A 56983-nucleotide genomic window follows, 5' to 3' on the forward strand; every position below is an offset into this window, starting at 1 on the left:
AGTTACGTCCTGCTCGTCAGGGCTGAGGCGCCTGACTCACCGTTCTCAATGGGTCAATTCACCCCGGCCAAGTGGAGCAGTTTGGGTGGCCATGGGTGGGGCAGTTTGGGTGGCCGCCGGGGTTCGACCCCAATCGGGCGGGGCGTGGCCTCATCGCCATAGCGGCCTAGCTTCTCGGGCTGCACCATGGCGAGGGTGATGGCAGCAGCTCTGCCGCAGGTGGGGCCACCCTGGGCCATGCAGTACTGGTCCCAGGCCACGCAGGCGGATTCGTGGCCGTCGATCTGGGCCATCTTGTTGACGGCCTCATGGGCTTGCCTCAGGTGCGCAGGGACACCCCCAGGCAGGGCAGGAATGCGGCGCAGTTCGCGCCATACCCCCACGGGTGCCCCGCCGATTTGTTGAAACTGCCGAATGCCCCATGTGCTGGCCCAGGCCTCGACTCGCTGAGCGGTTTCAGTGGCGGGCTTGCCATGGAAGTCATTGCCGACTTGGTGGCCGTCGATGTTCTTGGCAACGTACTTGGCGATGTACCCAGCGGCAGAGCCCTTGGCCCAATCGATCGATTTGAAGTCGCAGCGATGCTGAGCCGCACCCCGTTCATTGGGACTGTCTTTGAGTGCGTGGCGGCGAATGGTGTCGCGCAGGGCCTGCACATGGTCAGCCGCGCAGAACAAGAGCAAATGCCAATGAGGCGTGCCATCGTGTTGTGGCTCAGCAATCCGGAAGCCATAGACGGCGATGTCTTGGCGCTTCAGTGAGGCCCGAATGCAGGCCCACACCTGGGCTAAGTGGCGTTGAGCCGTTGCAGGCGTTTCTAGTGGGTCATAGAGGAGGTTCTCAATGACCTTCTGCCCATGGTTCACGGTGCGCCAGCGATGAAAGCGGCTGGGGCAGGTGAGGGTAATGAACTCGCCTGCATGGTCAAGGTGTCGGGCAATCCGTTCAAAGCCACTGATGCGCGTCATCAGCTCGGCGCGGCGGTTGCTCTTGTTGGCGGTGCTGGTCGCTGCCAGCTCGGCCAATGTGTATTCCTGCCCCAGCTCGTTGCGGGCGAGGGTGCTCTCCAGGGTCTCGGCGTTGCGGGCGTTTTGTTGCTGTCGGGCGCGGAAGCGTTCTTCACTGACATACAGGTCTGCACTTCGGTTGACCCGCCCAATGCGAATGGCTGAGGCCTCGACGATTTGTGCGTGTTGCTTGCGCAGCTTGCGGCGCCACCACTGGGCGCAACCCATGCGGGCGATGGCAGGCCCGTCTTTGTGGTGATCCCCTGGGGGCGTGATGTGATGGTCAATGCAGATGCGCGCCATGGCGGCGCGCAGGTCTGGGGCGTTGTGATACAGCTCGGCCCGGGAGAAGCATCGTTTTGCCAGCGCGGCAGCGGCTTCGCAAAGGGTGGAGTCGCTGGCGTCCAGGGGGATGCGGACTTGCAGCAGAGATTCTGTGGTGGTGCGCAGTTCCACATTGGCCGCGCGGTAGTCGGTGGCCTGGTGGTACTGCCAGCGGACTATCAAGTCATCGGCCCAGCGTTTGGGCAGCGAGTTGACCCGGCTTTGCGTCCACTCCGCATCCGAGGGCATACGCTGGAGCATGGTCAGCGCGTGAGGTGGGTAGCGAAAGGAGGCAGGGTCTGATGGGTCAGACACTTAGTCGATGGTGTGAGGTGCGCCCCCAGCATCAAGCAACCGCATCCAGTTGCAACACGCGGCGCAGCTCACGCACCGGCCAAGCCAGTCGCCCATTGACCCGGATGGGCAGCAGCGGGCCGTTTTGGCGCATGGCCCAGATGCGCAGGGTTTGTTGGGCGCGGTTTAGGTGGACGGCCGCCTCCGGTGTGGGCAGGTGGGCGCGGGTCTCTTGCTGGAGTGGGGTGATGTGAGTCGTGTTGTTAGCCATTTGTCACCGCTGGGGTGTGTTCAATATGGCTACGAACTGTTAGGGCGGTACCCGGGTACCGGTCAAAAGCGGAACCCCTTCCGCTTCTAACACCCTGTCAATAAAGGACTTTTTTTGAAGGGGCGGAACCCCTTTCGGGTGATCGAAAAGGGGGGGCGCCTATCGCTTCGCCAGGTCAAAGACGCTGGAGGCGGCTTTGGATCGCCCGGCCTTGTGCTTGGTGCCCGCTGCGCTGCTGTTGAATTCGCGCACCTTGCTTCTCACTAGGCTGTCTGAAATGCTGAAGTGTTCCGCTGCTTTTTTTGTGCCGTGCCGAGCGTGGTACGCCGCCAGCTCAGCCAGTTTTTCAGCAATCCAGAACTTGGTTTGACCCTTGGGCGTTTTCTCTCCGGTGCTGATCGTTGGCGTTGTTGTCTGTGCCGATTGGCCTGGTGTCGAAGCTGGGGCTTGCTGTGCTTTGTGGTTGCGAATCCGGACCCGCAGCTCCAACTCAGAGGGCGGTTGAATGACGCCTGAGTCCTCTGCCCATTGAATGACCGCAATCGGTCTAAGGCGTGGCGGACTCATGGCCTCAGCGCGGCGGGCCAACTCACAGACCTTTTCATACCGATCCAGAAAAGCGGAGCGAGGGAGCAGTGCGGGGAGTAGGAACTGGGCTGCTTCTGCCGCACGGTCTTTCTTCACAGCAGCAGGTGTCAAGACCTTGGGGCTCTTGCCCAGCAGCAGCGCAATGGCTTCGTCAAAGGTCCAATACTCCATCATCGACCAGAAGTCGTAATCAGGTGTGGCGGCGGGTTGGTTGTAAAACCGACTGGCCTCCTGCTTCGCCGCTTTGGCGGCGGCTTGGGCTTTTCTTTGCTGCTCTTGACTGATCTGCGCGAGCTGGACTTGCTTCTTGTGATCGGTGCAGGCGGCTTGCCATTCTTGTTCTGGCAGATTCAACAGTCTTTGGCGTTCTGCTTCCCAGGTCTGCTCTTGTGCGGTGGCTGGGGTGTCGGCTTGAGGCTTGAGAACACTGCTGAGCGCCTGGTGGATCTGCATTAGGGGAAACTTGCGAATCAGGATTTGATCGACGAGCTTGGTTCGTTCTTGCCCGACAGGGGTTGAAGATGGCGTGTCCACAACTTTGCGGCTCATGTACTGTGACCTTAGGAGGTGTGTCTAAGGCGGCTATCCTAAGGGTGGATGTCTAGGGGGAGTTTGACGGTAGGGCCAGGCGCGGGTCTCAATTTGGAGCACCAACGGTTCAGGCGGGCCTACTTAGAAAATGAACCGGTGCACCACTTTTGTTCGCAAGGGATTCCGTCGTGATTCCCATCCATTTTTGTGCCGGGGCAGTTCTTCAGAAAAAATTTGGCCTCACTGCACGACGTCATTTGTGAGCAATGCAAGCGGCCATCGCATTGGTAGCTGCTGGGTGAGGTCAACGCCTCTTGGGGCGGTATCGCAAAATCAGCCTGTGAAGTTTGTGGCCGTACGAAATGTTGGCGGTACATCGAATAGCCGAATCCGCCGATGCCAACCAGCAGTAAGAGGCTGATGAATGTTGTGACGAGCGAGCGAGTTCCGTGGCGATTCTTTGCCCGCGTTCGTGGATATGTCGACGGATGTTCGAGAGCTTGCCGGTAAAAATTAACGGCCTGAGGTTTTCCGTTTTTACCTCGGCCGAGTTCATACATGACCGTTTCCCCAACCGTTGGGCGCGATCCATCTCGTGGGAGTGAACTGATGTGCACAAAAATCCCACGACCGCCATCTTGGTGTGCTATTAATCCAAACCCCCTTCATAATTTTATTGCCTAATTTTCCGTGTGGGATTGTATTTGATGGGTGAGGATACCGTGTGATGAGCTAGGATATATGTCTGGATGCAATTAAAAGACGCATGGCAATTGACTTTGGTAATACCAGCTAGGCAGCTTTACAGATGGCGACGATCAGTTGGTGAACGCGCATTTATTGACAAAAGCTTACCTTGGCTGCAATGGCGAGCGATGCTGCGAACGCCAATAAATGAAAAAAGTCGACAGTCGCAGCATCTCCTTGGGGCCGTAACCGTGAAGGACTAGTCTAATTTCCGTGATAGGCCTAAATCAGACGTGGCTTTTTCTCCTGTCAGAGTCGGCATCTCAGCGACAAGCTAGAACGAGGGTGGCCTACACTCAAGCACTATAAGCCTTGGTGCCAAATGTTCGCTTAAAGCGATGAATGTTGAATCTATTTTTGATTGCAGCGGCTTCATTACTCAAAACATCTTTGACTGTTCTGTTGCGTGACGCAGAATAAGCTCTATCGCGCGTTTTGGAAAACATTTCACTATAAGCTGATGCGAGATAAAACCTTAGATCGAAATATAATTTCGACGTCGGGGAGTGCAAAATTTTGGCCGCCTCCTCCAAGTGTCGGATTGAGCGAGAAGCATCCTTCATATCTTCGAGTAAAAAAGCACCGAAGAACAACTGAACGGCGCCATGAGAGCGGGTGTTTCGAACGTGTGGATAGCCAAATTCTATTGACTCAAGGGAGTCTTCGTATGCACGCTCGATGGATTTTATCAGCCGATCACGATCTTCCTCATAAAGGCCGCTATTATATAGTTGCCTAACAATCTGAGCTTTTTGATACTGAACATATGGATGATTTGTGATCATCTCGTTTTTGTTGAACTCTCTTAGTAAATTATTGCACAGAGTTTTATCTTTTTGTTTGGTTGCCGCAATAAATCCTTTGTAGCCGTCAAAGCATTCGGCGATTATGATTTTGTCAATGTAGTTTTTAGGCTTCCAGTCATCCATCATGTCACGAATTCTCGAATTTGAACATATTTTGTCGTCGAGACTTTTAATTTTTTCGTTCATTCGGTTTTTGTGGTTGGCAATTCTATCTTTTATTTTTGAGAGTTCGATTCTCTCCGGGAGCATTTTTATGAATATGAAATTGCTCGCAAAGTCGTTTAAAGAAAAATATTCTCCGACCTTAATAAATATTAAGCATTTTGTAATGTAGTTGCAAATTTCAATGGCAGTGCCTATATCAATCCCACAAAGCTGGCTGATTGAATACAAGTCAATCGGCTCCTTGTAGAGTGACGCAATAATGATTAGATTTCGCGGTGTATAACCCTTCTCTTCGAGTTCGCGAATCGCGCTGTCAAATGTATTTTTGTACATGAAGTCGGCAATAATCCGCGCCTCCTTCGTTTGCACTGGTGCGAGTGATGCGACAATTTCATCAACAGTGCTTACTTGGTTAATTATCGAGTTCAGTGATTGAACTAAAATAATCGTATTGCCTTTTGATGCACTCAGCAGTGCGTCAGCCTCTGTATCGCTTAATTGTGTCGAGAATTCTTCAAATTCCAAATATTCGCGAATGAAGCGCTTTCCTTTCTCTTTTTCACGGTATTCTTCAATGTGAAGTTTTTCTTCGCATTGCTCCTCACTTCTTGAGGTTAGTATAAATTGAATATTGCGTGGTGTTGACTTTATGAAATCAAAAAGCTTCTCTTTGTCTGTGGGGCAAAAGGTTTCGACATTGTCAACAACTATTAATCCGCGATTAAATTTGGAGTCGAGCGAATCTATGGATTCAATATCCAAATCCCGGCACAGTGACGTGATCAAGTGATCAAACGAGGCAATCTGCCTGTCTACCTTTTGTATATATCTCTCGCCTGAGGTTTCCATTCGGCGCAAGAACTCTTCCTTGCTTGAGTAAAACAGGATGCAGTCGAATTGAAGAGTCTCTGAAGCATCTGCAATCTCTTTCAAAAGTCGAAAGATGAAATCTATAACGAGAGCTGTTTTTCCAATTCCTCCATAGCCGTAGACAATTACAGATCCCGCGACACGTCTATAGCCATCTTTGCCGACGATATAATCGTGAAGACGTTGAAGCTCATCTTCTCGGCAAAACAATTTCCTGTGTTGTAGCGGTAATTCGCTGATGTTTTGAATTATTTTTGGTTCACTGTTAATCGAGGAGGAAAAATCAGCAATCAGAGTAATTAAATCCGCTCTCGATGTGAACCAAAAATATTTATCGTCGATAGCTTCCGATATCTTTTTTACAAACTTGGAGACTAGAGCCGCATCCTCCACTAAAATCTGTTTTGACCCTGGGTGCGAAAGATCGTTGCGTAGTCGGTGATAGCTGTTCACGCTATAAAGCAACTCCTCCGCCGATGTGAAGTTTCGCACCAGAGAGTGCTTGCTATAGCATTTCTCGAAAAACAAAACAAAAATATCAACTATCGTGGATACGTATGGTACGTCGCCTGGGTATGTTTGGGTGAGATATGAGTTCCTAGATAGTTCTACTTGTTTGAAAATGGCATCATGGTTGGCCTTGATTTGGCCTATTTTCCCTTTGTATCTTGAGGCTAAGATAAAAGTGGAATTGTCGAATCCGGTCTGGATAGATGCAATTTCAGATTGAAGTTGCGTAGCATTAGGGATTGCCTGGATTAGTTCGTCCGCGACGTAACTCCGGAAGGCTACTTCGAATTTTTTAACAATTTTATCTAGGTCAAACGTAGATTTTATGTCGATATACATTTCGTTCCCATTATTAATCACATAGATCGTACCATTGGCGGATTTCGGCGCGATACACTGTCGATAAGTGTAGGCCCTAATCAGTCCGGAAGTAAGGCCCAGCCACTGCTGATGGGCGGCTACCATGATGATCTAACCGTGGAGCACTGGTAACAGCCAGCGGGCAGATGTGCAAGTTAGTTTTGCACCGCTCACTCTTGTATGACGACCTATGTTTGACACCCACGCTTTTCAGGCGGTTCGGGTTCGATCCTGGCGCAACCGAAGGAGCCGCTGAGGTTCCGGCCAAGCCAGCATGGATGGGTAGTTACCCCGCGACTCGATTTAGCAGGGGTACATCACCTTGGGTACAGTTCTGCCTACCGCTCAGCACGTCATCGGTCGTTCGAGTGTCGCCAGGGCCGCCCGTTCGGGCTAGTGACGGTCGCGATCACAGAACATAGAGCGGTATGGGGCTGCTTATGTAGGTCCAGGCCATTCGATCAACTGGATCAAATGACCCGTACTCATTCTGTAGCAGCGGTTCGCGACTTCGTGCAAGAAGACAGCTTATGGTCGAAATCGGGCGCTACGTGCGCAAGATTCAAGGTCTCACCGATATTCCAAACCCAGCCTCCCCCAGCACCCACCCCTCAATCCTCTCGTGATACATCCGCAGCAGATCCAACGGCCTCACCGTGTAATGCTTCTCCGCTGTTGCACTCGGCTTGTGCCCCATGATCTGCGCGACCACCCCGGTCGGTGCCTCAACCCATTCGGTCAGCGTTTTGAATGAGCGCCGCAGGCCATGCAGGGTCAGCCCCTCCAGGCCTGCCACCCCGCAAGCCTGCTCATGCAGTTTGTGGGGCGTGCTCATTGGCTTGTCTGCCATCTTCGGGTCGCTGGATCGGCTGGCAAACACCCAATCATTGATGCGGGGTTGTTGGCTCAACAGGTGGGCCACATAAGGGGTCAGCGGGATAGTCCGCTCGCCTTCCACTTTGTCGCGGATGGTCAGGCCTTTCCATTTCTCGTTGACGTCCTCCCAGCGCAGGGCCAGCACTTCACCGGGGCGGGCGCCGGTCAGCAGCAAGATTTGCAGATAGTTCGCGGCGGACCGATTGCTCAACTGCTTCACGGCCGCAAACCAAGCAGGTAATTGCTCGCGTTGCAAAACGTCTTGCTTGGCCTTGGGCTTGGCGACCACTTCGCGCACCACCTTGGCTTTGGCCGGGTTTTGTGGGGGCAGCACCTGGGCGTATTGGCTTTGTTCACTGCACCAGCTCAAAAAGCCTCGCAGCAAACGCCACGACAAGGCGGTAGCCGTGGGGCGGGTTTGGGTTTCGGCTTCCGCCCAGGCCGACATGGCGCTCGCGGTCAGTTCGCGCAGGGGCATTCGCATCAAGGGGTACAGCGGCCCGGCCACGGTTTCTTTGCGGCCCCGCGTGCCGCGTGTGGCGGGCTCGCCGCCAGCCTTGGCCTTGGCGATGTGGTCGCGGTAATGCAGGTCGCCCCACCGTGGGCGCCGGGCTTCCACGTAAGCACTCCAGGCTTCGCCAACGGTCACGGCCTGGGCCACCTTTTGCGCAGCCTTGGCGGCTCTCGCCTCCAGGCGTTCGCGTTACAGCTCGCGGGGGTCATTGCCTCCATCCAGCTCCACGCGCAAGCGGTTGGCTTCTGCCCGGGCGGCCTCAATGGTCCAGCTCCGAACATCCCCAATCGTGCGCCGGATGTTGGTCCGGTTGAGCTTGGACTCAAACACAAATGATTTGGCCCCGCTGGCGGTGACGCGCACCCCTGTATTGCCCCAGCACTTCCAGCCCACGCCAGACCCTCAACGCCTCTGGCTCCCGAAAGCCCTCCCTGCGTCCACCCAGCCGGCGGCAGGACTTGCGCCGGTCAAAGCCACAGCTTCCGTTCCGAAGCCCCAACTTAACCCAACCACGCCGCACCAGGCGAGGTCAGGCGAGGTCAGGTCAGGCCGCGCCAGGGCCAGGTCCTCCCGCCCCACAAGGCCAACCACAGGCCCAGCGCTGACCTTGGTTTCAACTCGCCAACCCCCTCAGTTCGCAGCCGCCAGTCGCTGGTCGATCCAGCTGAACGCGTCTTTCACGTCGTAGTTGCCGGCGTGGCCCTGGTCCCACGCCAGGGCGTAGTCCACGGTCTTGACCTTGGCGTCGGCCTTCAGCGCGCGGCTGATGTTGTAGGCCACGGTGAACGAGGTGTCGCGGTCGCGGGCGCCGACGCGGATGCGCCAGTGGGGGGTGATGGCGTCGGTCTTGCCAATGTAGGCCAAGGAGTTGATCAGCTTGTACTGGTTCAGCAGAGCGGCCTGTTGCGGGTTGTTGGCCCAGGTGTAACCGCTGTTCTTGAGGCCCACACCGCTCTGGGTGGCGTTGATGGCGTCGCCACCGTTGTTGTTGTTCCAGGCGTACTCGGTGAAGTTGGAATACACCTGGGCCGCGGTGCCAAACAGGTTGGATTCGCCACCGCTGTAGTTGCCATAGATGGTGGCGCCAGCCTGGGTGGTGTCATTGGTACGGGTGGCCGCCAGGGCCGGGGTTTGGCCCAGCTGGTCGAAGGCGGGCACGGCTTTGAGGCGCGCTTGCTTGGCGACGAATTTCAGGTAGTTCGACAGGTTGAAGAAGGTGACGTTGCCGTTGGCGTCCACGTTGATGAAATCGTTCTTGTACGACAGCGTGCCACTGCCGCCGGCCACGCCGTTGGCCGCTGCACTGCCGGTGGCGTTGTAGGCGACCCATGATTTGCCCGCCTTGACGTGGGCAGTGGCGGCTTTCTGGAACTCGCTTTGCAGCGCGGCCAGAAGGTTGTCGGCGGTCAGTGCGCTGCCGTCGTCGTTTTTCAGGCCCAGGCTGGCCTGGTAGGTGACAAACTGGCTCATCAAGTGGGCGCTGCCGCTGGGGTCGGGGTTGGAGGCGCGCACCAGTTCGTTGCCGTTGGCGTCGACGATCAACCCGGCCTTCTGGTCTGCCGACACCAGATTGCGGGTGTTGAGCACGTTGAACATCCACTCGTAGGCCAGGTCGGCGCTGCCCAGGTCCTGGATGGGGCAGTAGGCCACCACCGCGTAGACCTGGTCGCTGAGCCCGGTGCTGTTGCCGTTGCTGTCAATACCGGCGGCGCCCACGGCCCGGAGGTAGGGCAGGTAGTCGGCACTGTCACCAGTGGCCCCCAGTTGGGTGGTTTGGGCGCCACCGCCGCTGGTGCCGTTGACGACGATGCGACTGGCGTTGCCGGGCATGGCGTTGTCGTTCAGGCGCAGGTAGCGCACCGCGGCCTTGGCGTCCACGATGGCGGCGGGAGCCTTGCCTTGGTAGATGCCGTCGGCGTACACGCCCGCGGGGGCCAGGGCGCCGCGGCTGCGCGACGCCATGTTGATGTAGACAAAGCCACGCGCCAGCGCGGCGCCGCGCTTGTCGGTGTCGCTGGTGCTGACATAACTGCCGCCGTTCACGATGTCGGCGCCGCTGTAGTTGGCGCTGGTGATCGCGTCCTTGCCGTTCCAGCCGCCCTTGCCGCCTTGGTAGCTGGCCAGCCAGCCGGCGTTGTTGACGTTCAGGAAGATGGCGTTGTCTTGTCGCGCGGCGTCCACCTCGCGCACAAAGATGTTCATGTTCTGGTAACCGCAGGTCTGGTTGTCGACGGCGCCCGCGGCCTGGGTGGGGGCCAGCTGCATGGGCTTGGCCACGTAGCACACCTCACGGTACCAGCGCACGGGGGTGCTCACGCCGTCCAGGGTGACGGTGATGGTCGTGTAACTGGACTTGTCAAACGCCAGTTGGCGGTCGAACGCACCCTCGACCGTGGCGCCCTGGCCGCCGCTGCAAGCGCTGATCAGGCCTGCGGTCATCAGGGCCGCGAGTGAACCGGCCAAAGGCCGAAAGGGAAACGAGGGAGTCATGGTGGTTGTCTCTTCCAATGTTGTTGTGATGGCTCGTCACGTCTCAGCGCCACCCTCAAGCAAGGCGGGACGCTGGCGTGGGCTTGGTCTGCTTGCTCAGGCGCGCAGCGTGGGCAAGTGGGCGAATTCTTGAGACATGTCAAACATCTGAAAAGATGCCGAATCCGTGGGCGTGAACCCGTCTGGTTATCACGCTTCTTGATGCGGGACGGGGGGGCTGGGGGCGATGCAGGGTGATTGGTGCGTCGCATGACCCACCAGGCAGCGGTCCAGGGCTTGGGCCTCAGCCACCGCGTCTGTTCGGCCTTCGCTTACCATGCCCACGCAGCGGCTTGGGGGCGCTGGGGTCGTGGTCTGGCCATTTGGCCGCCGGGGCGGTTGGACCCGTGCGGGCTCGCCACCTGGTGCCGCGATGCGTTGGGGCGCCGAGGAAGATGGCGCCCCCTTCACGCCCGGCAAACGGAGACTTTCATCATGTTCATCAAACCTTTCGTGGCCCTGGCCCTGGTGCTGGTGGCGCTCAGTGGCGCTGCCCAGGCCCAGCTCTCTGACACCGAACAAAAAATCGTCGCCGCTGTCCAGCAGCGCTCGCCCGCAGCCCTGGTGCTGTTGGAGAAAGCGGTGCGCATCAACAGCGGCACCCTCAACCCCGAGGGGGTGCGCGCGGTGGGCGATCTGTTCCGTGCCGAGCTGGACGCGCTGGGCTTTCAAACCCGCTGGATCGACATGCCTCCGGCCATGAAGCGGGCGGGCCACTTGGTCGCCACGCACGATGGCGGGCAGGGCCAGCGGCTGCTGCTGCTGGGGCACCTGGACACCGTGTTTGAGAAGTCCAGCGCGGTGCCGCTCTGGGAGCGCCATGGCGATTGGGTGCGTGGTCAGGGCGTCAATGACATGAAGGGCGGTGATGTGATCCTGCTCGAGGCCTTGCGCGCTCTCCAGGCCGTGGGCGCCTTGGCGCCGGCGCGCATCGATGTCATGCTGACCGGGGATGAGGAGCGCACCGGCCGACCCCTGACGGTGGCGCGTGCTGACCTGGTGGCCTTGGCCAAGAAGGCCGACTATGCGCTGTCATTTGAAAGCAGTCACAGACACCAGGGGACGGACTCCGTGAGCATCGCGCGCCGCGCTGCGGGCGGCTGGGTGTTGCGCGTCAAGGGCAAGCCGGGGCATTCGATGGGGGTGTTCTCCAGCGCTTCGGGCCATGGCGCGGTCTATGAGGCGGCGCGCATCCTCAATGCTTTCCGCGAACAGGTGGTGGAGCCCCATCTGACCTTCAACCCGGGTCTGGTCTATGGCGGCACCGAGGTGCGCTACGCCGAAGACTCCGCCACGGCCACCGTGTTGGGCAAGTCCAACGTCATCGCCCGCGACGCCGAGGTGCGTGGTGACCTGCGTTACCTGTCGCCCGAGCAAGGCGAGCGGGCGCGTCAGAAGATGCAGAGCATCGTCACCACGGGCAATCTGCCGGGCACATCGGCCACCATCCGGTTCACTGAAACCTACCCACCGATGCCGCCCACCGAGGCGGGGCAGCAACTCGCGGCGCGGTACTCGCAAGCCAGTCAGGATGCCGGCCTGGGCCGCATCGAACTGCTGGACCCAGGTTGGCGGGGCGCGGGCGACGTGCAGTTTGTCGCGCCCTACACCGTGGGCATCGATGGCCTGGGCGCCCAGGGGCGTGGCGCCCACACCGACGACGAGGCGCTGGAGATCGCGTCCATCGAACGCGGCGCCATCCGGGCCGCCTTGCTGATTTACCGCCTCACACGGCCCGCGCCCTGAGCGGCCACGAGCCGGTGGGACTGGGGCAGGGGCCGTGGCTGGGACCGGGCGCTGTGATGGGGCAGGGGCCTCAGTGGCGGCCCTTGCCAGTCCGGTGGTTGGGTGCTGCCATCCCAACGGTGGAGCCGCTCGGGGAGGCTAGCGGCTCGGGCCCGGTCAAGCCTTCGGCCGCGCGGTCAGGGCGCCGTGCGACCGACGGCGTCCCGGCTAGTCGCTCGCTCAGAACGCGACTTGCAAGCCGGCCACCAGCTGCCGACCCAGCCCAGGGATGACCGTCAGGGCACCCCAGGACGCGGTGTAGTAGGTCTGGTTGAACAGGTTGTGCACGTCCAGTGTCAAGCGAGTGCGTTTGTCCATCTGCCAGTAGCTGCTGACCCGGGCGGTGGTGTAGGCCGGCAGTCGGTAGGTGTCGGTGGCGGTGCCGGTGCGTTCTCCGACATGGACCAGGCCACCCCCCACCCCGTAGCGACCGCCCCAAGGGGCCAGGTCTTCACGCATGGCGAACAGGCCCGCGCTGACGCGGGGGATGTTCAGCAAGCGCTTGCCCAGCAGGGCTGGGTTGTTGTCGCGGGTGACTTCGGCATCGGTGTAGGCGAAGTTGCTGGTCAGGCGCCAGTGTCGATTCAGTTGCCCCGCCGCATCCAGCTCCAGTCCGCGGCTGCGAACTTCGCCGGCGGCCACGCTGTAGTTGGCATTGGTCGGGCTGCGGGTCAGGACATTGGTTTTGCGAATGTCGAACAAGGCCACACTCGCCATCAGTGCTTGGTCAGGCGATTGCCATTTGGCCCCCACTTCCAGCGCTTGGCCTTGCTGCGGTGCAAAGGCTTGCCCGCGCTCGTCGGTGCCAGCGTTCGGTCGGAACGACCGCCCCGCAGACGCGTAGACCGAGGTGTTGGGATCGATCAGGTAGGTCAGGCCCAGGCGGGGGGTGGTCGCGGTGTGGGTTTGCACCTGGCGGGTGGCGGTCAGGCGGTTTTCGCTGTCTTGGTGAAAGCGATCCAGGCGCAGACCCGCCAGCAGTTTCCATCGGGTGCTGAGGTCGATCTGATCTTGCACAAACAGGCCTGCGGCGCGTTGGCGGTCGTACAGGCTGAAGCCAGGGGTCAGGGTGCCCGCGGCCTGGTTGTAGACGGGGTTGTAGATGTCGATGGCGAAGGGCTGGGTGGCCAGGTTGGAGTAGTTGATGTTCTGTTCTGTGACCAGGCGCCAGGTTTCTACGCCGGCCAGCACGGTGTGCCTGAAGCCCCCCGCTTGCAACTTGCCTTCCAGTTCGGCTTGCAGCGATGTGTCCTGCGCGGGCAGGCTGCGCCAACTGTCCCGGCGGGTGAGGGTGCGGCCATTGGCCGCCAGCGAGCCGATCAGGTCGACGGCTGAGCCGTACAACTCGGTGCTGCGGTGCGACGCGCCCCAGCGGGTGCGCCAGCCTGCGCCCAGCTCGTGGTCCAGCGTGAGCTGGTGGGTGTCGCCGTTCACCTGCAGGTTCCCGCGGCTGGGGTCGCCCAGGAATCGGTCGCTGGGCAGCGCACTGACGTTGCCGTTGACCTGCACGATGCCCCGGTCCAAGGGGGTGCGGATGCGAATGAACTCTGCTTCGTAATTCAACACGGTTTGGGGGCTCAGCTTCCAGGTCAGGGACGGAGCGACCACCATCTTGCGGTTGTCCACCAGCGTGCTTCGACTGGCCCCGTCTTCGGCGGCCAGGTTCAGCCGGTAGGCCAGCTGCTCGCTCAATGGGCCGGTGCTGTCGAGGGTGGCACGTCGGTAGCCCAAGCCCCCCACCTGCACATTGGCCTGGTGCGCGGAGCGGAATTGCGGCTTCTTGGTCACCACGTTCAGGGTACCGCCAGGCTCGCTGCTGCCGTACAGGGCGGCGGCGGGGCCTTTGAGGAATTCAATGCGTTCGACCGAGGCCACATCGCGCTGCGGGCCATAGCCACGGTTGGACGCAAAGCCATTGAGCAGCTGACCTCCGTCGGTGTTGCTGAAGCCGCGGATGGCGTAGTTGTCCCAGGTGCCGCCGAAGTCGTTCAAGCGGGTGACGCCGCTGACGTAGTCCACCGTGTCTGCGAGTCGGCGTGCGCCCAGGTCTTCCATCAGGGCCTGCGGGACCACGCGCACCGACTGTGGGGTTTCGATCAAGGGGGTTTCGGTGCGGGTGGCTGCGGTCTGGCTGGGCTGGCCCTGGTAACCCTGCGCTGAGAGATCGTCGCGAATCTGCACCTCGGTCAGCGAGGTCTCAGTTGGCGGGGGTGTCTGGGCGCCCGCCATGGCCCATGCGCTGCAGGCACTGGCGACCAAGATGGCATGGGCCACGTGGGTCAGTCGTGGGCGGAGGGGGGCAGGGCCGATGGAGGGCGCGTGGGCAGCGCGAAGGGGAGTAGGAACCTGGATCATGCTTGAACAAAAAGAGAACTTCCCTGCGCTGATGTAGCGGGAAGATGAACGCTTGATTATCGCTTAAAAAATAATGATTCTCATTTGTGTTATGACGGGTGAAGGCTTCTGAGGGCTCCAGGTCGGCCCACTGGAGGGCAGGGTGGCTTGGGTCTGGGGAGGTGATTCGCCAGGCGTGGTTCGGGCTTGTCCTGCACCGGCTGGGCTCAACCAACCAGGGGCGCTCGGTGGGGCGCATGAGCCCCTATGGCAGAATGAATTTTTCAGGGCACGGCCGTTTGGGCGGCTGGCCCGGCCCTTCTTTTGTCATCCCCTGAGCCCGCCATGCCGTCCCGTGATTTCGAGCTTGAACAGCAGGCCTTTCGGGCTTTCCATCAGGCCCACGCGGCCGAACTGAGCACCCTTCGCCAAGCGCTGCAAAAGCGCATCGCGGGCCTGCTGGCGGCGCAGCCAGGCTTGCGGGTGTCCAAGGTCGAGGGGCGCGTCAAGCAGCTCGATGAATGCCTGCGCAAGTTCTCGGCCAAGTACCGCCAGGCGCTCGAAGATCAGAACCAGCCTTACAGCATCCAGCCCCACATCACCGACTTGCTGGGCCTGCGGGTGGTGTGCCTTTACGAGGATGAGATCTGGAAGACGGCCGAGGCGATCCGCCCCAACTTCGGCGTGATTGAGATCACTGACAAGATTGCCAAGGTGGAGGGCACCGACGACTCGTTTGGCTACAAGGGGCTGCACCTGGACCTGGCTTTCAGCCCGGTCGAGCTGGGCCTGTCGCCCGACATGCACTGGCCGGTGACGCAGTTCGAGTTGCAGGTGCGCACCATCATCCAGGACTCCTGGAGCGTGCTGGACCACCAGATCAAGTACAAGAAATCCATCCCCAATGCGCTCAAGCGGCGCATCAACGTGCTGTCGGCCCTGTTTGAGTTGGCCGACCGCGAGTTTCGCCAGATCCGTGACGAAACCGACGCCGCCCTGCATTCGGCGCTGGACGACACCGCCCCGGAGGGCGCGGCCTCCGAGCTGCCTGTGGCCTCGCCAGAAGCGCAGGCCAAGGCCGAACTCAATGCCTTCACCTTCCTCAAGATTGCCAACCACTTCTTCAAGGACTTTGCCTTTGAGCCCAGCAAGGTGGACGGCTTTGTCGAGCACATCAAGCGCTGGTCGCCCCAGATCACACGGCCTGAGTTCAACGTCATCGTGCGCGAGAAGATCGGCTTGGTGAAGCGCTACAAGCAGTACTTTGAAGAGCGCCATCCACAGCTCAGCTTCAACCCCTACACCGTCATCCGCCACTGCCTGTACCTGGGCGACAAGGTGGTGTTCGCACCGGCCTTGCGCCGCAGCGCCCAAGAGGCCTTCGACGCCTGGCTGGCTGAAAACGCCCCACCCGACAAGGGGGCCGAGGGCTGATCGGCACCGCGGCCAGGGCGGCCGTGGGGCGCTTGCCCCTACACTGGGCTGGCCCATGCAGCGCTTTGTGTGCCTTTGCCTTGGGGGTTGACCCGTGCGTGACCCCGTGCGCCAGATGTCTGGCGTCAGCGCCTTGCCCGGACTTGTTCATGACCCTCTCTGCGCCCCCCTTCGCCGCCCCTGGTGTGCCCGCACCGGCCCCCGCGCCTGTGGACCCCTTGTTCCTGTCGGCCCCGCGGGTGTCGGCCTTTCTGGGGCGTCAGGGGCTGACCAACGCCAGCGGCTTCTTCTTTGAGCGCGACGACCGCCTCTACCTGGTGACCAGTCGCCATGTGGTGATCGACGAGGCCAGCGGGCACCTGCCCGACCGCCTGGAGATCGAGCTGCACCTGGACCTCAGCGACCTGACCCGTTCCACGGGTTTCTCCATCCTGCTCTACCAGGGCGGCCGGGCGGTGTGGCGCCAAGGGCGGGATTCGGGTGGGGACATCGACGTGGCCGTGCTCGAGCTGGACCGCGCGCAGCTGCCGCCGCACGCGGTGATCCGGGCCTACACCCCGGCCCACCTGGTGCGTGAGTTGTCCGAGGTGGCGGTGGACGCATCGTTGCTGGTGGTGGGCTTTCCGCTGGGTTTCCATGACGCGGTGCACCACCTGCCGGTGTTGCGCCACGCGGTGGTGGCGTCGCCCTATGGCATCCGGTTTCAAGGCAAGGGCTTCTTCCTGACCGACGCACGCACCCACCGCGGCACCAGTGGCGCGCCGGTGGTGTTGCGCCACCCCCATCCGCAGGGGGCCACGCAGGCGCTGCCCTGGAAGCTGCTGGGCGTGCATTCGTCGCGCATGGACATGGGCAACCGGGACCTGGTGCAGGACGAGTCGCTGGGGCTGAACTGCGTCTGGTACGCCGACATCCTGCTCAAGCTCACCGAGGCGCCGCCCGCGCCACCACCGCCAGCCCCACCTGGCACCCTACCCATCACCCCGACCGGGCGCTGACCGCCTAACCGCGTGATCGGGGCGCGCACCGGGGCTGCGTGCGCAGCGCGGTCAGAACCCTTCGAAGCGGCAAACCTCGTCGAGCGGCGCGCGGCTGCTGCGCCACTGGTTGACGAGGGCGTCCTCGCGCGCGTAGCCAATGGCCATGCCCGTGAACAGCATGCGCTCGGGCGGCAGTTGCAGGAACGGCGCCAGGGTCTGGGGGTACATGGCCCAGCATTCTTGGGCGCAACTGTCCAGGCCCTCGGCGCGCAGCAACAGCATGAGGGTTTGCAGCATCATGCCCAGGTCGGACCACTGGGGTGGGCCCATGCGCCGGTCCACGCTGCAGAACAACGCCACCGGGGCGCCAAAGAAGGTGTAGTTGCGGGCAAACCAGCGCAGCCGGGCGGCCTTGTCCTCACGCGGCACACCGAGCTGGGCGTACAGCGCTTCGCCCACCTGAAAGCGGCGGTCGCGGTAGGGCGACACCAGCTCTTTGGGGTAGACGTCGTACTCGCTGCCTTCGGCGCCGCCCTGCTGCAGGCGTTGCTGCATGGTGGCCTTCAGGCGCGCCAGCGGCTCACCGCTGAGGATGTGCAGGTGCCAGGGCTGCAGGTTGCCGCCCGAGGGCGCCCGCAGGGCCTGTTCCAGCACGCGGCGCAACAGCGCTTCGGGCACTGGGGTGTCCAGAAAGTCGCGCACCGAGCGGCGCGACGCCACAGCGTCTCGGATGTCCATGGGGGCCTCTTGTCTCGTGTCTCGTGGTGTGGGGGAGGGGATCGGTGGGGGCCGGGGCGCTGCGTTGGCTGCTCAAGGCCCGCTGGCTGCTGAGGTGTCTGGGAGCCCTGCGTCATGCGCCATGCCGGGGGCCGCCTGGAAATCGCACAGTTGGTACCAGTGGACGCCATCACGCGTTTCACGCCACACCTCACCGCGGCTGATCAGGTGGTTCAGACAGGCCAGGGTTTCGCCCGTGGCCATGCCCAGCAGGCCCACGTCCTGTTCGCCGATGGGGCGCGCAAACAGGGCGCCAAACACATCGACCACGCGGCGCGGTTGGAGCAGCGCCCGGCGCAGGCGGTCAAATGACTTTTGCTGGCCCGTGGCCAGGCGGTCCAGCCGGGCGTGCAAGCCACGGAAGGGTTCATTGTGCGACGGCAGCACCAGCACATCGGCAGGGATCTCGCGCTTGAGTTTGGCCAGTGAATCCAGCCAGTCGCTCATCGGGTCGGCATCGGGCTCGGTGGGGTGGACCGACACATTGGACGAGATGCGCGGCAGCACCTGGTCGCCCGAAATCAGCACCCCCAGTTCGGCGCAGTACAGGCAGGCGTGCTCGGGCGAATGCCCTGTGCCCACCACCACCCGCCAGTGGCGACCGCCGATGTTCAGCACCTCCTGGTCGCGGATGCGGCGATAGCTTTCCGGCAGGGCGTGGATGTGCTTGCCAAAGTTGCCAAAGCGCAGGCGGTAGCTCTCGATGGCGGCGTCGCCCCAGCCCGCATGGCGGTAGAAGTCGATGGCCTCGGGGGGCGCTTCGCGACCGGTGTCCGACACCATCACGCGGCAACTCATGTACTCGAGCCGGGTCATCCACATGCGCACATCGAACTTGCGCGTCAGCCAGCCCGCCATGCCGATGTGGTCGGGGTGCATGTGGGTGACCAGGATGCGGGTCAGGCCGCGCGTGTCGGGGGCGTTGGCGAACAGCGCACGCCAGACCTGGGCGTTTTCGTCGGTGCGGGTGCCCGTGTCGACCAAGGCCCAACCGTCGCCGTCGTCCAGCGCCCACAGGTTGATGTGGTCCAGCGCATAGGGCAGGGGCATGCGGATCCAGTGCACCCCGGGTGCCACTTCCAGGGTGGTGCCGCGCGGAGGCAGGGCCTCGAAGGGGTAGCTCAGCGGGGTCTTGTCGGTGGGCGCGGTGTCGGTTTGTCCGTCCATGGGCTTGCACAAAATTCAGGGGGGCGTGGGCCCGTCAGCGGGCCCCCACACGGGCGGCAGCGCGCCAGGCGCCGCCGGGAGATTCGAACATGCTAACGCGCTGCCTCCTGATTTGCCTGGGTCTCAGGTGACACCCCGGCGTCAAGTGGGCGCAAGCGCAAAAGGCAAGTGTTGTGAATAGGCCAAAAGGCGCAGTGTCAGAGGCTTGCGCTGTCATCGCGTTCTGCCATGATGGGTTATCGGCTATGCAGTCACTTCCCACAAGGAGAATGGAATGTCCGCTCAGCTCATGCCCATGGAACCCTGGATTCAATCGTTGGTGGACCAGTGGGTACTGACCCCTCTGGAGGCCGACAGCTTGCAGGACCTCTGGATGGAGGCGCCCGATGACTTTGACATCGAGGCCCCGCCCCACCTGCGTCACGCTTTTGAGAAGTTGGCGCTCGACCGAGCCCTGGACAGCAGCGACACCCTGCATTGAATGTTCTTCGGAGAGCCCGAGTCATGAGCAAGTCGCACCGATACGAACTCCACGCCCCCAAACCCAAGCCGGGACAGGTCAAGCGCCTGCAGCAACGCGATGCGATGCAGCAGTACCGGCCCAAGGACTACCCGGAGCGTGAAGCGCCGGCCTGGAAGCCCCTGGGCTGAGCGGTCAAGCCAGGGCCCTGCGACGGGGCTGATGCGGGCCGCTGGCCTGCGGTGGCTCACGGGCGGCGGATGGGGCGCTGTGAACCCAGGCGCTCAGGGCTTCAGCCCTGGGCTGGTGGTCGGGGCCGCGAGCCGGTTCGGGGCTGCCGGCAGGGCGTCACTGTGGGGCGCTCGGCTCATGTGCCGCACCACCGGCTGAGGTGCATCGGGCCAGAACAGGGCCACGCCCAGGGTGGCCAGCAACGTCAGCGCCATCAGCACCAACGCAACGGCCTGCAGCCAGCTGCCATCGGATTCCTCGCTGGGCTGCGCGCCCGTGCCGGCGACGCCACGCCATGCCTTGCAGTTGGGGCAGACGAAGGCCTTGCCTTCAAAGCGGGTGCCGCATTCGCGGCAAATCACCGATCCCATCACGCTCTCCCTGAATGTCTGCTGTGCAGCCTTTGTTCTCGCCCTCGATTTTGCCCAAGTCTGGCCTCAAGGGGGTGGCGATTTGGGGGCCTTGCGTTGTTGGCGGAAGGTCCATGGCGGGGTCGGTCGTGCCTCCACCCACAGACCCTGCCGTTGCGCCTGGGCCTGCTGCTGCAACCGCGGCAATTGCGGGTCTTGGGCATAACGCTCGTAGACCCAGGCCATGCCCGAGCGCACTTGTTGGGCGTTCACATCGAGGCCTTGGCATTGGACGTGGGCCACCCAACGCCCATAGCGGTCGCTCTCTGTGGCCCGGACCTGGGCCATGCGCCCAAGGCACAGTTGCTCCAGCGCCCGCTTGCTGCGCTGCCCGAAAGCCTGGCCCTTTTCTGGCGCGTCAATCTCGGCCAGGCGCACCTTGACCTTGACGGGCAGGGGCCACGGCGCGCCAGACTTCATGGGCGGCTGGTGGGGGCATTGGGCGGTGAGGGTGTCTCCGTCGGCCACGCGCAGCACCAGGCAGGCCATCACCACACTCAGCACGAGCGGGCCATCCACTGCTGGGTGTCCGCGGGTCGCCGCCTGTTGTGCGGCGGCACGCCCGGGAGCGGTCGTGCCGTTGGTTCGTTTCGATCATCCGTGCAGCCTTGGGCTGCGATGCTTGTGTTCAGTCCAGCCTGAGCCAGCTTGTTGACGTTCATGACTTGCCGCGCGATCTGCCCTGCCTAAAGGCGTATTCTGGACCATCGCGAGCCGGTCGTTCGGGGCCGGCACCCCAAGCCCCGTCGGAGCGCCGTTCAGATTTTTTGGCGCTTCTTGCTTTTGGGGTCAAAAGTAGTGCATAATCGAGGTCTTCGCTAAACGAAGCAGCCCGTACCGGCGGTCAGTTCTCAAAAGCAAGTAGTTGAATAAAAAATTCAAAAACTTGAAAAAAGAACAAAAAATAGGTTACAATAGAAATCTCAGCGGCTGTAGCTCAGTTGGATAGAGTACTTGGCTACGAACCAAGGGGTCGTGGGTTCGAATCCTGCCAGCCGCACCAAACGGATAGTCCTAGAACAGAAATGTTCTAGGACTTTTTCGTTTTGGGCTCGCCGAAAGCCATGTGCAAGATGGGCACGGGCAACCATGCCAACCGAGTCCGTTTGCGGTGGCTGTGCTTGCCGCGTGTCTGGCCCCCCAGTCACTCAAGTACCCCAGTTACCCCACGCTCGATCTCCCTTGGGCGTCCCCAGGCCATGGTGCCCGTGGGCCAGTCGACCAGGCCCGCTGGCAAACCGACGCCCTTCAGCCTGGGCTCGACCTCAGGTGGGTGATCCCCTCGAATCCCGACACCCAGTGGGTGCTTGCCATGACGGTGCGTGGGACCCCGCGCAGGCCGGTGTTGGCGGCAGACCGCGTTGTTCCAGGGTTGGAGGGGGGCGGGGCTGACGGCACAAGCTTTGCGCCGCGGGCTGCAATCGTTTGATTCAACTTGATTTCTTGAATGGCAAACTGATTGCTCATTAATGATTCAATGATTTGTTCAATATCGACGATTGAAGCCGCCATTTTTTGATGATGGGGTAAACGTAAAAAATATTAGTTATTGTTTTCAAAATGATGCTTTTGTGTGTTGTTGAACAGTCAGGCAATATATTGTAATTAAATAAAGGTTCAAAAGAATAATCGGTTTTCAGGCTTTACCATTCGCAGCCGAATTAAATGAATTTGAGGCGAGAGGTATCTATGCCAGGTCTGACGAGAGAGGGCGTCCCACGTCTGCGAAGCGCTGGCGCTTTGCTGATGATGGGCTTGTTGGTTGGGGGATGTGCCATGCCCCCAGAGAAAAGCCAGCCTGAGCAAGGCTGGGCGGCCCCTGCCCAGTTCGATGCACCGCAGTCGGCATCATCCGCCTCGTCGGGCAGGGGGGTGACCTCCCTGGCCCAAATGCCATGGCAGCAGTATTTCACCGATGCGCAATTGCAATCTCTGATTGAGCGCGCCTTGGCCAATAACAGCGATTTACGCGCCACCATGGCGCGGGTCATGCAAGCGCAAAAAGCCTATGGCATCGAATATGCAGCAGGTTTGCCAAAAATCAACGCCAGTGCCTCCGCCAATCGCGCTGGCTTGAACGACAACGCCGCTTTGTTCGGTATTCCTGCCGTCAACAGCGGTTATCAAGTCGGCCTCAGCATGGTCAGTTGGGAGCTTGATTTTTGGGGCCGGGTGCAGGATTTGCGCGACGCCGCCTTGCAGCAGTTTCTGGCCTCCGATGCCAACCGCCGCGCAGCCGTGCTGAGCCTGATCGCTCAGGTGGCCCAGACCTACGTCGCTTTGGGGCGCTCTGATGAGCTGATCGAGTTGGCCCGGGGCCAGGTGCTGAACCGCGAGGAGAGCCTGCGCCTCATCCAGCGCCGAATCCAGACCGGGGCCGTGCCGCCCGTGGAGCAGGCCTCCACGCGTTTGATGGTCAACCAGGCCAAGTCAGGCCTGCACAGCCTGCAACAGGCGCGTGCCGAGCAGTGGCAAGCCCTGACCTTGCTGGTCGGCGGCCCCTTGCCACCCCTGCAAAAAATCAATGTCTCGCCCCAGAACTGGCCCGAACTGCGGCCCGGGGTGCCGACCGACCTGCTCAGAAGCCGGCCCGACATCATGGCCGCCGAGCACCAACTGCGGGTCATGCAGGCCAATGTCAGTGCGGCGCGGGCGGCGTTCTTCCCCAGCGTCACGCTGACCGCAGCCGGTGGCGTCAGCAGCAACCAGTTCAGTCAGTTGTTCGACAGCGGCAACGGCGCATGGCTGTTCTCGCCCCGCATTTCCCTGCCGATCTTTGACGGGGGCGCACGCCAGTCCAACCACGAACTGCAGACCTGGCGTCGCACCGAGTCCGTGGCGCAGTACGACAAGGCCATTCAGACGGCCTTCCGAGAGGTGAACGATGCCTTGTCCAACAGCCACTGGCTGAAGCTGCGACTCGACCTCAGTGAGGCCGATCAGACGGACCAACAAGAGCGCACCCGCGTGGCCACCAGTCGCTTCAAGCGCGGCGCCACGGCGTACCAGGAGGTCTTGGACGCGCAACGCGACCAGCTTCAGTTGGCCCAGGCCTTGGCCCAAGCCCGTGGGGCCTGGATCGCCAGCCGCATCAATTTGTACGCCGCACTGGGGGGTGGTTCGGCCTTGCTGACCGACACCTCTGTCTCTTCCTCTGTTCCGCCGACCGCTCAATAACGCCATGACCACTACCCCTGATAACGCCAACGCGCCCCGCCCAGCAGTGGCCTCCGCTTCCTCGGCCGCCGCGCCCAAGCCGACGGCGACGGCCAAGCCCGCTGTCCTGCCCAAAAAAGCGCCGAACCGCTCATGGCAGGGCCTCGTGGCCGTCGTTGTGGTCGTCGGTGTCGGCGTCTGGGCCTGGCAGACCTTCAAGCCGGCCCCGGGCCCGGCCGGGCTGGGCTCGGGCAATGGTCGAATGGATGCCACGCAGATCGACGTGGCAGCTCAAACCTCCGGGCGGCTGATCGAAGTGCTGGTGCATGAAGGGGATTCGGTACAAGCGGGGCAGGTGCTGGCACGCATGAAGGTCGATACCCTCGAAGCCCAGCGTGAACAGGCCGTGGCCCGGATCGAGCAGGCGGATTCCGACATCGAGAGCGCGCGCGTCATGGTAGGCCTGCGCGAGCGCGACCGTGCCGGCGCTGCCGCCCGCACTCTGGTTCAGGTGGCCGATCTCAAGATGGCCCGCCAACACATGGTGCGCTCTGACAACCTGGCGCAAGACGGCGCCGCCTCGACCCAACAACGGGACGACGACCGCGACCGCGTGGCCAGCCTGGAGGCCGCGGTGGCTGCCAGCCTGGCGCAGGAGGCCGTGGCCCAGCAAGCGGTTGTGGCCGCCAAATCATCGGTGCTGACCAGCCTGGCCGCCCGCAAGGCCGCTGTGGCGGCCCTGGCCCAGGTGGACGCCTCGCTCGACGACAGCATCCTCATCGCCATGACCTCGGCCCGCGTGCAATCGCGCCTGGCCGAACCCGGCGAGGTGCTCGGCAACGGCGGCAAGGTGCTCAACATGATCGACCTCACCGACGTGTTCATGACCTTCTTTGTGCCCGAAGAAGTGGCGGGCCGCATTGCCCTGGGGGCCGAGGCGCGCATTGCGCTCGACGCATTCCCTGGCGAAGCCGTGCCTGCCCAGATCAGCTTTGTGGCCAGCACCGCCCAGTTCACGCCCAAGACGGTTGAAACCGCCAGCGAGCGCCAGAAGCTCATGTTCCGGGTCAAGGCCAAGGTCGATCCCAAGTGGCTCCAGCAGAACATCAAGCGCGTCAAGACCGGAGTGCCCGGGGTGGCTTGGGTCAAGCTGGACGCGCAGGCCACCTGGCCCGCTGACCTGCAGGTCAAGGTGGCTGGCGCCCAGAAGGAGAACGCGCAGTGATGCGTTCCTCCACGGCAGCGACACCGCCTCCAGCCGCGTTGAATTTCGACGCCTATGTGGCCCAGGTGATCGATCTGCGGCACCAGTACGGCAGCGTCACGGCCATCAATGGCATCAGCCTGAACATCCCGCGAGGTCGAATGGTCGGCATGATCGGCCCCGACGGCGTGGGCAAGTCCAGCCTGCTGTCACTGCTGGCGGGTTCCAAGAAGATCCAGCTGGGGCAGGTCTGGGTGCTTGGCGGGGACATGCGTTCCCACGAGCACCGGGAGGCGGTGTGTCCCCGCATTGCCTACATGCCCCAGGGCTTGGGCAAGAACCTGTACCCGACCTTGTCCATCGAGGAGAACCTGCAGTTCTTTGGCCGCCTGTTCAACCAAACCGACGAAGAGCGGCGCAGCCGCATCGACGTCCTGACGCGCAGCACGGGGCTGTTCCCCTTCCTGAGCCGGCCGGTGGGCAAGCTGTCGGGGGGCATGAAACAAAAGGTCGGCTTGTGCTGCGCCCTGATCCATGACCCGGATCTGTTGGTGCTGGACGAGCCCACCACCGGGGTGGACCCGTTGTCTCGGGCGCAGTTCTGGGACCTGATCGACAGCATCCGCCTGGAACGACCCGGCATGAGTGTCGTGGTGGCCACCTCTTACATGGAGGAAGCAGACCGCTTTGATTGGCTGGTGGCCGTCAACGCAGGGCAAATCCTGGGCACGGGCACGCCCGCTGAACTGAAGTCCAAAACCCAGACACAAACCCTCGACGACGCGTTTGTGGCCTTGCTGCCCGACGCGGACCGTCAGCAGTTCAAGGTGATTCACATCCCGCCCCTGGACACCGGGGCCAAGCACACCCTGGCGATCGAGGCCAAGGACCTGACGATGCGCTTTGGCGACTTCACTGCCGTCAGCTCCGTGAACTTCAAGATCGAGCCGGGCGAGATCTTCGGCTTCCTGGGCTCCAACGGCTGCGGCAAGAGCACAACGATGAAGATGCTCACCGGCTTGCTCACCCCCACCTCGGGGGAGGCCTACCTGTTCGGCGAAAAGGTCAATGCCGATGACCTGGCCACGCGGCGCAACCTGGGCTACATGTCGCAGGGCTTCTCCCTGTATTCCGAACTCAGCGTGACCCAGAACCTGGCGCTGCAGGGGCGCTTGTACGGCATCCCGGAGGCCGACCTGCCGCAGCGCATCGAAGAGTCGATCGTCCAGTTCGACCTCACCGACATCCGCCACGCCATGCCTGCCCAATTGCCGTTGGGCATGCGGCAGCGCTTGTCCCTGGCGGCGGCCGTCATCCACCGGCCCCGTTTGCTGATCCTCGACGAGCCCACCTCGGGTGTGGACCCGGTGGCCCGCAATGTGTTCTGGCAGTCGCTGATCAAGCTGTCGCGCGAAGACGGGGTGACGATCTTCATCACCACCCACTTCATGAACGAAGCGCAGATGTGCGACCGCATCTCGCTGATGAACGCGGGTCAGGTGGTCATCACCGACAGCCCGAACAACGTGATCCAAAGCTGTCAGGCCAGCTCCATGGAAGCCGCGTTCTTGTACTACCTTGAGCGCGCCACAGGGCAAACCGTCAGCAAGCCCGGTGCTGCGCCCCCAGTCGCTGCGGCACCGGTTGCCGGGCCGGCTGCCGGGGCGGTCGCGCCCGCGGCCAAACCGCCATCGGCCCCGGCCGTGCCCACGGCCCGGCACCGGCCCCGGGGGTTCAGCCTGGTGCGTGCCTGGAGCTATTGCCAGCTCGAAAGCCTGCAACTGGTGCGCGACCCGGTGCGCGCCACGCTGGCGCTACTGGGCACCACCTTGCTGATGCTCGTCATGGGGTACGGCATCACGCTCGATGTGGACAACCTGCGCTATGCCGTGTTGGACCGCGATCAGACCACGCTGAGCCGTGATTACGCCAACAACATCGCGGGCTCCAGCTACTTCAAGCAGCAGGCGCCCCTCCACAGCTATGCCGACATGGACCGGCGCATGGTCAGCGGTGAGCTGTCAATGGCGGTCGAGATCCCCAGCAACTTCGCGCTCGACATCGGCAAGGGCGACACCGCCCACGTCGGCGTCTGGGTCGATGGCGCCATGCCCACCCGGGCCAACACCATTCAAGGCTATGTGCAGGCGATGCACCTTCAGTGGATGGCTCAGCAGTACCAGGACCGCATGGGCACCGCCCCGCCGGCAGCGATGGACATCGAGACACGCTACCGCTACAACCCCGACGTCATGAGCCTGCCCGCCATGGTGCCCGCGGTGATCCCTCTGCTGTTGATGATGATCCCCGCCATGCTGACGGCCTTGTCCGTGGTGCGTGAAAAGGAGATGGGCTCCATCCTCAACCTCTACGTCACCCCGGTGAGCCGGGCCGAGTTCCTGCTGGGCAAGCAGGCGCCGTATGTGTTGTTGGCGTTCTTGAACTTCTGCCTCATGGTGTTGATGGCCTTGGTCGTGTTCCAGGTCAACATGAGCGGCAGCGGTCTGACCCTGGCCATGGCCGCCGTGATCTATTCGCTCTCGGCGACGGGCATTGGCTTGCTGGCCTCCTCGTTCATGAAGAGCCAGGTGGCGGCGGTGTTCATCACCATCATCGTCACCTTGATCCCCGCGATCCAGTTCTCCGGGCTGCTCAACCCCGTGTCGTCGCTGGAGGGGATCGGACACCTGATTGGCGTCACCTACCCGTCGGCGCACTTCCTGACCATCAGCCGTGGGGTGTTCAACAAGGGCCTCAGTGCCCCTGAGTTGACGACCGCCCTTTGGTCGCTGGCTGCGTCGGTGCCCACCATCCTCGGCCTGGCCGTGTTCTTACTGAAGAAACAGGAGCGGTGATGCCCAGCTTCAAAAACATATTCCGCCTGGGCGTCAAGGAGATGTGGAGCCTGCTGCGCAATCCGATGATGCTGGTGCTGATCTTCTACTCCTTCAGCCTGGACATCTACGTGGCGGCCACCGCCATGCCGGACAGCATCAACAAGGCGGCCATCGCGGTGGTCGACGAGGACGGTTCGGCCCTGTCGGCCCAGTTGCTGGCAGCCTTCGAATTGCCCTACTTCATGCCGCCCCAGTTGGTCAGCCGCCAGGCCATGGACGCGGGCATGGACCAGGGCACCTTCACCTTTGGCTTGTCGATCCCCAGCAACTTCCAGCGCGATGTGCTGGCTGGTCGTTCACCCCAACTTCAGTTGAACGTGGACGCCACCCAGATGAGTCAGGCCTTCACGGGCAATGGCTACATCGCACAGATCCTCAGCACCGAGGTCGGGCAGTTCCTGAGCCGCAGCGACGCCCCGGCCACCGGGCCGGTGAGCCTGGACATGCGCATGCGCTACAACCCCAACCTGATCGCTTCGTGGTTCGCTTCCATCATTCAGGTGGTCAACAACATCACCATGTTGTCGATCATCCTGACCGGCGCCGCAGTCATCCGCGAGCGTGAGGAGGGCACCATGGAGCACATCCTGGCCATGCCCGTGGCGCCGAGCGAGATCATGATCTCCAAGGTGCTGTCGATGGGGCTGGTGGTGCTGCTGGCCACCCTGGGGGCCTTCGTGGGGATGGTCAAGGGCGTCATGCATGTGCCGATCGCGACCCCGTCGCTGGCCCTGTTCATGGTCTGTGTGCTGCTGTTCCTGTTCTCGACCACGGCGCTGGGCATCTTCCTGGCCACGCTGTCGCGCTCGATGCCGCAGTTCTCCATCTTGATGGTGCTGGTCTTGTTGCCCCTGCAGATGCTGTCGGGTGGGGCGACGCCACGCGAGAGCATGCCGCAGGTGCTGCAGGACATCATGTTGGCCGCACCCACCACCCACTTTGTGTCGTCAGCGCAGTCCATTTTGTTGCGCAACGCGGACTTCTACACGGTCTGGCCCGACTTCCTGGCACTTGCGGTCATCACGGCAGTGCTCTTCTTTGTGTCTTTGGTGCGCTTCCGAAAGTCCACCACCGACTCTGGCGGCTGAGTCGGTACCCCGGCACCCGAAGGGTCAGCCCGGCTGAGGGCTGCCTCCGGCGCCAGGGATCAGTGCAGCCCCCTGCGTGAGGTGTCACGCAGCGTCCTTCCGCCCCATTGGCCTGTGACCTCAACGAGAGAGACCCTATGCAAACTGCCTCCAAATACATGTTCAAGCCGCGCAGTGACCACAAGCTGTCCGATTTGCCCACGCTCGACGCGGCCTTGCTCAAGCACCAGAGCAAGAACAAGAAGGACCTGGTCAAGGTGGCCAGCGAGATTGGGGCCCTGCAATGGACCATGTACGCCGAAAAGAAGCAGTCGCTGTTGGTGGTGTTCCAGGCCCTGGACGCCGCCGGCAAGGACGGGGTCATTCGGCATGTGCTGCAAGGCGTCAGCCCCCAGGGGGTCAGCACGGTGAGCTTCAAGCAGCCCAGCGCCAGCGAGATGGCGCGCGACTTCCTGTGGCGTGTGCACCTGCGCACGCCGGCCCGGGGTGAGTTCACCATCTTCAACCGCTCCCACTACGAGGACGTGCTGGTGGCCCGCGTGCACGAACTGGTCCCGAAGTCGGTCTGGAAGAAGCGCTACGACATCATCAACCAGTTCGAGCAACTGTTGGCCGACGAGTGCCAGACCCGCGTCATCAAGTTCTACCTGCACATGAGTCCCGACGTGCAGCTGGCGCGTTTCAAGGACCGGCTCACCGACGAGAGCAAGAACTGGAAGATCACGGCGTCCGACTACCAGGAACGCGAGTACTGGAGCCAGTACATCGAGGCGTTTCAGGAAACCCTGGAGCGCACCAGCACCCCGCAAGCGCCCTGGTTTGTGGTGCCTGCCGATGACAAGGATTCGCGCAACCTGCTGGTGGCCGAGATCATCCGTGATACCTTGAAGGACATGCACCCCAGCTACCCTGAGCCCGCCGCCGACCTCAAGGACGTGCGCGCCCGCTTCCATGCCGCGAGTGCCGAGGCCAAGGCGATCCGCAAGCCCAAGGCCTGACCTTTTCAGCGACTGTGGGTCCCATGAGTACCGATTCCGTCAAGCACCTGTCGTGGCCCGCCGTGTCCTGGATGGACATGGTGGCGGGCGTGTCTCTGGCAGGTCTGCTGGCCTCTTCAAGCATTGCCTACGCGCGTTTGGGCGAGTTGCCGCCGCAGGCCGGTTTGATGGCTTCGGTGCTGGGTTTGCTGGGTTATGGCCTGTTGGGGCGCAGCCGCTTTGCCGTGGTGGCGCCGACCTCCTCGTCGGCCACCGTGATGGCGGCGGCCACGGCGTCCTTGGCGGGGGGCAATGTGCTGCTGCAAATGGGGCTGTCCGCCGTGCTGGTGATCATGACGGGCCTGATTTTCATGTTGGCGGCCTTGCTGCACCTCGGGCGCATCTCGGACTTCATTGCCCGCCCAGTGCTGCGCGGCTTCACCCTGGGCCTGGCCTGGGTGATCTGCATCAAGCAATTGCCCTCGCTGGTGGGCTTCACGCCCCACGCGTCGGGGGCCCTGCCCATGGCGTGGGAGCTGCTGACCCATGTGCCTCAGTGGCAGCCCTGGAGTGTGATGGTGGGGGGGCTGGCCTGTGCCCTGTTGTATATGGGGACGGTCTTTCGCAAGCTCCCCATGGCCTTCGCGGTCATTGTGCTGGGTGTGCTGGCCAACCGCCTGTTCGGTTGGCATGCCCTGGGCGTGGCCGAAGTCGGTGCCATTGAATTGACTTGGCAGCGCCCCCATTGGCCCAGCCTCAACCAGACTCAGTGGCGCCAGATGGCCGAGATGTCGATTGCCGTCATGTTGATGGTGTACGGCGAATCCTGCACTTCGATTCGCACCTATTCCCTGCTCAAGAAAGACCCCATCGATTCCAACCGAGACCTGTGGGCGCTGGGTGTCAGCAACCTGGCCTCGGGCCTGTTCAACGCCCTGCCGGTGGGCGCGGGTTTTTCGCAAACCTCGGCCAGTGTGGTCTACGGCGCGCAGGGCAAGGCGACTGGCTGGGTGGCCTTGCTGGCGCTGGTGGTGCTGATCGTGACGTGCTTGCCGTTCCTGGCCTCAACGCCCGAGCCGGTGCTGGCGGCGATTGTGATCTTCTCTATGTGGAAGAGCCTGGGCTGGGGCCCCTTGAAGGTGTATTTCGAGTTGCGCCGCAGCCGCCTCACCGCCATCGCTGCGGCGCTGGGTGCGGTGTTGTTTGGGGTGCTCGACGGTCTGTTGCTGGGCATTGGCATCAGCTTCATCATGGCCTTGCTGCAACTCGGCAAAGGGGCCGTGCAAGAGCTGGGTCGTTTGGGCAAAGACACGGTGTTTGTGGACCGCCACACGTTCCCGGAGGCGGAGCCGGTGCCGGGCATCCTGGTGCTGCGGCCGGACGAAGGTCTGACCTTTGCCAACGCCGACAAGCTGTGTCAGGACATCCGGGCGCGGGTGCTGGACGTGAGCCTTCGGCCTCGGGTGCTGGTGCTGAGCCTTGAACGCAGTCCCGATCTCGATGGGGGCGCGGTCGAGAGCCTGCAGGAGCTGGCGCAGTCACTGCAGGAACATCAGGTGCGACTGATCTTCGTGCGCTTGAGCGCCAGTGTGATCCAGGTGCTCGAGGTGCTGCACCTGTTCGGCGTGGCCGACGAGCATTTGTCTGAGTTGTCGGTGCACCAGGGGGTGCAGCAGGCCCTGCAAAGCACGGCGGCGCCTGCCGCGGTGTCCAGTGCGTCCCCGGCGGCCACGCAGCGCTCGGTCCCGGTGGTGCCAGGATGATGGCGGTGGTGGCGATCAACCTGCCCGCAGGAGAGGCACTGCCAGCGCCTTTGCCCTTGCTGAACCGCGAACTGGCGATCCTCGAGTTCAATCGCCGGGTGCTGGCGCAGGCCATGTTGACCTGCAATCCCGTGCTGGAGCGCCTGCGCTACCTGACCATCGTGTCGGCGAACCTCGACGAATTCTTTGAGGTGCGCATGGCCCCTTACATGGGGGCCCTGCGGGCGGCGGTGCCGGGCAGCCCGGAGTCCCAGGCGCTCAAGGCCGGCATTCATCGCGTGGCACAGGGGGTGCGCGCCCTGCTGGAGACACAGTGCCGGGTGTACTGCGACGACTTGCGGACCGAGTTGGGGCTCAAGAAGATTGCCATCCTGTCCCATGTCGATCGGGACACCGCTCAGCAAGCCTGGGTGAAACAAGTCTTCCTGAAGGAGATCAAGCCGCTCCTGACGACCACCTTGATCGATCCCCGCCGACCTTTCCCCAAGGTGGCCAACAAGTCACTGCACTTTTTGCTGCGCCTGCAGCCCAAGAAGAAAAAGGGTTCCGGGCCATCGTCACCGGTCATGGCCGTGCTCAAGATTCCCCGCGCCTTGCCCCGCGTGCTGCGCTTGCCAGGCAAGCTGAGCCACGGGCGTCAGGCCTTCGTCTTGTTGTCCAGCGTCGTGCGTGCCAACCTGTCGGTGCTGTTGCCGGACTACCACCTGCTGGAGTGCGTGCAGTTTCGCTTGACCCGGGATTCCGAGCTTTGGGTCCAGGACGATGACCAGACCGATCTGCGCCTGGCCTTGAATTCTCAGTTGCACACACGCCACTTTGGCCAGCCGGTGCGACTCGAGGTGAACGCCCAGTGCTCCGTGCAACTCAGTCGCATGCTGCTGCAGGAGTTTGATCTGCCGCCCTGTGCCCTCTACCGCATGGAGGCCCCCGTCAACCTGGTGCGCGTGCAGGAGTTGCTGGACCTCGCCGACCCCAGCAAGCAGCGCTACAAGCCCTATGAGCCGGCCTGGTCCAAGGCCTTGCAGCGCAAGCAGCCTTTGTTTGCCCAACTGGACCGGCGCGATGTCCTGTTGCACCACCCCTTCGAGTCATTTGAGCCCGTGCTGCAATTGCTGCGCGAAGCCGTCGAAGACAAGCACGTGCTGCAGATTCAGCAAACCATCTACCGCGCGGGTGCCCACTCCGAAGTGCTGGATCTGCTGTGCAAGGCGGTGCGGCGCGGCAAGGATGTGACGGTGGTGTTCGAGTTGATGGCCCGGTTTGACGAGGCGGTGAACAGCGCCTGGGCCGAACAACTGGAGCGGCTGGGGGCCCAGGTGCTTTACGGCATCGCAGGCATGAAAACGCATTGCAAGATGCTGTTGATCACCCGCCGCGAACAGGCTTCGCTGCGGCGTTACGCCCACGTCTCGACCGGTAACTACAACGTCAAGACCACGCGGCTCTACACCGACATCGGTTTGTTGACCAGCCAGACCGAGTTTTGCGCCGACGTGCAGGCCATGTTCGATGCCCTGCGACAGCCGGGCGTCTCGCCCCAGCTGCATCACCTGATCAATGCGCCGAATGCCTTGCGCCGAACCTTGCTCGCGCACTTGGATGAGGTCCGTGAACAGGCCCTGCAGGGGGGGGCGGCGCGCGTGGTGTTCAAGCTCAATGCGCTGACCGACGAGGGCCTGATCGCCGGCATCCTGCGGGCGGCTCAGGCCGGTGCCCGGGTGGACCTGATCGTTCGGGGCGCCTGTCTGTTGCCTTCGGGGCTGCCGGGCGTCAGTGACCGGGTGCGGGTGCGCTCGGTGATCGGACGCTACCTCGAGCATTCGCGCATTTACCACCTGGTGGCGGGCGAGCGGGTCTGGACCTACCTCAGCAGTGCCGATGGCATGTCGCGCAACCTGGACCGGCGTGTGGAGCTGGCCTGGCCGGTGCTGGACAACGAACTGCGGCAGCGGCTGTACGACGAGGCCCTGATTCCCTACCTGCTGGATGCCCAGGACGCGTGGGAGCAAAACCCAGACGGCAGTTACCAGGTCGCCGATGGGGCCTACCCTTCAGCGCAGCAAGCCCTCATGCGCAAGTACGCGGGCACCAGCAGGAAGGAGTCTTGATGTCCACGCTGTCATTGAGCATGAGCTTGCGCCCGCCCAATCTGAGCCCCGCAGAAGATGGTTTGCTGATGTTCCTGTACGGCTTTGGCGTGATGGTGTTGATCATCGCCAGCCATGGGTTCTTGCTGATCTCGATGGTCTTGCCCCTGGCCCGCAGCAAGAAGTACCTGAATGTTCAGCACCCGTTCCGGCTCAAGTTGTTGTTCATGGTGATGATCATCCTGATCCTGGCTTTGCACACGATCGAGATTCAGTGCTGGGCGCTGTTTGTCTGGACGAGCGAATACTACCGGGGCTTTGTGTCCTCGCTGTCCTTTGCCGGACTGGCTTACTCCACCCTTGGCCTGTACGGTCAGTCACGGTACGAGCAATGGCAGCAGGCCTTGCCCTTGATGATCGCGTTCTCGGGCATGTTCTGCACGGGACTGAGTGGCAGCATGTTATTCACCCTGCTGATGTCGGCGGTGCAGTTCGCGGCCGCGTCTCCGGCCGACGCCCCTGCCGCCGCCCCCGCCCCAACACCGATTCCATTGCCGGCCCCGCACCAAGACGCCGCCTGAGGAGAAGAGGGCGGCAGGGGCGGTTGCTGGGGCAGCGGCATGGGCCCCTGGGAGGGCCGGTGGGCCCCACGGGCCCGGGCCTGGTGTCAACGCTTGGCTTTGCTCGCCTTCTTCTCGTCCTTGGGCTTTTTGATGGCTTGGGCGGCTTTGCCAACTTTGTTGGCGCGTGGGGGTTTTTCGGGCAGCGGGTCGAGGTGGTTCAGCGCCGCCTCCAGTTGTTCACACACCGTGCGCAGGATCTTCACGCGGGCGTGGCGCTTGTCATTGCCCTCGACCAGGGTCCAGGGGGCGCTGGCCGTGCTGGTGCGCTCGACCATGTCGCAGACCGCTTGCTGGTAGGCGTCCCATTTGTCCCGGTTGCGCCAGTCTTCATCGGTCAGCTTGTAGCGCTTGAAGGGCACGCTCTCGCGTTCTTGAAAGCGCTTGAGTTGCTCCTCCTGGCTGATCTGCAACCAGAACTTGACCACCACGATGCCCACGTCGGTCATGCCATGCTCAAAGTCATTGATCTCGGTGTAGGCGCGCTGCCAGTCTTTGGGTTGGCAAAAGCCTTCGACGCGCTCGACCAGCACGCGGCCGTACCAGGTGCGGTCGAACAAGGTGATGGTGCCCTTGCGGGGCAGCTGGCGCCAGAAGCGCCAGAGGTAGGGCTGCAGCCGCTCTTCTTCGCTGGGGGCGGCCACCGGCACCACCTGGTACTGGCGCGCGTCCAGGGCCGAGCAGATGCGTCGGATGGCGCCGCCTTTGCCGGCGGCGTCCGCGCCTTCGAAGGCGCACACCAGCGCCCGGTTCTGAAACCGGGGGTCACGCACCAAGCCAGCCAGGCGACTTTGCCAGTGCGCCAGTTCGGTCTTGTAGCTTTGCGGGCTCAGGCGATGGCTGAGGTCCAGGGCCGAGAGGATGTTGAGCCCGTCGGGGTCGACCCGCGTCGGGTTGACCGCCTGCGCGGGGGCTGGGGCGGGCACCTGGGCCAGCCGCTCTTGCAGGGCCTTGAGCAGCATTTGCCCCACCGTCAGCGAGCGGTAGCGGTCATCGGCGGCTTCCAGCACGGTCCAGGGGGCCCAGGCGGTGCTGGTCATGCGCAACAGCGGGCCTGCGGTGTCCTGCAGTTGGTCGTAGGTTTTGACGCGCTCCCAGTTCCAGGGGCTCACTCGCCAGGCGGTGCGGGGGTCGCTTTCCAGTTCCTTGAGCCGCTCGCGCTGGGCATCCTTGGACAGGTGGAACCAGAACTTCAGGATCAGCGCGCCTTCCTGGGCCAGCATGCCTTCGAAGCGGTTGATCTGGGTGGCGCGGGCGTCGAGTTGCTCGCGGGAGATGTCGCCCGCGATGTGCTGGCGGATCGGCTCGGAGTACCACGAGCCCGCAAAGATGCCCACCCGCCCCTTGGGCGGCAGCGAGCGCCAATAGCGCCACATCGGTGGCTGTTGTCGCTCTTCCTCGGTGGGGTGGGCAAACGCCAGGGTGGAGAGAAATCGCGCGTCCATCCACTCGTACAGCATGTTGATGGTTTCGCCCTTGCCGGCACCATCTTGCCCGCTGATGATCACCAGAACAGGGAAGGGCTTTTTGTCGAACAGTTCCGCCTGGGCTTGGAGCAGGGCGGTGCGCAGGGCCGGCACGGCCTCACGGAACGCGGACTTGCTGACCTTGTGGCCGATTTCTGCGGATTCAAACATGGATCTTCTCCTGGTGGATGCCGCCGCCTGCTGCGTGTCGGCGCGGGGCGGTGACCGAAATTGTCGGCGCAAAAAGCGCTTTCAGACTACAGCCCAATTGGCCATTCAGTGGGGTACGAGGTCCGTCAGTGGGCCTGCGGTTGGCTTGAGCAGACGGCCCCTACAATCGCAGCCGAAGATGCGGCCTGGCCGCTGGAGACGAACTCGATGAGCAAGGCGTTCACACGCGAAACCGATTCGGACGATGACGATGACCTGGCGCTGCCGCCCTTGCCGGCCGGCACGCGCAACTACATCACCGCCCAGGGCTACCAGCGCTTGCGCGATGAGTTGCTGATGCTGATCGATGTGGAGCGGCCCAAGGTGGTCGACATTGTCCACTGGGCCGCCAGCAACGGAGACCGCTCGGAGAATGGCGATTACCTGTATGGCAAGAAGCGACTGCGCGAGATTGACCGCCGCATCCGCTTCCTGACCAAGCGCCTGGAGATCGCCGAGGTCACCGACCCCAGCCTGCACCATGGCAGCGACCAGGTGTTTTTTGGCGCCACGGTGACCTACGAAGACGAGCAAGGCACGCAGCGCACCGTCACCATCCTGGGCATTGACGAAGCCGACAGCGCGCAGTCGCAGGTGAGTTGGGTCTCGCCGGTGGCGCGTGCCCTGTTGAAGTCCCGCGAGGGCGATGTGGTCAAGCTCATCACCCCCTCAGGGCCGGTGGACATCGAGGTGCTCCAGGTCCGCTACCCGGCCCCCGCCACGGCCCAGCCCTGATGCTGGCGCGGGCGCCGAGGCGCCGCCGAACCTGAAGCGGCGCTTCGCGCCGCTTCAGCCTGCGGGCTTGATGCGGGCCGCGCGCAGCACCGTGGGCGTGCGCGCCAGGTGGCGCAGCGCGCTGTCGAGGTGGTTGGCATCCTGCACGGACACCAGAAAGCGCAGGTCGGCGGTGTCGGCAGGGCCTTCGTCGCCCATGTCGACATGGGTGATGTCGACCTCCGAGCTGGCCAGCTCGGCCGCCACCCGGGCCAGCACGCCCTTGCGGTTGGTCACGGTGACCACCAAGCCGGTCTCGAAGGCGCGTACTGGCTCGTCGGCCCAGTCCACGGCAATGAAGCGCTCGGCGTCCTTGTGCTGCAGGCGTTTGGCCGTGCCGCAGTCGGCCGTGTGCACCACCAGGCCTTCGCCACGGCCCAGGTAGCCCACGATGGCGTCGCCGGGGATCGGGCGGCAGCAGGGCGCGTATTTGACCGAGGCATTCTCGCTGCCATCGAGCAGCACGGCCCCTTGAGACAGCTTTTCGTGCGAGGTGTAGCGTTCACGCGTGAGCAACAGGGCATCGCGCTTCTCGCCGCCTTCGGTCATCAGCACCGTGAGGCGCTTGGCCACCATGCTGGCGATGCGCTTGCCCAGACCGATGTCGGTCATCAGCTCGCTGCGCGTCTTGTTGCCCGTGAAGCGCAACAGCTTCTCCCAGATGCCGGGGAAGGCGGGGTCGCGGGTCTCGGGCAATTTCTCCAGCCCCTCGGCGCGCAGCGCCTGGGTGAGCAGTTTCTCGCCCAGTTCCTCGGACTCGGTCAAGGCCAGGGTCTTGAGGTAGTGGCGGATCTTGGAGCGGGCCCGACCCGTGCGCACAAAGCCCAGCCAAGCCGGGTTTGGGGACGACACCGGCGCCGTGATGACCTCGATCACATCACCGTTCTTGAGTTCGGTGCGCAGCGGCACCTGTTCGCCATTGATCTTGCCGGCCACCGTGCGGTCGCCGATGTTGCTGTGGATGGCGTAGGCAAAGTCCACCACGGTGGCGCCGCGCGGCAGCGCCATGATCTGGCTCTTGGGCGTGAACACATAGACCGCGTCGGGGAATAGATCGACCTTGACGTGGTCCCAGAACTCGGCGGCGTCGCGGGTTTCGTTCTGGATGTCGAGCAGCGACTGCAGCCACTTGGTGCCCAGGCGCTCGGACGGGTCGCCGTCGTGGTCGCTGGCTTTGTAGAGCCAATGCGCGGCCACGCCGGACTCGGCCACCATGTGCATGTCCTCGGTGCGCATCTGGAACTCGATGTTGATGCCCGAGGGGCCGACCAAGGTGGTGTGCAGCGACTGGTAGCCGTTGACCTTGGCGATCGCGATGTGGTCCTTGAACTTGCCCGGCACCGGCTTGTACATCTGGTGCAGCACGCCCAGCGCGGTGTAGCAGTCGGTGATGCCCGGCACGATGATGCGGAAGCCGTAGATGTCGGTCACCTGGGCAAAGCTCAGGTGTTTTTCGTCCATCTTGCGGTAGATCGAGAACAGGGTTTTCTCGCGTCCGGCGATGCGGATGCGCATGCCCAGTTTGGCAAACGCAGCGTCCACATCGGCCTGCACCTTTTGCACCAGGTCCCGGCGTCGGCTGCGGGCTTTGGCCACCGCTTTCGACAAGATGGCGTGGCGCCAGGGGTGCAGGTGGCGGAAAGACAGGTCCTGCAGCTCGCGGTAGGTCTGGTTCAGGCCCAGCCGGTGGGCAATCGGGGCGTAGATGTCCAGGGTTTCCGAGGCGATGCGGGCCCATTTGTTCTTGGGCATGTCCGACATCGTGCGCATGTTGTGCGTGCGGTCGGCCAGCTTGATCAGAATGACGCGCACGTCGCGCGCCATCGCCAGCAGCATCTTGCGGAAGGACTCGGCCTGGTTTTCTTCGCGGGTGTTGAACTCCAGCTTGTCCAGCTTGGTCAACCCGTCGACCAGCTCGGCCACCTGCAGGCCAAAGCGGTCCATCAACTCGGACTTGGTGACGCCGCAGTCTTCGAGGGCGTCGTGCAGCAGGGCGGCCATCAAGGCCTGGGCGTCGAGCTTCCAGACCGCGCACTGGGCCGCCACGGCGATGGGGTGGGTGATGTAGGGCTCACCGCTGTTGCGCAACTGCCCCAGGTGGGCTTCGTCGGCAAAGCGATAGGCCTGGCGCACCTGTTCGATGCCCGCAGGACCGAGGTAGTCCAGCGCGTCGGTGAGCGCCGCAAAGCTGGCCGCAGCCGCGTTGGCCGCGGCCGTGGTGCCTTTGGAGGGCACAGGGGGCGCGGATTTCGAGGGCTTGGCAGGGGAAGGTGTAGGCAGCACCGCAGTCATGCTTGTAATGTAGCGTCCCAGAGGGGTTTGGCGGACACCGGAAAAAAAAAGCACCGCGCGCAGGCGGTGCTTTTTGGGGCCCGTCGGGCCGGAGGTCAGGGGACCTTCTTGAGCATCTCGATGCCGATCTTGCCTTCGGCGATCTCGCGCAGGGCGGTCACGGCGGGCTTGTTCTTGCTTTCGATCTTGGGCGAATGGCCCTGGCTCAGCATGCGGGCGCGGTAGGTGGCCGCCAGAACCAGCTGGAAGCGGTTCGGGATATTGACCAGGCAATCTTCAACGGTAATGCGTGCCATCAGAATTCTCCGCGGGGCTAGTCGATGTTTAGTGAATGGAAGGTGTCTGCCCGGGCGCGTCGCTGGGCAGCATATTTGAGGCGTTGCGCGTGGACGACGGCCTTCAGGTCGAAGAGCGCGCGCTCAAACAACTCGTTGATTATAACGAAGTCGAATTTGCGGGCCTGGGCCATCTCCTCGGCGGCGTTCTTCAGGCGCAGTTCGATGACCTCGGCGCTGTCCTCGCCTCGGCGCTCCAGGCGCGAGCGCAGCTCTTCCCAGCTGGGCGGCAGGATGAAGATCAGCACCGCGTTGGCGAAGATCTCTTTGACCTGGATGGCCCCCTGGAAGTCGATTTCCAGGATCACGTCAGCGCCTTCGGCGATGCGCTCCTCGATCGCCTTGCGCGAGGTGCCGTAGCGGTTGCCGTGCACATGGGCCCATTCCACGAAGGCCTGACCGGCCACCATGGCGTCGAACTCGGGCTGGGACACGAAGAAGTACTCGCGTCCGTGCTTTTCCTGGCCCCGCGGCGGGCGGGTGGTGTGCGACACAGAGGGCTGAACGCGCGAATCGAGCTCCAGCAGGGCCTTGACTAGGCTGGACTTGCCGGCGCCACTGGGGGCGGCCACGACAAACAGGTTTCCTGGGTAATCCATGGTGTGAGGTTGGGTTCAGCGCGGGGGCTGTGACTCGGTAGAGGGCATGTGAAAGCGCCGCAGACACCCCGGATCAGGGCGCTGCGCAGCGCGGCTGAGCTGGGGCTTCAACCGCTGGAACGCCCTATTTTAACGGCGCGCTGTGCGGCTGGCGCTTGGGCCGCCGCTGTCAAAGGCCGACTCGTGCGCCAGAACGGCCCCATGGGCACGCCAAGCAGTTCGCAGACCATGGGTAAATTTGATCAGATAGGCGGAAACTCAGCGATTGCAGTGCTATTGTTTGAGCGCAATTTTGTTCATTCGCCCCCTTTTTGGAGTCTTTACCCATGTCCAAATTCACGCTCGTGCTGATTTCTGGTTTCCTGGCGGCCAGCGCCGGTCTGGCCCAGGCCTCGGATTGCGAATCCAAGGCGGTCAGCAAGGAAGGCAAGCCGCTGGCCGGAGCGGCCAAGGCGTCCTTCATCAAGAAGTGCGAAGCCGACAGCGCCGGCGCTGCCCCCAGCTGCGAAGCCAAGGCGGTGAGCAAGGAAGGCAAGCCGCTGGCCGGGGCCGCCAAGGCCTCCTTCATCAAGAAGTGCGAAGCCGACGCCAAGAAGTAAGCGCCAGGCCAGCCCGTGGTTCGCACGGCGGCGCTGCTGCATCGGCCGCCACGGGCCAGGGCGCGGGGCTCGTTTTCAGCCGCTGGCGCCCGGGCCCGTCCCTGCGTTCACGGGGCGCCGGCCGCGCCCAGCGGTGACGCCACCAGCGCCTGCCATTGCTGGCGTGTCAGGGCCGTCATGGTCTGGGCGGCGGTCAGCAGTTCGTCGACCCAATCTGGCGTCTGGGCAAACGCCTGCAGCGCATCCGCATTGGCCGACCCGTTGCGGCCCGAGGCGCGCAGCTGGTCCCAGGCCAGCACGCGGCCCAGGGTGGCCGCCAATTCGGACAACGGTGCGGTATCTTGACGACCTTTGCCGATGCTGACCCGGTCCTCGCTGGGCTGCAGACCGCGCAAGACGCAGGACTGACCTTCAAAGGTGACCGCGTCCAAAAAGGCATGGTTCACCGCCTGCAACCGCTGCTGTACCCCCACGATGCGGGCCGCCTCGCTGGGCCAGGCGGGCTGCGGCATGCCCAGGCCCTGCAGCACCGGTGCCAGTGAACTGCTTTGGGCCGCTTTCAGGTCCAGCAGCAGGTAGCCGTCCGGGGCGCCTTTGCCGGCCACCAGCACCACATAGCGCGACAGGCCCAGGCTGCCGGTGCCGGCGATGCGCCGCGCCACGTCGCAGACTTCAAAGTAGCTGGCCGGGTAGCGGTTTTGCTGTTGGGCGTATTGCTGGACAAAGGATTTGACGCGTTCAACCTGCTCGGGGTTGGCCGGCAAGGCTTTCTGTCCATCGCTGCGCAAGTGCCGTTGGCCGTTGTGCAGCACCGTGCGGCTGTTCAAAAAGTCAACCCGGTGCCGGGATTGCAGTCGCGTGAACAGGTCGGCCACCAGCCCGGTGGCGGTGGCGCCCTGCACCCATTGTGGTTTGCCCAGGCGCAGGGCGTCGCGGTAGGCCAGGATGCAGTCCTGGCTCATCACATGGGCCTGGCCAGGGCTGGCTTTCAGTTCGTCGGCCCCGCATTGCAAGCTGGTCAGCAGGCGCAGCAGGTCCCAGGTGCAGGGCGCCAGGGCCGACTCGTCAAAGTCATTGATGTCGAAATAGGCCTGGCGGTCGTCGCCCTTGTAGCTGCCAAAGTTTTCAAAATGCAGGTCGCCACAGGCCCAGGCCAGGGGCGCCTGGGTCAGGCTGGCCAGTGCGGGCAGCGCGGGGTAGAACAGGTGGCAGGCTCCGCGCAGGAACACAAACGGGCTCTGCCGCATCTTGGCGTACTTGAGCGCCAGGCGCTCGGGGTCGCGCCCCTGGTTGTAGTGGCGCAGGGCCGCCACCGTGGCGTCAGGGTGGGGGGCCTGGGCCGCAGGGGCCGGGTGGGGCGCATCGCTCGCATGGGGCATGGGGGTCACCTTCAAAGAGCCGTCAGTCTAGAGGGCCCGTCCGGTGCTCTGAGGTTTGGGCACTGCCGTTCGACCGGCCACCTGTGCCCCCAACGCCACGCGGTCGCCGAGGCCTGGGCCTGGGCCGATCTTCAGGTGAGGTTTTGCCAGCCACTGTGGCTTTGGCTGGGGGTGACTTCGGGCAGCCACAGGGTCACCACGGTGCCTTGGCCGTGTTCGCTCTCCAGGTGCATCTGGCCGCCTTGCAGCTCCATGATCTCTTTCACGATGCTCATGCCCAGCCCCGTGCCGGGAATGGTGCCCGACGCATCGGCGCGGTAGAAGCGCTCGCTGACGCGTGCCAGTTGCGCGGGGGTCATGCCGATGCCGTGGTCGCGGATCTCGAACCCCACGATCGGCTGCCCATCGCGCAGGTCGTTGACGATGCGCACATTCACGGCGCCGCCTTGGGGCGAGTACTTGTAGGCGTTGGACAGCACATTGCCAATCGCCTGCGCCATCTTCTTGCGGTCCACCTGCACCAGGGCCATGCCGCGGCCCCGGTCGAAGTCCGGGTGCGGGCGCTGTTGGGGCGGGTTGAAGTCGTGCAGCAGCGACTCGGCCAGGTGCACGAGGTCCAGGGTTTCGATCTCGAAGTCCTTGCCGCGGCGGGCTTCGATGCGCGCCAGGTCCAGCAGCTCATTGATGATGGCAATCATCAATTCGGACTGCCGGTGGATGGTTTTCACCAGGTCCTCGCGCTGTTCGGGCTTGATGCCCGGGAACTGCAGCAACTCGGCAAAGCCGTAAATGCTGGTCATGGGGGTGCGCAGTTCGTGGGCCGCGGTGGACAGGAACTCGCTCTTCATCTGGTCGACTTCGGTCTCATGCGTCACGTCGCGCAGCGACAGCACCTGCGAGATCACATTCGACTGGCTCTCGCGCAGGCCCAGTTGCAGGATGCGCCGGGCCGGGCGGGCCAGCTCGATGATGGTGCGGCGTGGCGCATCGGCCGCGCCATCGCTGGGCAGGTCGCGCAGGATCGACTCAAAGCTGCGCCAGCGCACCGCGCTGTTGGCCTGCTGGTGCAGCAGGTGCTCGACCTGGGTGTCGGTCTGGCCGATCAGTTGCGCCACGGTCAGGCCGGTCAGCTGGGTGAAGGCGGGGCTCACGTAGTTGGCGCGGCGCTCGGCGTCGAAGGAGACAAAGCCGTCGGGGCTCAGCTCGAAGATGGCCCGCAGTTGCTCGCCCCGCGACTGCAGCCGGTGCACCAGGGTGGAGATCATGCCCGAGATGGCCTCCAGGTCATCGCTGGCGTTGGGGGCCGGGGTGGCCAGGTCCTGGGTGAATTCTTCGAGCACCTTGCGCATCGAAATGAGGGCCGAGGCGCGCGACTTGAGTTCGGCGCGCAGGCGCATGTCGAGTTCGTGCTGCTCGCTCATGTCGCGGCAGGCCAGCACATAGCCCACCGTCTCGCCTTCGGGTGACAGGATGGCCGACAGCGTGCTGTCGATCACCAGCTCCTGGCCCTGGCTGTTGCGCACCGTCCGGCGCCGCCCGCGCCAGGGTTGCAGGGTGGTGGTGACCGGGATCACCTGCGGCATCAGCTTGGAGGCGGCCTGTCCTTGCAGTTGCTCGGGCGGCAGGCCGAGCAGCTCACAGGCCGCAGGATTGGCCAAGATGACCTGGCCGCTGGCGTCCAGGGTCAGCACCGCATCGGCGATGGCGCCCAGCGTCACGGCGGCCTGGTGGCGCTGCGATTGCAGGTTGGCTGCGGCGCGCCCCAGCACCTCGAAAGTCTGGCGGAACTCCACCGGCGCCTGGTCGGCGACCAGCAGGTCGGTCGACACGGCGCCGCTTTCCATGGCCTGTTCGAACGCCTGCACGCGGTTCAGCCCACCGAGCCAGCGCCTCAGCGGGAACAGGATCAGCATCAGCCCGCCACCGATGGCCAGGGCGCCCAACAACAGCGCCAAGCGGATCTGAGTCCACAGCCGGGCCGCGATGTCGCGTGAATCGAAGTTGAGGCGCAACACCCCATAGTCTTGCCCGCCCACATTGATTGGCAGGTTCACGTCGTAGAGTCGACCATTGACCAAGTCGATCAACCAGTTCGGTGGCTGGCTGCTGCCCGACGGGGTGCCCAGCGACTTGACCACGCCGCCATTGCGGTCGATGAAACTGGCCGACTTGAGTACCGAGTGTTCAACCGTGCGGGACAGGGCCTGGCGCACGGTGTCGTAGTCGCCGATCACCACACTGTCGGAGATGATGGGCGAGATGATCGACCCCAGCGCGTCCCCTCGCAGCTGCTCATCCTCCAGCACCACGCTGAGCTGGTAGTAGCAGAACAGGCCGATGCCCGCCAGCACAAAGCCCAGCAGCGTCACGGTGTAGAGGGCGAACACCCGCCCCACCAGAGAACCCGGCAGGACACGTTCAAGGAGGCGGGAAAGGATCAATTGCGTTCAGCGCAGTGAGGGAGGGGCGGTGCGATAGAAGTCGCGGTAGCTGCTGTATTCGCTGCCATCGGAGGCGATGAAGTGCGCCTCGGCGCTCAATCCAACCTGTTCGGATGCTTTTTGCAAGATGTCCCGGCCTTTCGGGTCTTGGTGCATGCCCAGAAAGGCTTGACTCACGGCCTTGGTGATCTTGTCAGGAACCCCCGCCGCCGACATCAGCGCCAAGTCATACAGCGGAGGGGAGGACCACAGGATGCGCAGCTTCTTGCCCTCGCGCCGCGAATAGCCCTCTGCCAACTGGGAGTTGGTGCCCACCGCGGCCACCTTGCCGCTGGTGAGTTGCACAAAGGCCGCGTCCATGTTGCCACCAAACAGGTACTTGGCTTCGATCTTCTTGGACATCAGGTGGGCGGCGGGAAACTTGTAGGCCACCAGGGCTTCGGGGCCGGGGAAGGCGATGTCCTTGCCCTGCAGTTGCGACAGCTCGGTGATGGGCGAGTCCGCGGGCACCACGATTTGCGCGTGCAGCGGGGGCGTCAGGCGGCGCCCAAAGACCTTCCAGCCCAGCTTCTCGCGCTCGGGGCTGAACAGGTGGTTGGAGAACACAAACTCCACTTCCTGGGCCAGCACATAGGCGGTGGTGTCCGCCGAGGTGCGGCCAATCTTGAGTTGTAACTTGACGCCGCTTTTGTCGCTGACGTAAGCGATGATGGGGTTCCAGTACGCCGCCGTGAGGTTGATGCCGTACTGATTGACCGGCGAGAAGCGGTAGGTGTTGGGCTCCGCCGGCGTGTCTTGGGCCCAGCCCGCGGTGGCGGGTGCCAGCAGGCTCAGGGCGGTCAGGGTCAGGGCCAGGCGGCGATTCACAGGACGTTCAGCCATGGGGACTCCGGTAGTGGCGGGGTGTCTGGCGCCGGCACCGGCCCAGCAGGCCAGACACATGCGCTTACGACTCACGCCATGTTAGCGCCATCTGGCGGCTGTCCCATGGGCTTCAGCGCACAAAAAAAGAGCCGGGCACCGCGGTGCGGTGTCCGGCCCATCGGTCAGCCCCGGGGGGAGCGACAGCGGTTTACTTCTGGCCGCGCAGCTTGGCCAACTCGGCCTGCGTGTCGCGCCACAGGTCCATGCCCACCTGGGTGGCGATGCTGGCGTTGACCTTGGTCAACTTGTCGCGCATGCGGGCCGATTCAGCGGGAGACAGCTCGTTGATCTGCATGCCCTTGGCCTTCAGGTCGGCGAGCGCGCGACCGGCTTCTTCGCGGGTGTCCTTGCGCTCGAAGTCGCGGCTCAGGCGGGCGGCGTCTTGCAGCACCTTCTTCTCGGCGGCACTCAGGCCGTCCCACCACTTCTTGCTGACCAGCAGCACCCAGGGGCTGTAGACGTGGTTGGTCACGCTCAGGTACTTTTGCACCTCGTAGAACTTGCTCGACAAGATGGTGTTGTACGGGTTCTCCTGACCGTCCACGGTGTTGGTTTCCATGGCGCTGAACAGCTCCGAGAAGGGCAGGGGCACGGCGTTGGCGCCCAGGGTCTTGAAGCTCTCCAGGAACACGTTGTTCTGCATCACCCGCAGCTTGATGCCGTTCAGGTCTTCCAGCTTGCCCACGGGGCGCTTGCTGTTGGTCAGGTTGCGGAAGCCGTTTTCCCAGTAGACCAAGCCCACCAGGCCCTTCTCTTGCAGCTTGTCCAGCACCTTCTGGCCGACCGGGCCGTCCAGCACGGCATCTGCTTCACGCGTGTTGTTGAACAGGAAAGGGGTGTCCCACAGGGCCATTTCGGCGGTGATGCCGACCAGGGTGGCGGTCGAGCCGACCATCATTTCCTGGGCGCCACCAATCAAGGCTTGCTGCATCTGGGTGTCCGGGCCCAGCGCGGCGGCGCCGATGGCGCGCACCTTCATCTTGCCGCCCGAGGCCTTTTCGACCGCTTCGGCAAACACCTTGGCCGCGCGGCCCTGGTTGCTCTGTTCGTTGAGGCCGTAGCCGAAACGGATCAGGCGGGGCTTGAAGTCTTGGGCGAAGGCAGCGCCCGTGCTGGCCAGGGCGGCGACGGTGAGGGCGGCCATCAGGCTGCGGCGAAACAGTTTCATGGAAGTCTCCAGTGGGTCAAAAGTCAACAGGGATGGGTCGGGTTCGCTCAGCGCAGCCACACGACGGGGGCGGTGACCAGCTGCGGGAAGATGACGAACAGGATCAGGATCAGCACATAGGTGAGCAGGAAGGGGTTCACACCCTTGATCACGCTGTGCATCGAAATGCGGCCCACACCGGCCACCACGTTGAGCACGGTGCCCACGGGCGGGGTGATCAGACCGATGGCGCCGTTGAGCACGAACATCAGGCCGAAGTACACCGGGTCGATGCCGGCCTTCACCGCGATGGGCAGCATCACCGGCGCGAAGATCAGGATGGTGGGGGTCAGGTCCAGGGCGGTGCCGATCAGCACCAGCACGATCATCATCACCGCCATCAGCAGGCGCGGGCTTTCCACCAGCGGGCCGAGCCAGCCGGTCAGCACGTTGGGCAGGTCGGCCAGGGTGATCATGTAGCTGGCGACTTGGGCCCCCGCGCACAGGAACATCACGATGGCCGTGGTTTTGGCGGCCCGCACCAACACGCCATGCAGTTCGCTGACCTTCATTTCGCGGTGCACAAACAGGGCCACCACGAGTGCGTAGAAGGCGGCGACCACGGCGGCTTCGGTGGGCGTGAACAGGCCCGACTTCATGCCGCCAATGATGATGACCGGCATCAACAGGGCCCAGAAGGCCTTGGCCGTGGCGCGCAGCCGCTGGCCCATCGGCAGGGGCTCACCCTGCGGCAGTTGGAGGTCGCGCAGCACCCAGCGCCAGGCGAAGATCAGGCCCGCGCCCATCACCAGGCCCGGCACGATGCCTGACACAAACAACGCGGAGATCGAGGTGTTGGTGGTCACGCCATAGATCACGAAGGGCATCGAGGGCGGGATGATCGGCGCGATGATGCCGCCTGAGGCGATCAGCCCCGCCGAGGTGTTCATGGGGTAGCCCTGCTGGCGCATCATGGGCAGCAGAATGGTGGCCAGGGCGGCGGTGTCGGCCAGGGCCGAACCGCTCATGCTGGCCATCAGCACCGCGGCACCGATGGCCACGTAACCCAGGCCGCCGCGGATGTGACCAACCCAGGCCTGCGCCATGTCGATGATGCGGCGGCTGATGCCGCCCGAGTTCATCAGTTCACCGGCCAGGATGAAGAAGGGCACAGCCAGCAGCGGAAAGCTGTCCACCCCGGCGACCAGGTTCTGGGCCAGCAGCTGGGTGTCCCAGAAATCGAGCACATAGGCCATGCCGGCGCCGGTCAGCACCAGGGCCAGGCCCATGTTCATGCCGCTGCCCATCAGCACCAGCATGCCCAGAGAGAAAACAAGAAAGGCAAGACCTTCGGGACTCATGGGGTCACTCCACTTCAGCGCCGTGACCCAGGTCCAGCGGTTTGCGTTGAATCAGCTCGATCGCGGCCATTACGGCGATGGCGGCCGAGCACAGAAAAGCGGGCAGGGGCAGCAGGGCCGTGGGGTAGCCCAGCACCACCGAGTGGCTGTCCAGCCCCACCACCACCTGTTGCCAGGCGCCCCAGGCCAACATGGCGCAGGCGCTGATGACCAGCAGCCGGATCAGCGCGCTCAGCAGGCCAAACAGCAGCGGCTGGCCGCGCAGCAGGCCCGCCAGGCTGGTGAAGGCCATGTGCTCGCCCAGCGGGTAGGACGCGGCCGCGCCGATGAACACCATCCAGACGAACAGCAGGCGCGACAGCTCTTCGCTGGCGGCCACGCCACTGCCAAAGCCGTAGCGCAAGACCACGTTGATGAAGACGGAAACCGCCATCACGGCCAGGCACAGGGCCATCAGCGTGTGGGCCAGGCGGGTGATGCGGTTGGGTTGGGCGTCCGCAGCGTCGGTGCTCATGCGTTCTCCGGGTTCAGGTTGGGGGTGTCGGGGGCGCCTTGGCGCAGCCAGGCCGAGGCTTGGTCGCACAGCTCGTTCAGGGGGCGCAGGGCATCCACGCGCAGCACGCCGGCTTCGCCGACCGGCGACTCCAGCGTGGCGAACTGGCTGTCCACCAGGCTGCTCGAGAAAAAGTGGCTGGCACGCGACGCCACACGTTCGCCTGCGGCCTGACGCCCGATCTCAAGGAACACAAAGCGCAGGTCCGGACGGGCCTGGCGCAGCAGGTCGCGGTAGCTCTTTTTGAGCGCCGAGCAGGTCAGCACCACGCCTTGCGGGTGGGCTTGCAGTTGCTGGCCCAGCACCTGCAGCCAGCCTTGGCGGTCGGCGTCGGTGAGGGCAATGCCTTGCTGCATCTTGTCGCGGCTGGCTTGGCTGTGGTGGTCATCACCTTCGATCAAGGGCATTTGTTCGGCCTGGGCCAGGGCGGCCCCCAGGCTGGACTTGCCGCAACCGGCCACGCCCATGACAACAACAGGAGGTTTCATTTTTGGATAGCGCTGTCCCATTGGGGAGAAAAAAAAGGACCAGGCAGCAAAGCCGTGCAGCGTGTCATTTTCGGTATGATCGAACGCGCACCCTCTGACGCAGGTCAAGTTTGGATAGCGCTATCCTATCCAGATTGCTGCTCGCTTTACTACGTATAAACCCTAGGATTCATGCCCCGATCGCCCGCCCATCAGCGCGCCACTGGCCGTGTCACCCTGGCCGATGTGGCCCTGGCGGCCGGGGTCAGCCCGATCACGGTGTCCCGTGCGCTGCGCGGCGAGCGCGCGGTCGATCCGCTGCTGGTGGAGCGTGTGCAGGCGGCGGCGCAGAAGCTCGGCTACGTGCCCGACCCCGCGGCACGGGCGCTGGCGTCCAAGCGCAGCACCCATGTCGCGGTGCTGATCCCCATGCTGTCCAACGAGCTGTTCGTGGGGTTGCTGGAGGCGGCCCAGACCCGCTTGCGTGGCGCGGGCTACCAGACCCTGATCGGCATCACCCACTACGACCCGAGTGAAGAAGAGCAGTTGCTGCGCGAGCAACTCATGCACCGGCCCGCCGGCCTGCTGGTCACGGGTTTTGACCGCACGGAGGCCACCCGGCGGCTGATGGCGCAAAGCGGCGTGCCCTGTGTGCACATGATGGAGAACAGCGACGACCCGGCGGTCTACAGCGTTGGGTTCTCGCAGACCGAAGCCGCCGTCACCATGACCCAGCACCTGCTGGCGCAAGGCTACCGGCGCATTGCGTTCGCAGCGGCACAGCTGGACCCCCGCACCTTGCAGCGGCAGCAAGGCTGGCGCCAGGCGCTGCAGGCGCAAGGGCTGTACGACCCTGCGCTCGAATGGATGAATCCGGCGCCCTCGTCGATGGCCCTGGGGGGGCGCTTGTTCCAGCAGATCATGGGGCAGGCCCCGGCGGTGGACGCCATTTTTTTCTGCAACGACGACTTGGCCCAGGGCGCCTTGCTGGCGGCCAACCGGATGCAGGTGGCCGTGCCGCAGCGGGTGGCGATTGCGGGGTTCAACGACCTCACGGGCAGCGACCTGATGCTGCCCTCGCTGAGCACCGTGCACACGCCCTTGGCCCGCATTGGCGAAGAAGCCGCGGGCCTGCTGCTCAAGCTGATGCGGGGCGAGCCCGTGACCCAGCATTGCATCGCGCTCGACTACCAGTTGGTGGTGCGCAAGAGCACCTGAAGACGGGCCCCGGGCGGGGCGGCGGTGGTGGTGGTGCTGTGCGGTCAGCGTGGCTTCAGCGCGGCCGGGGCCGGGCCGAGGCGGCTGGGGCCGGCGCCGGCTTCCATGGCATGGCGCAGTTCGGTGCAGCAGCCCAGCGCAAACAAGGCCTCCGCCACCACGAACATCGGGCCCACCAGCAGGCCAACCAGGTCGTCGACGAACGCGGGTTTGCGCCCCTCGAAATAGTGGCCCACGAACTGGATCACCCAGCCCAGGCTGAACAGGCCCAGGCCCCAGCCCAACCAGGCTGCCGTGCTGCTGCCGGCTTCCAGGGCGTGGGCCAGGGCCATCAACAGGCCCACCGCGGCACTGACCGCCCATTCCACCAGTCCGTGACCTCGGCTCAGGTACCAGGCGGTGCTCGCGGCCCAGGCCAGCCACGCCGCGCTCAGCGGCAGGCCCGCGACGTCGAGCGAGGCGCGGGCCAGCAGCACCCCGAGGGCCAGCACGATCATCGGCACACCCACCAGGTGGGTGGCAATGTTGCGTCGGTCGCGGTGGTAGTGGGCGTACTGGGTGAGCAATTCGGTGCTGTTGCGCATGGGGGTCTCCTGTGGGTGGACGGCACGGCACCGCAGTGCAGGGCCTGCGACGCTCGTGCGCTTCATGCTAAGGAGCGGCGCGGCAGGCGACTGTCAAAACCGATACATTTAGAGCCCCGTGCCCCTGCTGGCCCCGGCCCCTAGTCGCGATGAAACCCCTTCCCAGCACCCCCGTCGAATGGTTGCCCGCCCTGAGCAGCGACACCTGGTTCGCCCAGTGCCCGAGCGATTTTCAGCAGGCCTTGCTGAGCCGGGCTCAGCTGTGGTCGCTCGATGACGGCGAGGCCTTGTACCAGCGCGGCGGTCGCGTGTCGGACCTGTGCTGCGTGACCGCGGGTGCCCTGCGTGTCGGGGCCTGGGGCGAGGACGGCAGCGCGTCCTTGCTGGCCTACCTCGAGCCCTACCAGTGGCTGGGCGAGATCTCCCTGCTGGACGAGCGCCCGCGCAGCCACGACGTGGTGGCCGATGGTCCGACCACGGTGTTGCGGGTGCCGGAGGCCGCGCTGCAAGCGTGGCTGGCCGAACACCCGGTGCACTGGCGCAACCTCGCGCAACTGGCCTGCGCCAAGCTGCGCATGGTCTTCATGGCCCTGGAGGACATTGCGCGTTTGCCGCTCGAACAACGCCTGGCCAAACGCTTGTGGCTGGTGGCCCACGGTTATGGCGCGCGCAGCGGACCGCCGCGTCGCCTGGTGCGTCTGCCACAGGAACAACTCGCCCTGATGCTCGGTGTCAGCCGCCAAAGTGCCAGCAAGGCCTTGCACGCGCTGGAGCTGCAAGGCTGGATCCGCCTGCGCTACGGCACCATCGAGCTGCTCGACCTGGAGGCCCTGCTGCGCACCTCGGAGGGCGAGCGCGGGGGCGCAGGGCCAGCCGGCGGCCTGCAGCCCTGAGCCCGGCGCCGTGCCTCAGAGCGGGGCAGAAGGTGCGGCAGTCGGTGTGGCAGAGGGCGAGGCCGTAGGCGGGGCTGCGTCCAGGTTGCTGCGCAAGCGCTTGAGCAGGCCCAGCAGTTGGCCCAGCTCATCGGGGCTCAGGCCTTGCAGGCTCAGGGCCAGCACTTCGCGTCGGGCCTTCTGCAGCGACTGGTGCAAGGCCAGTCCACTGGGCGAGGGGTGCAGGCACTGGCTGCGCCGGTCGTGCGGGGAGGGCTCGGCCACCAGGTAACCGCCGCTCAGCAGCGACTTCATCAAGCGCGCGATCTGGGCCTTGTCGCGCCCGCTGTGTTGCACCAGGTCGCTTTGGGTCGCGCCCGGGTGGCGCACAAAGAACTGCAGCGCCCGCATCTCCATGGGCGCCAGGGCCAGCGGCTGTTCGCCCAGGCCATGGCGCAGCCGACCCTTGAGTCCGAACACCAGGGCTTGCAGGCTCTCCAGCACGTCATCTTCCAGGACGCCCGTGGGGTCTTGTTTTTTTGTTGACATTATCAACTTGTGGTCCTACTATTTGTTGATCATATCAACCAATCAAGGGTTTGCCATGTCGGCTGTTGCCAATGCCTCCGTTCCGTCCCAGCTGCTGCCGCAGCGTGTTCGCCATGCCACCGCCGTGCGCCGCCTGCGCGTGCTGCGCAGTGGTCGCCCCAGCCCCGGGGTGGTCAGCCTGACCCTGGGTGGCGAGGCCCTGCAGGGCTTTGTCTCTGCCGCCTTTGATGACCACGTCAAGCTGATGCTGCCGCCACAGCCCGGTGCACCGCTGTACCTGCCCGAGCTGCGCGACGGTCGCCCGCTCTGGCCCGAGGGGGTGTCGCCCGAGCAGCGGCCCGTGATGCGTGACTACACGCCGCGCCATTTCGACCCGTTGACGCTGGAGCTGGACCTGGAGTTCGCCGTCCATGGGGCGGGCCCGGCCGCCGAGTGGGCCTTGCGCGCCCGCCCTGGTGACGAAGTGGGCCTGGGTGGGCCCAAGGGCTCCTTCGTGGTGCCCGAGGGGCACGATGCCTACGTGTTGGTGGGGGACGACAGCGCCTTGCCCGCCATCGCGCGCCGCCTCGAGGAGCTGCCAGCCGAGGCCCATGCCACGGTCTGCATCGAGGTGGCACACCCCGAAGACCAGCGCGGCCTGAGCAGCCGCGCGCGGGTGGACCTGCGCTGGGTGGTGCGTGGTGATGCCGCCCCGGGGCAGGCGCTGCTGCAGGCGGTGCAGGGGCTGCCCCAGCCGTCTCGCCAGGCCTACCTGTGGGCAGCGGGCGAGGGCCGCACCATGGCGGCCGTGCGTGAACATTGGTTGGCCCAGGGCCACCCGCCGGCGCTGATGCGGGTGGCCGCTTACTGGAAGCAGGGCCTGCCGGGGCACCACGAAAACCTGGGTTGAGCCCCGCTGGTGTCGGTAAAAGGCCTGAAAACAGCCAAAACCTAGGGTAAACCCTTGAGATTGGCTGACAATTTCCTCTATTTCTCTCGGATATTCAAAAGGCTGTCACCTAAAGTACTGCAAAATAGCACGACCGTTCGTTTTATTTGCAAGACAGCCCATGCCCGAAGCCTCATCGACCGCCAAGACACCGCGTCCCGCGACCCGCGCACGCAGTGGCCGTGCGCTGCAAAAAGGCCAGCAAACCAAGGCCGCCATTGTGGAGGCCGCGCTGGGCCTGGCCACCCAGATCGGCCTGGAAGGCTTGTCCATTGGGGCACTGGCCGAGGTCACACAGATGAGCAAGTCGGGCGTGTTCGCCCACTTCGGCTCGCGTGAAGAGCTGCAAATCTCCGTCATCCGCGAGTACCACGTCCGTTTTGAGGACGAAGTCTTCTACCCCGCCATGGCCGCCCCCCGCGGCCTGCCGCGCCTGCGCGCCATGTTTGCCAACTGGATGAAGCGCACCTCGGTCGAAATCGACTCCGGCTGCCTCTACATCAGCGGTGCGGTCGAGTTTGACGACCGCCCGGGCCCCGTGCGCGACGCTTTGTGCAGCTCGGTCATGACCTGGCACGCCGCCATGAAGCGGGCGATTACGCTGGCCAAGCACGACGGTCAACTGAGCGCTGATGTGGACGAAGACCAGATGCTGTTCGAGATCCACGGCCTGATTCTGGCCTTGCACTACGAGGCCCGCTTCCTCAAGAACCCGGGCTCGATTGCCCGGGCCAACCAAGGCTTCGACAACATCCTGGCCCGCTACGGCGTGCCGCCCCAGACCGCCGCGCGCTGAGCGCCCCCGATTTCCGTTTGACCCCTTCGATTTGATCAGGAGACCCGCCATGCCTACTTACAACCCCCCCCTGCGCGACATGCAATTCGTGCTGCACGAAGTGCTCAAGGTCAGCGACGAGTTCAAGGCCTTGCCCCCGCATGCCGAGATCGATGCCGACACCATCAACGCCGTGCTCGAAGAGGGTGGCAAGTTCGCCGCCGAAGTCACGTTCCCGCTGAACATCAGCGGTGACACCGAAGGCTGCGTGCTCGACCGCAGCACGCACGAAGTCAAGACCCCGAGCGGCTTCAAGGACGCTTATGCGAAGTACGTCGAGGGCGGCTGGGCGGCGCTGTCCTGCGACCCCGCTTACGGCGGCCAGGGCCTGCCGTTTGTGGTCAACCAGTGTTTCTACGAGATGATGAACTCGGCCAACCAGGCCTGGACCATGTACCCGGGCCTGAGCCACGGCGCCTACGAGGCCCTGCACGCCCACGGCACCGACGAGCAAAAGCGCCTGTACCTGCCCAAGCTCACCAGCGGTGAGTGGACCGGCACCATGTGCCTGACCGAACCGCACTGCGGCACCGACCTGGGCCTGCTGCGCACCAAGGCCGAGCCCCAGGCCGACGGCACCTACAAGATCACCGGCAACAAGATCTTCATCAGCGCCGGCGAGCACGACATGGCCGCCAACATCGTGCACCTGGTGCTGGCCCGCCTGCCGGACGCACCGGCCGGCAGCAAGGGCATCAGCCTGTTCGTGGTGCCCAAGTTCAAGGTCAATGACGACGGCAGCCTGGGTGAGCGCAACGCCATCTACTGCGGTGGCCTGGAGCACAAGATGGGCATCCACGGCAATGCCACCGCCCAGATGGTCATCGACGGTGCCGTGGGCACCCTGGTGGGCCAACCCAACAAGGGCCTGGCCGCCATGTTCGTGATGATGAACGCCGCCCGCTTGGGCGTGGGCAACCAGTCGCTGGGCCTGACCGAAGTGGCCTACCAGAACGCGCTGGCCTACGCCAAGGACCGCATCCAGATGCGTTCGCTGAGCGGCACCAAGGCCAAGGACAAGCCGGCCGATCCGATCATCGTGCACCCCGATGTGCGCAAGATGCTGCTGACCGCGCGGGCCTACGCCGAAGGCGGCCGCGCCATGGCCTGCTTCTGCGCCGTGCTGCTGGACAAGGAACTGCACCACCCCGACGAGAAGGTGCGCAAGGATTCGGCCGAAATGGTCGCCCTGCTGACCCCGATCGTGAAGGCCTTCATCACCGACAACGCCTGGGCCGCGACCACCGCCTGCCAGCAGGTGTTTGGTGGCCACGGCTACATCAAAGAGTGGGGCATGGAGCAGTTTGTGCGCGACGCCCGCATCAACATGATCTATGAAGGCACCAACACCATCCAGTCGCTGGACCTGCTGGGCCGCAAGATCCTGGGCAACAACGGCGCCTCGCTGAAGAAGTTCGGCAAGCTCGTGGCCCAGCTGGTGGAAGCCGAAGGCGTCAACGAGAAGATGGCCGAGTTCATCAACCCGCTGGCTTACCTGGGCGACCAGATGACCAAGTTCACCACCGAGATCGGCTTCAAGGGCTTCCAGAACCCCGACGAAGTGGGCGCCGCCGCGGTCGACTACCTGCGCGTGGCCGGCCACCTGGTGTTTGCCTACTTCTTTGCCCGCATGGCCTCGGTGGCCCTGAAGGAAATCGCGGCCGGCAACACCGACCCGTTCTACCAGGCCAAGCTGCAGACCGCGCGCTTCTACTTCGCCAAGCTGTTCCCTGAAACCGCTTCGCTGATGCGCACCGCCCGCAGCGGCTCCAAGGTGCTGATGGACACCGACGCCGTGTTCGCCTGAAGCCCACGACGCCCCCGTTTTCCCTCACGCAGGAGACCCCATGATCCCGTCACTTTTGACCGCCGGCCTGATGCTGATCAGTGGCGCGGCCTTGGCGCAGAACAGCCCGGTGGGCTTGTGGCGCAGCGTGGACGATGCCACTGGCGAAGCCAAGGCCGAGATCCGCATCGTCAGCGAGGCCTCGGGCCAGCTGGTCGGTCGCATCGACAAGGCCCTGGTGCAAAAGGGCAGCCCGACCTGCAAGGTCTGCACCGACGACCGCAAGGGCCAGCCCATGGTGGGGCTGGACATCATCCGTGGCGTGCGCAAGACCGACGGCAAGGACGTGTGGGAAAACGGCCGCATCCTGGACCCGGAAAACGGCAAGGAGTACACCGTGCGCCTCACGCCCCTGGAGGGCGGCAAGCAGCTCCAGGTGCGCGGCTACATCGGGCTCTTCTACCGCACCCAGGTGTGGCAACGCATCGAATAAGGCCACGGGCGCAGCGGCGCTGCGCCCCTTTGTCCTGAACAGGAAACCTCATGAACCGATTTCAAGTGAAAAAAGTCGCCGTGCTCGGCGCAGGCGTGATGGGCGCGCAGATCGCGGCCCACCTCGTCAATGTCAAAGTGCCCGTGGTGCTGTTTGACCTGCCGGCCAAGGAAGGCCCCAAGAACGGCATCGTCAGCCGCGCCATCGACGGCCTCAAGAAGCTCAAGCCCGCACCGCTGGGCGTGGCCGAAGACGCCGCGCTGATCGGCCAGGCCAACTACGAAGAGCACCTGGACCAGTTGCGCGACTGCGACCTGATCATCGAGGCCATCGCCGAGCGCATGGACTGGAAGCTCGACCTCTACAAGAAGATCGCGCCCTTCGTCGCTCCGCACGCCATCGTGGCCTCGAACACCTCGGGCCTGTCGATCACTGCGCTCAGCGAAGCGCTGCCCGAAGCCATCAAGCCGCGCTTCTGCGGCATCCACTTCTTCAACCCGCCGCGCTACATGTACTTGGTGGAGTTGATCGCCACCCCGACCACCGAGCCGCAGATCCTCGACCAGCTCGAGAGCTTTGTCACCAGCGGCCTGGGCAAGGGCGTGGTGCGCGCCAAGGACACGCCCAACTTCATCGCCAACCGCGTCGGCATCGCTGGCATGCTGGCCACCATGAAGGAAGTCGAGAACTTCGGCCTGAGCTACGACGTGGTCGATGACCTGACGGGCAAGAAGCTGGGCCGCGCCAGCTCGGGCACCTTCCGCACCGCCGACGTGGTGGGCCTGGACACCATGGCCCACGTCATCAAGACGCTGCAAGACAACCTGACGCTGGAAACCGACCCCTTCTACGGCAGCTTTGGCACCCCTGAAGTGCTGAAGAAGCTGCTGGCGCTGGGCCACCTGGGCCAGAAGACCAAGGCCGGCTTTTTCAAGAAGGTCGGCCGCGACGTGCTGCGCTTCGAGCTCGAGAGCGAGGACTACGTGCCCGCCGGTCAAAAGGCCGATGAGGTCTATGGCCGCATGCTCAAGAAGCCCGCCGCCCAGCGCCTGGCCCTGCTGCGCAACGCTGAAGGCCCGCAAGGCCAGTTCCTGTGGGCCATCCTGCGCAACAGCTTCCACTACGCGGCCGTGCACCTGGCCAGCATCGCCGACAACGCCCGCGATGTGGACCAGGCCATGCGCTGGGGTTTCGGCATGAAGCAAGGCCCGTTCGAGCTGTGGCAAGAGGCCGGCTGGCTGCAAGTGGCGCAGTGGATCAACGAAGACATCGCAGCGGGCAAAACGCTGTGCAATGCACCGCTGCCTGATTGGGTGTTCAAGGGCCCGGTGGCCGAGGCCGGCGGCGTGCACACCCCGCAGGGCTCGTACAACCCGAGCACCAACACCTTCGAGCCGCGCCGCCAGTTG

The 56983-nt window shown here is 63.7% G+C and carries 48 protein-coding genes, 1 tRNA gene and 1 pseudogene (1 of these 50 cut by a window edge); 23 read left to right on the top strand and 27 right to left on the bottom strand.

The window, feature by feature from the left end:
• Positions 1-53: 53 nt before the first annotated feature.
• The 9 genes and pseudogenes from PSQ40_RS06675 to PSQ40_RS06710 all read right to left on the bottom strand — a co-directional run bounded on the left by PSQ40_RS06675 (position 54) and on the right by PSQ40_RS06710 (position 10353).
• A complete protein-coding gene (locus PSQ40_RS06675) occupies positions 54-1592 on the bottom strand; it encodes a replication endonuclease (RefSeq protein ID WP_273949949.1) in 1539 nt (512 codons plus the stop codon).
• A gap of 85 nt (positions 1593-1677) precedes the next feature.
• Entirely contained in the window at positions 1678-1896 is a 219-nt protein-coding gene (locus tag PSQ40_RS06680) for a DNA-binding protein (protein ID WP_273928194.1), read from the bottom strand.
• Between the two features lie 159 nt (positions 1897-2055).
• Positions 2056-3033: a hypothetical protein gene (locus tag PSQ40_RS06685; RefSeq protein ID WP_273949950.1), complete on the bottom strand. Its 978-nt coding sequence runs from the start codon at positions 3031-3033 to the stop codon at positions 2056-2058.
• Positions 3034-3152: 119 nt separating this feature from the next.
• On the bottom strand, positions 3153-3392 hold the full coding sequence (locus tag PSQ40_RS21360) for an excalibur calcium-binding domain-containing protein (RefSeq protein ID WP_409338570.1): 240 nt from the start codon (positions 3390-3392) through the stop codon (positions 3153-3155).
• Positions 3393-3533: 141 nt separating this feature from the next.
• A pseudogene (locus PSQ40_RS21365) lies at positions 3534-3668 on the bottom strand (cold-shock protein); the annotation flags it as partial.
• Between the two features lie 390 nt (positions 3669-4058).
• The gene (locus PSQ40_RS06695; protein ID WP_273949953.1) at positions 4059-6578 is read right to left on the bottom strand and encodes an ATP-binding protein; all 2520 of its coding nucleotides are present in this window, start codon (positions 6576-6578) and stop codon (positions 4059-4061) included.
• Between the two features lie 457 nt (positions 6579-7035).
• On the bottom strand, positions 7036-7998 hold the full coding sequence (locus PSQ40_RS06700; protein WP_273949955.1) for a tyrosine-type recombinase/integrase: 963 nt from the start codon (positions 7996-7998) through the stop codon (positions 7036-7038).
• 54 nt (positions 7999-8052) lie between these two features.
• Positions 8053-8256 (bottom strand): Arm DNA-binding domain-containing protein, encoded by a 204-nt coding sequence (locus PSQ40_RS06705; protein ID WP_337961821.1) that lies wholly within the window; start codon positions 8254-8256, stop codon positions 8053-8055.
• 237 nt (positions 8257-8493) lie between these two features.
• Complete coding sequence (locus tag PSQ40_RS06710; protein ID WP_273949957.1) at positions 8494-10353, bottom strand: subtype B tannase; 1860 nt, start codon at positions 10351-10353, stop codon at positions 8494-8496.
• A gap of 474 nt (positions 10354-10827) precedes the next feature.
• On the opposite strand from PSQ40_RS06710, the gene PSQ40_RS06715 reads away from it, so the two are divergent.
• Positions 10828-12138, top strand: a complete 1311-nt coding sequence (locus tag PSQ40_RS06715) for a M20/M25/M40 family metallo-hydrolase (RefSeq protein WP_273949959.1) — start codon at positions 10828-10830, stop codon at positions 12136-12138.
• Positions 12139-12357: 219 nt separating this feature from the next.
• Here PSQ40_RS06715 and PSQ40_RS06720 read toward each other — a convergent pair whose 3' ends face one another.
• Positions 12358-14406 carry a TonB-dependent siderophore receptor gene (locus PSQ40_RS06720; protein ID WP_273951141.1) on the bottom strand — a complete coding sequence of 683 codons (2049 nt, stop codon included), beginning with the start codon at positions 14404-14406 and terminating at the stop codon, positions 12358-12360.
• 450 nt (positions 14407-14856) lie between these two features.
• Between PSQ40_RS06720 and PSQ40_RS06725 the strand changes: the two genes are divergently transcribed.
• Both PSQ40_RS06725 and PSQ40_RS06730 read left to right on the top strand, forming a co-directional pair.
• Positions 14857-15945, top strand: coding sequence for a GTP pyrophosphokinase (locus PSQ40_RS06725; RefSeq protein ID WP_273949961.1), 1089 nt, complete (start codon positions 14857-14859; stop codon positions 15943-15945).
• A 149-nt stretch (positions 15946-16094) separates the two neighbouring features.
• Positions 16095-16943, top strand: a complete 849-nt coding sequence (locus PSQ40_RS06730; protein ID WP_273949962.1) for a S1 family peptidase — start codon at positions 16095-16097, stop codon at positions 16941-16943.
• A 51-nt stretch (positions 16944-16994) separates the two neighbouring features.
• Here PSQ40_RS06730 and PSQ40_RS06735 read toward each other — a convergent pair whose 3' ends face one another.
• Together PSQ40_RS06735 and PSQ40_RS06740 are read right to left on the bottom strand one after the other, a co-directional pair.
• Positions 16995-17663 carry a nitroreductase gene (locus PSQ40_RS06735; protein ID WP_273949963.1) on the bottom strand — a complete coding sequence of 223 codons (669 nt, stop codon included), beginning with the start codon at positions 17661-17663 and terminating at the stop codon, positions 16995-16997.
• Positions 17664-17735: 72 nt separating this feature from the next.
• Positions 17736-18869, bottom strand: a complete 1134-nt coding sequence (locus PSQ40_RS06740; RefSeq protein WP_273949966.1) for an MBL fold metallo-hydrolase — start codon at positions 18867-18869, stop codon at positions 17736-17738.
• 274 nt (positions 18870-19143) lie between these two features.
• On the opposite strand from PSQ40_RS06740, the gene PSQ40_RS06745 reads away from it, so the two are divergent.
• The gene (locus PSQ40_RS06745; RefSeq protein ID WP_273949968.1) at positions 19144-19350 is read left to right on the top strand and encodes a hypothetical protein; all 207 of its coding nucleotides are present in this window, start codon (positions 19144-19146) and stop codon (positions 19348-19350) included.
• A 23-nt stretch (positions 19351-19373) separates the two neighbouring features.
• Positions 19374-19520, top strand: coding sequence for a hypothetical protein (locus PSQ40_RS06750; RefSeq protein WP_273949970.1), 147 nt, complete (start codon positions 19374-19376; stop codon positions 19518-19520).
• Between the two features lie 93 nt (positions 19521-19613).
• On the opposite strand, the gene PSQ40_RS06755 is transcribed toward PSQ40_RS06750, so the two are convergent.
• Complete coding sequence (locus tag PSQ40_RS06755; RefSeq protein ID WP_273949973.1) at positions 19614-19931, bottom strand: hypothetical protein; 318 nt, start codon at positions 19929-19931, stop codon at positions 19614-19616.
• 66 nt (positions 19932-19997) lie between these two features.
• Entirely contained in the window at positions 19998-20489 is a 492-nt protein-coding gene (locus PSQ40_RS06760) for a thermonuclease family protein (RefSeq protein WP_273949975.1), read from the bottom strand.
• A 407-nt stretch (positions 20490-20896) separates the two neighbouring features.
• On the opposite strand from PSQ40_RS06760, the gene PSQ40_RS06765 reads away from it, so the two are divergent.
• The 9 genes from PSQ40_RS06765 (at position 20897) to PSQ40_RS06805 (ending at position 33723) form a co-directional block, all read left to right on the top strand.
• Positions 20897-20973: transfer RNA gene (locus PSQ40_RS06765), tRNA-Arg, on the top strand.
• A gap of 746 nt (positions 20974-21719) precedes the next feature.
• Positions 21720-23147: an efflux transporter outer membrane subunit gene (locus tag PSQ40_RS06770; protein WP_273951142.1), complete on the top strand. Its 1428-nt coding sequence runs from the start codon at positions 21720-21722 to the stop codon at positions 23145-23147.
• Positions 23148-23151: 4 nt separating this feature from the next.
• Complete coding sequence (locus tag PSQ40_RS06775) at positions 23152-24351, top strand: HlyD family secretion protein (RefSeq protein WP_273949977.1); 1200 nt, start codon at positions 23152-23154, stop codon at positions 24349-24351.
• Positions 24351-27185 carry a ribosome-associated ATPase/putative transporter RbbA gene (rbbA, locus tag PSQ40_RS06780; protein ID WP_273949979.1) on the top strand — a complete coding sequence of 945 codons (2835 nt, stop codon included), beginning with the start codon at positions 24351-24353 and terminating at the stop codon, positions 27183-27185. Before PSQ40_RS06775 ends, rbbA begins: the two co-directional genes overlap by 1 nt.
• Entirely contained in the window at positions 27185-28315 is a 1131-nt protein-coding gene (locus PSQ40_RS06785) for an ABC transporter permease (protein ID WP_273949981.1), read from the top strand. The genes rbbA and PSQ40_RS06785 overlap by 1 nt, the downstream gene beginning before the upstream one ends.
• A gap of 137 nt (positions 28316-28452) precedes the next feature.
• Positions 28453-29313, top strand: coding sequence for a PPK2 family polyphosphate kinase (locus PSQ40_RS06790; protein WP_273949982.1), 861 nt, complete (start codon positions 28453-28455; stop codon positions 29311-29313).
• Between the two features lie 23 nt (positions 29314-29336).
• Positions 29337-31055, top strand: a complete 1719-nt coding sequence (locus PSQ40_RS06795; RefSeq protein ID WP_273949984.1) for a SulP family inorganic anion transporter — start codon at positions 29337-29339, stop codon at positions 31053-31055.
• A gap of 8 nt (positions 31056-31063) precedes the next feature.
• On the top strand, positions 31064-33163 hold the full coding sequence (gene ppk1, locus PSQ40_RS06800) for a polyphosphate kinase 1 (RefSeq protein ID WP_273949986.1): 2100 nt from the start codon (positions 31064-31066) through the stop codon (positions 33161-33163).
• A complete protein-coding gene (locus tag PSQ40_RS06805) occupies positions 33163-33723 on the top strand; it encodes a hypothetical protein (RefSeq protein WP_273949988.1) in 561 nt (186 codons plus the stop codon). The genes ppk1 and PSQ40_RS06805 overlap by 1 nt, the downstream gene beginning before the upstream one ends.
• 86 nt (positions 33724-33809) lie before the next feature.
• On the opposite strand, the gene pap is transcribed toward PSQ40_RS06805, so the two are convergent.
• Positions 33810-35399 (bottom strand): polyphosphate:AMP phosphotransferase, encoded by a 1590-nt coding sequence (gene pap / locus PSQ40_RS06810; RefSeq protein ID WP_273949990.1) that lies wholly within the window; start codon positions 35397-35399, stop codon positions 33810-33812.
• A 207-nt stretch (positions 35400-35606) separates the two neighbouring features.
• Here pap and greB point away from each other — a divergent pair, with 207 nt between their 5' ends.
• Positions 35607-36173, top strand: coding sequence for a transcription elongation factor GreB (greB, locus tag PSQ40_RS06815; protein WP_273949991.1), 567 nt, complete (start codon positions 35607-35609; stop codon positions 36171-36173).
• Positions 36174-36227: 54 nt separating this feature from the next.
• On the opposite strand, the gene PSQ40_RS06820 is transcribed toward greB, so the two are convergent.
• From PSQ40_RS06820 to gmk, 3 genes are all read right to left on the bottom strand, one after another.
• Positions 36228-38504 carry a RelA/SpoT family protein gene (locus PSQ40_RS06820; RefSeq protein WP_273949993.1) on the bottom strand — a complete coding sequence of 759 codons (2277 nt, stop codon included), beginning with the start codon at positions 38502-38504 and terminating at the stop codon, positions 36228-36230.
• Between the two features lie 95 nt (positions 38505-38599).
• Complete coding sequence (gene rpoZ / locus PSQ40_RS06825; RefSeq protein WP_273927451.1) at positions 38600-38800, bottom strand: DNA-directed RNA polymerase subunit omega; 201 nt, start codon at positions 38798-38800, stop codon at positions 38600-38602.
• 17 nt (positions 38801-38817) lie between these two features.
• Positions 38818-39438, bottom strand: coding sequence for a guanylate kinase (gene gmk, locus PSQ40_RS06830; RefSeq protein ID WP_273949995.1), 621 nt, complete (start codon positions 39436-39438; stop codon positions 38818-38820).
• Between the two features lie 326 nt (positions 39439-39764).
• Between gmk and PSQ40_RS06835 the strand changes: the two genes are divergently transcribed.
• Positions 39765-40037, top strand: coding sequence for a hypothetical protein (locus PSQ40_RS06835; RefSeq protein WP_273949997.1), 273 nt, complete (start codon positions 39765-39767; stop codon positions 40035-40037).
• 107 nt (positions 40038-40144) lie between these two features.
• Here PSQ40_RS06835 and PSQ40_RS06840 read toward each other — a convergent pair whose 3' ends face one another.
• The 7 genes from PSQ40_RS06840 to PSQ40_RS06870 form a co-directional block, all read right to left on the bottom strand.
• The gene (locus PSQ40_RS06840; protein WP_273949999.1) at positions 40145-41416 is read right to left on the bottom strand and encodes a DUF2252 domain-containing protein; all 1272 of its coding nucleotides are present in this window, start codon (positions 41414-41416) and stop codon (positions 40145-40147) included.
• Between the two features lie 131 nt (positions 41417-41547).
• Positions 41548-43857 (bottom strand): PAS domain-containing sensor histidine kinase, encoded by a 2310-nt coding sequence (locus tag PSQ40_RS06845; protein ID WP_273950001.1) that lies wholly within the window; start codon positions 43855-43857, stop codon positions 41548-41550.
• Positions 43858-43863: 6 nt separating this feature from the next.
• Entirely contained in the window at positions 43864-44739 is an 876-nt protein-coding gene (locus PSQ40_RS06850; protein WP_273950002.1) for a phosphate/phosphite/phosphonate ABC transporter substrate-binding protein, read from the bottom strand.
• Between the two features lie 190 nt (positions 44740-44929).
• On the bottom strand, positions 44930-45949 hold the full coding sequence (locus tag PSQ40_RS06855; protein WP_273950004.1) for a TRAP transporter substrate-binding protein: 1020 nt from the start codon (positions 45947-45949) through the stop codon (positions 44930-44932).
• Between the two features lie 47 nt (positions 45950-45996).
• Positions 45997-47289 (bottom strand): TRAP transporter large permease, encoded by a 1293-nt coding sequence (locus tag PSQ40_RS06860; protein WP_273950006.1) that lies wholly within the window; start codon positions 47287-47289, stop codon positions 45997-45999.
• A gap of 4 nt (positions 47290-47293) precedes the next feature.
• The gene (locus PSQ40_RS06865; protein WP_273950008.1) at positions 47294-47803 is read right to left on the bottom strand and encodes a TRAP transporter small permease; all 510 of its coding nucleotides are present in this window, start codon (positions 47801-47803) and stop codon (positions 47294-47296) included.
• A complete protein-coding gene (locus tag PSQ40_RS06870; RefSeq protein WP_273950010.1) occupies positions 47800-48330 on the bottom strand; it encodes a gluconokinase in 531 nt (176 codons plus the stop codon). The genes PSQ40_RS06865 and PSQ40_RS06870 overlap by 4 nt, the downstream gene beginning before the upstream one ends.
• A 171-nt stretch (positions 48331-48501) precedes the next feature.
• Between PSQ40_RS06870 and gntR the strand changes: the two genes are divergently transcribed.
• Positions 48502-49527, top strand: coding sequence for an HTH-type transcriptional regulator GntR (gene gntR / locus PSQ40_RS06875; protein WP_273950012.1), 1026 nt, complete (start codon positions 48502-48504; stop codon positions 49525-49527).
• 44 nt (positions 49528-49571) lie between these two features.
• Here the strand turns inward: gntR and PSQ40_RS06880 are convergent, their stop codons facing one another.
• Positions 49572-50111, bottom strand: a complete 540-nt coding sequence (locus PSQ40_RS06880) for an Mpo1 family 2-hydroxy fatty acid dioxygenase (RefSeq protein WP_273950013.1) — start codon at positions 50109-50111, stop codon at positions 49572-49574.
• 149 nt (positions 50112-50260) lie between these two features.
• Between PSQ40_RS06880 and PSQ40_RS06885 the strand changes: the two genes are divergently transcribed.
• Positions 50261-51004, top strand: coding sequence for a Crp/Fnr family transcriptional regulator (locus PSQ40_RS06885; RefSeq protein WP_273950014.1), 744 nt, complete (start codon positions 50261-50263; stop codon positions 51002-51004).
• Between the two features lie 15 nt (positions 51005-51019).
• Here PSQ40_RS06885 and PSQ40_RS06890 read toward each other — a convergent pair whose 3' ends face one another.
• Complete coding sequence (locus PSQ40_RS06890; protein WP_273950016.1) at positions 51020-51532, bottom strand: MarR family winged helix-turn-helix transcriptional regulator; 513 nt, start codon at positions 51530-51532, stop codon at positions 51020-51022.
• 55 nt (positions 51533-51587) lie between these two features.
• Here PSQ40_RS06890 and PSQ40_RS06895 point away from each other — a divergent pair, with 55 nt between their 5' ends.
• The 5 genes from PSQ40_RS06895 to PSQ40_RS06915 all read left to right on the top strand — a co-directional run.
• Entirely contained in the window at positions 51588-52421 is an 834-nt protein-coding gene (locus tag PSQ40_RS06895; RefSeq protein WP_273950018.1) for a siderophore-interacting protein, read from the top strand.
• 160 nt (positions 52422-52581) lie between these two features.
• On the top strand, positions 52582-53256 hold the full coding sequence (locus PSQ40_RS06900) for a TetR/AcrR family transcriptional regulator (protein ID WP_273950020.1): 675 nt from the start codon (positions 52582-52584) through the stop codon (positions 53254-53256).
• Positions 53257-53305: 49 nt separating this feature from the next.
• Complete coding sequence (locus PSQ40_RS06905; protein WP_273950021.1) at positions 53306-55102, top strand: acyl-CoA dehydrogenase C-terminal domain-containing protein; 1797 nt, start codon at positions 53306-53308, stop codon at positions 55100-55102.
• A 40-nt stretch (positions 55103-55142) separates the two neighbouring features.
• Positions 55143-55574, top strand: coding sequence for a DUF2147 domain-containing protein (locus PSQ40_RS06910; RefSeq protein WP_273950023.1), 432 nt, complete (start codon positions 55143-55145; stop codon positions 55572-55574).
• Positions 55575-55624: 50 nt separating this feature from the next.
• Positions 55625-56983: the 5' portion of a 3-hydroxyacyl-CoA dehydrogenase/enoyl-CoA hydratase family protein gene (locus tag PSQ40_RS06915; RefSeq protein ID WP_273950025.1), read on the top strand. 1041 nt of this gene lie beyond the right edge of the window; the window shows 1359 of its 2400 coding nt (coding positions 1-1359); its start codon is at positions 55625-55627; the stop codon falls past the right edge of the window.

Source organism: Curvibacter cyanobacteriorum, from assembly GCF_028649475.1.
In the GTDB taxonomy this organism is placed as follows: Bacteria; Pseudomonadota; Gammaproteobacteria; order Burkholderiales; family Burkholderiaceae_C; genus Curvibacter; species Curvibacter cyanobacteriorum.

Excerpts from the sequence above, each read along its gene's own strand:
- rpoZ (WP_273927451.1), bottom strand. The coding sequence starts at position 38,800 with ATGGCACGCATTACCGTTGAAGATTGCCTGGTCAATATCCCGAACCGC.
- rbbA (WP_273949979.1), top strand. The coding sequence starts at position 24,351 with ATGCGTTCCTCCACGGCAGCGACACCGCCTCCAGCCGCGTTGAATTTC.
- PSQ40_RS06885 (WP_273950014.1), top strand. The coding sequence starts at position 50,261 with ATGAAACCCCTTCCCAGCACCCCCGTCGAATGGTTGCCCGCCCTGAGC.
- PSQ40_RS06865 (WP_273950008.1), bottom strand. The coding sequence starts at position 47,803 with ATGAGCACCGACGCTGCGGACGCCCAACCCAACCGCATCACCCGCCTG.
- PSQ40_RS06740 (WP_273949966.1), bottom strand. The coding sequence starts at position 18,869 with ATGGACGGACAAACCGACACCGCGCCCACCGACAAGACCCCGCTGAGC.
- PSQ40_RS06880 (WP_273950013.1), bottom strand. The coding sequence starts at position 50,111 with ATGCGCAACAGCACCGAATTGCTCACCCAGTACGCCCACTACCACCGC.
- PSQ40_RS06820 (WP_273949993.1), bottom strand. The coding sequence starts at position 38,504 with ATGACTGCGGTGCTGCCTACACCTTCCCCTGCCAAGCCCTCGAAATCC.
- PSQ40_RS06855 (WP_273950004.1), bottom strand. The coding sequence starts at position 45,949 with ATGAAACTGTTTCGCCGCAGCCTGATGGCCGCCCTCACCGTCGCCGCC.
- PSQ40_RS06890 (WP_273950016.1), bottom strand. The coding sequence starts at position 51,532 with ATGTCAACAAAAAAACAAGACCCCACGGGCGTCCTGGAAGATGACGTG.
- PSQ40_RS06770 (WP_273951142.1), top strand. The coding sequence starts at position 21,720 with ATGGGCTTGTTGGTTGGGGGATGTGCCATGCCCCCAGAGAAAAGCCAG.
- gntR (WP_273950012.1), top strand. The coding sequence starts at position 48,502 with ATGCCCCGATCGCCCGCCCATCAGCGCGCCACTGGCCGTGTCACCCTG.
- PSQ40_RS06785 (WP_273949981.1), top strand. The coding sequence starts at position 27,185 with ATGCCCAGCTTCAAAAACATATTCCGCCTGGGCGTCAAGGAGATGTGG.
- pap (WP_273949990.1), bottom strand. The coding sequence starts at position 35,399 with ATGTTTGAATCCGCAGAAATCGGCCACAAGGTCAGCAAGTCCGCGTTC.
- PSQ40_RS06790 (WP_273949982.1), top strand. The coding sequence starts at position 28,453 with ATGCAAACTGCCTCCAAATACATGTTCAAGCCGCGCAGTGACCACAAG.
- greB (WP_273949991.1), top strand. The coding sequence starts at position 35,607 with ATGAGCAAGGCGTTCACACGCGAAACCGATTCGGACGATGACGATGAC.
- PSQ40_RS06835 (WP_273949997.1), top strand. The coding sequence starts at position 39,765 with ATGTCCAAATTCACGCTCGTGCTGATTTCTGGTTTCCTGGCGGCCAGC.
- PSQ40_RS06895 (WP_273950018.1), top strand. The coding sequence starts at position 51,588 with ATGTCGGCTGTTGCCAATGCCTCCGTTCCGTCCCAGCTGCTGCCGCAG.
- PSQ40_RS06910 (WP_273950023.1), top strand. The coding sequence starts at position 55,143 with ATGATCCCGTCACTTTTGACCGCCGGCCTGATGCTGATCAGTGGCGCG.
- PSQ40_RS06850 (WP_273950002.1), bottom strand. The coding sequence starts at position 44,739 with ATGGCTGAACGTCCTGTGAATCGCCGCCTGGCCCTGACCCTGACCGCC.
- PSQ40_RS06900 (WP_273950020.1), top strand. The coding sequence starts at position 52,582 with ATGCCCGAAGCCTCATCGACCGCCAAGACACCGCGTCCCGCGACCCGC.
- gmk (WP_273949995.1), bottom strand. The coding sequence starts at position 39,438 with ATGGATTACCCAGGAAACCTGTTTGTCGTGGCCGCCCCCAGTGGCGCC.
- PSQ40_RS06725 (WP_273949961.1), top strand. The coding sequence starts at position 14,857 with ATGCCGTCCCGTGATTTCGAGCTTGAACAGCAGGCCTTTCGGGCTTTC.
- PSQ40_RS06840 (WP_273949999.1), bottom strand. The coding sequence starts at position 41,416 with ATGCCCCATGCGAGCGATGCGCCCCACCCGGCCCCTGCGGCCCAGGCC.
- PSQ40_RS06805 (WP_273949988.1), top strand. The coding sequence starts at position 33,163 with ATGTCCACGCTGTCATTGAGCATGAGCTTGCGCCCGCCCAATCTGAGC.
- PSQ40_RS06685 (WP_273949950.1), bottom strand. The coding sequence starts at position 3,033 with ATGAGCCGCAAAGTTGTGGACACGCCATCTTCAACCCCTGTCGGGCAA.
- PSQ40_RS06775 (WP_273949977.1), top strand. The coding sequence starts at position 23,152 with ATGACCACTACCCCTGATAACGCCAACGCGCCCCGCCCAGCAGTGGCC.
- PSQ40_RS06750 (WP_273949970.1), top strand. The coding sequence starts at position 19,374 with ATGAGCAAGTCGCACCGATACGAACTCCACGCCCCCAAACCCAAGCCG.
- PSQ40_RS06795 (WP_273949984.1), top strand. The coding sequence starts at position 29,337 with ATGAGTACCGATTCCGTCAAGCACCTGTCGTGGCCCGCCGTGTCCTGG.
- PSQ40_RS06695 (WP_273949953.1), bottom strand. The coding sequence starts at position 6,578 with ATGGTAGCCGCCCATCAGCAGTGGCTGGGCCTTACTTCCGGACTGATT.
- PSQ40_RS06735 (WP_273949963.1), bottom strand. The coding sequence starts at position 17,663 with ATGGACATCCGAGACGCTGTGGCGTCGCGCCGCTCGGTGCGCGACTTT.
- PSQ40_RS06860 (WP_273950006.1), bottom strand. The coding sequence starts at position 47,289 with ATGAGTCCCGAAGGTCTTGCCTTTCTTGTTTTCTCTCTGGGCATGCTG.
- PSQ40_RS21360 (WP_409338570.1), bottom strand. The coding sequence starts at position 3,392 with ATGTACCGCCAACATTTCGTACGGCCACAAACTTCACAGGCTGATTTT.
- PSQ40_RS06745 (WP_273949968.1), top strand. The coding sequence starts at position 19,144 with ATGTCCGCTCAGCTCATGCCCATGGAACCCTGGATTCAATCGTTGGTG.
- PSQ40_RS06905 (WP_273950021.1), top strand. The coding sequence starts at position 53,306 with ATGCCTACTTACAACCCCCCCCTGCGCGACATGCAATTCGTGCTGCAC.
- PSQ40_RS06755 (WP_273949973.1), bottom strand. The coding sequence starts at position 19,931 with ATGGGATCGGTGATTTGCCGCGAATGCGGCACCCGCTTTGAAGGCAAG.
- PSQ40_RS06870 (WP_273950010.1), bottom strand. The coding sequence starts at position 48,330 with ATGAAACCTCCTGTTGTTGTCATGGGCGTGGCCGGTTGCGGCAAGTCC.
- PSQ40_RS06730 (WP_273949962.1), top strand. The coding sequence starts at position 16,095 with ATGACCCTCTCTGCGCCCCCCTTCGCCGCCCCTGGTGTGCCCGCACCG.
- PSQ40_RS06710 (WP_273949957.1), bottom strand. The coding sequence starts at position 10,353 with ATGACTCCCTCGTTTCCCTTTCGGCCTTTGGCCGGTTCACTCGCGGCC.
- PSQ40_RS06675 (WP_273949949.1), bottom strand. The coding sequence starts at position 1,592 with ATGCTCCAGCGTATGCCCTCGGATGCGGAGTGGACGCAAAGCCGGGTC.
- PSQ40_RS06715 (WP_273949959.1), top strand. The coding sequence starts at position 10,828 with ATGTTCATCAAACCTTTCGTGGCCCTGGCCCTGGTGCTGGTGGCGCTC.
- PSQ40_RS06720 (WP_273951141.1), bottom strand. The coding sequence starts at position 14,406 with ATGGCGGGCGCCCAGACACCCCCGCCAACTGAGACCTCGCTGACCGAG.
- PSQ40_RS06680 (WP_273928194.1), bottom strand. The coding sequence starts at position 1,896 with ATGGCTAACAACACGACTCACATCACCCCACTCCAGCAAGAGACCCGC.